Annotated in this window: 54 protein-coding genes and 2 pseudogenes (1 of these 56 only partly in view); 34 read left to right on the top strand and 22 right to left on the bottom strand. The window is 61.5% G+C overall.

Annotation, left to right across the window (positions count from 1 at the left end; translation table 11 throughout):
• The 6 genes from BKX96_RS11395 to sthA all read left to right on the top strand — a co-directional run.
• On the top strand, positions 1–806 hold the 3' portion of the coding sequence (locus BKX96_RS11395; protein WP_077183922.1) for an HlyD family secretion protein. Its footprint begins 400 nt before the window's first position; the window shows 806 of its 1,206 coding nt (coding positions 401–1,206); its start codon lies off the left edge, out of view; it ends in the stop codon at positions 804–806.
• Positions 803–2,047: a hypothetical protein gene (locus BKX96_RS11390; protein WP_077183920.1), complete on the top strand. Its 1,245-nt coding sequence runs from the start codon at positions 803–805 to the stop codon at positions 2,045–2,047. Before BKX96_RS11395 ends, BKX96_RS11390 begins: the two co-directional genes overlap by 4 nt.
• Before the next feature lies 1 nt (position 2,048).
• On the top strand, positions 2,049–4,199 hold the full coding sequence (locus BKX96_RS11385; RefSeq protein WP_077183919.1) for a glycosyltransferase family 2 protein: 2,151 nt from the start codon (positions 2,049–2,051) through the stop codon (positions 4,197–4,199).
• 9 nt (positions 4,200–4,208) lie between these two features.
• Complete coding sequence (locus BKX96_RS11380; RefSeq protein ID WP_077183918.1) at positions 4,209–5,648, top strand: efflux transporter outer membrane subunit; 1,440 nt, start codon at positions 4,209–4,211, stop codon at positions 5,646–5,648.
• Positions 5,649–5,809: 161 nt separating this feature from the next.
• On the top strand, positions 5,810–6,847 hold the full coding sequence (locus BKX96_RS11375) for an FAD:protein FMN transferase (protein ID WP_410454532.1): 1,038 nt from the start codon (positions 5,810–5,812) through the stop codon (positions 6,845–6,847).
• Positions 6,848–7,054: 207 nt separating this feature from the next.
• The gene (gene sthA / locus BKX96_RS11370; protein ID WP_008064424.1) at positions 7,055–8,449 is read left to right on the top strand and encodes a Si-specific NAD(P)(+) transhydrogenase; all 1,395 of its coding nucleotides are present in this window, start codon (positions 7,055–7,057) and stop codon (positions 8,447–8,449) included.
• Positions 8,450–8,491: 42 nt separating this feature from the next.
• Here sthA and BKX96_RS11365 read toward each other — a convergent pair whose 3' ends face one another.
• Together BKX96_RS11365 and BKX96_RS11360 are read right to left on the bottom strand one after the other, a co-directional pair.
• The gene (locus BKX96_RS11365) at positions 8,492–9,214 is read right to left on the bottom strand and encodes a glycerophosphodiester phosphodiesterase (protein WP_046819529.1); all 723 of its coding nucleotides are present in this window, start codon (positions 9,212–9,214) and stop codon (positions 8,492–8,494) included.
• A 14-nt stretch (positions 9,215–9,228) separates the two neighbouring features.
• Entirely contained in the window at positions 9,229–9,810 is a 582-nt protein-coding gene (locus tag BKX96_RS11360) for a PilZ domain-containing protein (protein WP_046819530.1), read from the bottom strand.
• Positions 9,811–9,904: 94 nt separating this feature from the next.
• On the opposite strand from BKX96_RS11360, the gene BKX96_RS11355 reads away from it, so the two are divergent.
• From BKX96_RS11355 to BKX96_RS11345, 3 genes are all read left to right on the top strand, one after another.
• On the top strand, positions 9,905–11,155 hold the full coding sequence (locus tag BKX96_RS11355; protein ID WP_046819531.1) for a lipoprotein-releasing ABC transporter permease subunit: 1,251 nt from the start codon (positions 9,905–9,907) through the stop codon (positions 11,153–11,155).
• Positions 11,156–11,162: 7 nt separating this feature from the next.
• Positions 11,163–11,846, top strand: a complete 684-nt coding sequence (gene lolD, locus BKX96_RS11350; protein ID WP_162837844.1) for a lipoprotein-releasing ABC transporter ATP-binding protein LolD — start codon at positions 11,163–11,165, stop codon at positions 11,844–11,846.
• Positions 11,847–11,912: 66 nt separating this feature from the next.
• Complete coding sequence (locus BKX96_RS11345; RefSeq protein ID WP_077183917.1) at positions 11,913–13,157, top strand: lipoprotein-releasing ABC transporter permease subunit; 1,245 nt, start codon at positions 11,913–11,915, stop codon at positions 13,155–13,157.
• A 101-nt stretch (positions 13,158–13,258) separates the two neighbouring features.
• Here BKX96_RS11345 and BKX96_RS11340 read toward each other — a convergent pair whose 3' ends face one another.
• Both BKX96_RS11340 and BKX96_RS11335 read right to left on the bottom strand, forming a co-directional pair.
• Positions 13,259–14,608, bottom strand: a complete 1,350-nt coding sequence (locus BKX96_RS11340; protein WP_077183916.1) for a heavy metal sensor histidine kinase — start codon at positions 14,606–14,608, stop codon at positions 13,259–13,261.
• Positions 14,608–15,288, bottom strand: coding sequence for a heavy metal response regulator transcription factor (locus BKX96_RS11335; protein WP_046819535.1), 681 nt, complete (start codon positions 15,286–15,288; stop codon positions 14,608–14,610). The genes BKX96_RS11340 and BKX96_RS11335 overlap by 1 nt, the downstream gene beginning before the upstream one ends.
• Before the next feature lie 156 nt (positions 15,289–15,444).
• Here BKX96_RS11335 and copI point away from each other — a divergent pair, with 156 nt between their 5' ends.
• Together copI and queF are read left to right on the top strand one after the other, a co-directional pair.
• Entirely contained in the window at positions 15,445–15,966 is a 522-nt protein-coding gene (gene copI, locus BKX96_RS11330) for a copper-resistant cuproprotein CopI (RefSeq protein ID WP_077183915.1), read from the top strand.
• 61 nt (positions 15,967–16,027) lie between these two features.
• The gene (gene queF / locus BKX96_RS11325) at positions 16,028–16,858 is read left to right on the top strand and encodes an NADPH-dependent 7-cyano-7-deazaguanine reductase QueF (RefSeq protein WP_046819537.1); all 831 of its coding nucleotides are present in this window, start codon (positions 16,028–16,030) and stop codon (positions 16,856–16,858) included.
• Positions 16,859–16,985: 127 nt separating this feature from the next.
• On the opposite strand, the gene BKX96_RS11320 is transcribed toward queF, so the two are convergent.
• Complete coding sequence (locus tag BKX96_RS11320; RefSeq protein ID WP_046819538.1) at positions 16,986–17,249, bottom strand: DUF4404 family protein; 264 nt, start codon at positions 17,247–17,249, stop codon at positions 16,986–16,988.
• Between the two features lie 109 nt (positions 17,250–17,358).
• Positions 17,359–17,997 carry an HAD superfamily inactivated hydrolase PcrP gene (gene pcrP / locus BKX96_RS11315; protein WP_077183914.1) on the bottom strand — a complete coding sequence of 213 codons (639 nt, stop codon included), beginning with the start codon at positions 17,995–17,997 and terminating at the stop codon, positions 17,359–17,361.
• A 185-nt stretch (positions 17,998–18,182) separates the two neighbouring features.
• Here pcrP and BKX96_RS11310 point away from each other — a divergent pair, with 185 nt between their 5' ends.
• From BKX96_RS11310 to rssC, 3 genes are all read left to right on the top strand, one after another.
• Positions 18,183–18,872 (top strand): MlaA family lipoprotein, encoded by a 690-nt coding sequence (locus BKX96_RS11310; RefSeq protein WP_046819540.1) that lies wholly within the window; start codon positions 18,183–18,185, stop codon positions 18,870–18,872.
• A gap of 329 nt (positions 18,873–19,201) precedes the next feature.
• Complete coding sequence (gene rssB / locus BKX96_RS11305) at positions 19,202–20,383, top strand: two-component system response regulator RssB (protein WP_077183913.1); 1,182 nt, start codon at positions 19,202–19,204, stop codon at positions 20,381–20,383.
• Positions 20,383–20,865 (top strand): anti-sigma factor antagonist RssC, encoded by a 483-nt coding sequence (rssC, locus tag BKX96_RS11300; protein ID WP_020798473.1) that lies wholly within the window; start codon positions 20,383–20,385, stop codon positions 20,863–20,865. The genes rssB and rssC overlap by 1 nt, the downstream gene beginning before the upstream one ends.
• Positions 20,866–21,007: 142 nt before the next feature.
• On the opposite strand, the gene tal is transcribed toward rssC, so the two are convergent.
• The 3 genes and pseudogenes from tal to BKX96_RS33520 all read right to left on the bottom strand — a co-directional run.
• The gene (gene tal, locus BKX96_RS11295; protein ID WP_046819542.1) at positions 21,008–21,934 is read right to left on the bottom strand and encodes a transaldolase; all 927 of its coding nucleotides are present in this window, start codon (positions 21,932–21,934) and stop codon (positions 21,008–21,010) included.
• Positions 21,935–22,250: 316 nt separating this feature from the next.
• Positions 22,251–22,763, bottom strand: a pseudogene (locus BKX96_RS33525) (methyl-accepting chemotaxis protein); the annotation flags it as partial.
• A gap of 345 nt (positions 22,764–23,108) precedes the next feature.
• A pseudogene (locus BKX96_RS33520) lies at positions 23,109–24,179 on the bottom strand (methyl-accepting chemotaxis protein); the annotation flags it as partial.
• A 443-nt stretch (positions 24,180–24,622) separates the two neighbouring features.
• Between BKX96_RS33520 and BKX96_RS11285 the strand changes: the two are divergent.
• A complete protein-coding gene (locus tag BKX96_RS11285; RefSeq protein ID WP_046819544.1) occupies positions 24,623–25,939 on the top strand; it encodes a Na+/H+ antiporter family protein in 1,317 nt (438 codons plus the stop codon).
• Between the two features lie 61 nt (positions 25,940–26,000).
• Here BKX96_RS11285 and BKX96_RS11280 read toward each other — a convergent pair whose 3' ends face one another.
• A complete protein-coding gene (locus tag BKX96_RS11280) occupies positions 26,001–26,933 on the bottom strand; it encodes a LysR family transcriptional regulator (RefSeq protein ID WP_046819545.1) in 933 nt (310 codons plus the stop codon).
• Positions 26,934–27,044: 111 nt separating this feature from the next.
• Here BKX96_RS11280 and BKX96_RS11275 point away from each other — a divergent pair, with 111 nt between their 5' ends.
• The 3 genes from BKX96_RS11275 to BKX96_RS11265 all read left to right on the top strand — a co-directional run bounded on the left by BKX96_RS11275 (position 27,045) and on the right by BKX96_RS11265 (position 28,250).
• Complete coding sequence (locus BKX96_RS11275; protein ID WP_077183910.1) at positions 27,045–27,539, top strand: DMT family transporter; 495 nt, start codon at positions 27,045–27,047, stop codon at positions 27,537–27,539.
• A complete protein-coding gene (locus BKX96_RS11270) occupies positions 27,539–27,997 on the top strand; it encodes a DMT family transporter (RefSeq protein ID WP_178134279.1) in 459 nt (152 codons plus the stop codon). The genes BKX96_RS11275 and BKX96_RS11270 overlap by 1 nt, the downstream gene beginning before the upstream one ends.
• Positions 27,998–28,088: 91 nt before the next feature.
• The gene (locus BKX96_RS11265) at positions 28,089–28,250 is read left to right on the top strand and encodes a metallothionein (protein ID WP_046819548.1); all 162 of its coding nucleotides are present in this window, start codon (positions 28,089–28,091) and stop codon (positions 28,248–28,250) included.
• A gap of 25 nt (positions 28,251–28,275) precedes the next feature.
• Here the strand turns inward: BKX96_RS11265 and BKX96_RS11260 are convergent, their stop codons facing one another.
• Together BKX96_RS11260 and BKX96_RS11255 are read right to left on the bottom strand one after the other, a co-directional pair.
• Positions 28,276–28,548, bottom strand: coding sequence for a hypothetical protein (locus tag BKX96_RS11260; protein ID WP_046819549.1), 273 nt, complete (start codon positions 28,546–28,548; stop codon positions 28,276–28,278).
• 32 nt (positions 28,549–28,580) lie between these two features.
• Positions 28,581–28,808, bottom strand: coding sequence for a DUF6555 family protein (locus BKX96_RS11255; protein WP_020799440.1), 228 nt, complete (start codon positions 28,806–28,808; stop codon positions 28,581–28,583).
• Positions 28,809–28,975: 167 nt separating this feature from the next.
• Between BKX96_RS11255 and selD the strand changes: the two genes are divergently transcribed.
• The gene (selD, locus tag BKX96_RS11250) at positions 28,976–30,010 is read left to right on the top strand and encodes a selenide, water dikinase SelD (RefSeq protein WP_046819550.1); all 1,035 of its coding nucleotides are present in this window, start codon (positions 28,976–28,978) and stop codon (positions 30,008–30,010) included.
• On the top strand, positions 30,010–31,113 hold the full coding sequence (mnmH, locus tag BKX96_RS11245) for a tRNA 2-selenouridine(34) synthase MnmH (protein ID WP_046819551.1): 1,104 nt from the start codon (positions 30,010–30,012) through the stop codon (positions 31,111–31,113). Before selD ends, mnmH begins: the two co-directional genes overlap by 1 nt.
• Positions 31,114–31,261: 148 nt before the next feature.
• Here the strand turns inward: mnmH and BKX96_RS11240 are convergent, their stop codons facing one another.
• Positions 31,262–31,936, bottom strand: coding sequence for a hypothetical protein (locus BKX96_RS11240; RefSeq protein WP_046819552.1), 675 nt, complete (start codon positions 31,934–31,936; stop codon positions 31,262–31,264).
• 367 nt (positions 31,937–32,303) lie between these two features.
• Here BKX96_RS11240 and BKX96_RS11235 point away from each other — a divergent pair, with 367 nt between their 5' ends.
• On the top strand, positions 32,304–33,014 hold the full coding sequence (locus tag BKX96_RS11235) for a glutathione S-transferase family protein (RefSeq protein WP_046819553.1): 711 nt from the start codon (positions 32,304–32,306) through the stop codon (positions 33,012–33,014).
• 22 nt (positions 33,015–33,036) lie between these two features.
• Positions 33,037–34,011: a porphobilinogen synthase gene (gene hemB, locus BKX96_RS11230; protein WP_077183909.1), complete on the top strand. Its 975-nt coding sequence runs from the start codon at positions 33,037–33,039 to the stop codon at positions 34,009–34,011.
• Positions 34,012–34,020: 9 nt separating this feature from the next.
• Here hemB and BKX96_RS11225 read toward each other — a convergent pair whose 3' ends face one another.
• Complete coding sequence (locus BKX96_RS11225) at positions 34,021–35,556, bottom strand: FAD-dependent oxidoreductase (protein ID WP_077183907.1); 1,536 nt, start codon at positions 35,554–35,556, stop codon at positions 34,021–34,023.
• 194 nt (positions 35,557–35,750) lie between these two features.
• Between BKX96_RS11225 and BKX96_RS11220 the strand changes: the two genes are divergently transcribed.
• Positions 35,751–36,836 (top strand): DUF1615 domain-containing protein, encoded by a 1,086-nt coding sequence (locus tag BKX96_RS11220; protein WP_077183906.1) that lies wholly within the window; start codon positions 35,751–35,753, stop codon positions 36,834–36,836.
• Between the two features lie 75 nt (positions 36,837–36,911).
• On the opposite strand, the gene BKX96_RS11215 is transcribed toward BKX96_RS11220, so the two are convergent.
• Positions 36,912–37,313, bottom strand: coding sequence for a hypothetical protein (locus tag BKX96_RS11215; RefSeq protein WP_077183905.1), 402 nt, complete (start codon positions 37,311–37,313; stop codon positions 36,912–36,914).
• 224 nt (positions 37,314–37,537) lie between these two features.
• On the opposite strand from BKX96_RS11215, the gene BKX96_RS11210 reads away from it, so the two are divergent.
• The gene (locus BKX96_RS11210; RefSeq protein ID WP_046819579.1) at positions 37,538–38,161 is read left to right on the top strand and encodes a glutathione S-transferase N-terminal domain-containing protein; all 624 of its coding nucleotides are present in this window, start codon (positions 37,538–37,540) and stop codon (positions 38,159–38,161) included.
• A 53-nt stretch (positions 38,162–38,214) separates the two neighbouring features.
• Here BKX96_RS11210 and BKX96_RS11205 read toward each other — a convergent pair whose 3' ends face one another.
• Positions 38,215–38,655, bottom strand: coding sequence for a CBS domain-containing protein (locus BKX96_RS11205; protein WP_008021710.1), 441 nt, complete (start codon positions 38,653–38,655; stop codon positions 38,215–38,217).
• A 205-nt stretch (positions 38,656–38,860) separates the two neighbouring features.
• On the opposite strand from BKX96_RS11205, the gene BKX96_RS11200 reads away from it, so the two are divergent.
• Positions 38,861–41,221, top strand: coding sequence for a DNA polymerase II (locus tag BKX96_RS11200; protein WP_179092148.1), 2,361 nt, complete (start codon positions 38,861–38,863; stop codon positions 41,219–41,221).
• Here the strand turns inward: BKX96_RS11200 and BKX96_RS11195 are convergent.
• A complete protein-coding gene (locus BKX96_RS11195; RefSeq protein WP_077183903.1) occupies positions 41,186–41,656 on the bottom strand; it encodes a DUF1810 domain-containing protein in 471 nt (156 codons plus the stop codon). The two genes, BKX96_RS11200 and BKX96_RS11195, sit on opposite strands and share 36 nt — an antisense overlap.
• Before the next feature lie 27 nt (positions 41,657–41,683).
• Positions 41,684–42,505: an aldo/keto reductase gene (locus tag BKX96_RS11190; RefSeq protein WP_077183902.1), complete on the bottom strand. Its 822-nt coding sequence runs from the start codon at positions 42,503–42,505 to the stop codon at positions 41,684–41,686.
• A 441-nt stretch (positions 42,506–42,946) separates the two neighbouring features.
• On the opposite strand from BKX96_RS11190, the gene BKX96_RS11185 reads away from it, so the two are divergent.
• Both BKX96_RS11185 and BKX96_RS11180 read left to right on the top strand, forming a co-directional pair.
• Positions 42,947–43,693, top strand: coding sequence for a hypothetical protein (locus tag BKX96_RS11185; RefSeq protein WP_046819576.1), 747 nt, complete (start codon positions 42,947–42,949; stop codon positions 43,691–43,693).
• Between the two features lie 122 nt (positions 43,694–43,815).
• The gene (locus BKX96_RS11180; RefSeq protein ID WP_046819577.1) at positions 43,816–44,601 is read left to right on the top strand and encodes a sulfite exporter TauE/SafE family protein; all 786 of its coding nucleotides are present in this window, start codon (positions 43,816–43,818) and stop codon (positions 44,599–44,601) included.
• Between the two features lie 6 nt (positions 44,602–44,607).
• On the opposite strand, the gene BKX96_RS11175 is transcribed toward BKX96_RS11180, so the two are convergent.
• From BKX96_RS11175 to speF, 3 genes are read right to left on the bottom strand one after another with little or no spacing between them, the layout of a single operon-like run.
• The gene (locus BKX96_RS11175) at positions 44,608–45,513 is read right to left on the bottom strand and encodes an amino acid ABC transporter substrate-binding protein (RefSeq protein ID WP_077183900.1); all 906 of its coding nucleotides are present in this window, start codon (positions 45,511–45,513) and stop codon (positions 44,608–44,610) included.
• Between the two features lie 46 nt (positions 45,514–45,559).
• Positions 45,560–46,900 carry a putrescine-ornithine antiporter gene (gene potE, locus BKX96_RS11170; RefSeq protein WP_077183899.1) on the bottom strand — a complete coding sequence of 447 codons (1,341 nt, stop codon included), beginning with the start codon at positions 46,898–46,900 and terminating at the stop codon, positions 45,560–45,562.
• A 55-nt stretch (positions 46,901–46,955) separates the two neighbouring features.
• The gene (gene speF, locus BKX96_RS11165) at positions 46,956–49,142 is read right to left on the bottom strand and encodes an ornithine decarboxylase SpeF (protein ID WP_077183898.1); all 2,187 of its coding nucleotides are present in this window, start codon (positions 49,140–49,142) and stop codon (positions 46,956–46,958) included.
• Positions 49,143–49,457: 315 nt separating this feature from the next.
• Here speF and BKX96_RS11160 point away from each other — a divergent pair, with 315 nt between their 5' ends.
• From BKX96_RS11160 to map, 3 genes are all read left to right on the top strand, one after another.
• Positions 49,458–50,183 carry a tetratricopeptide repeat protein gene (locus tag BKX96_RS11160; protein ID WP_077184499.1) on the top strand — a complete coding sequence of 242 codons (726 nt, stop codon included), beginning with the start codon at positions 49,458–49,460 and terminating at the stop codon, positions 50,181–50,183.
• A 102-nt stretch (positions 50,184–50,285) separates the two neighbouring features.
• Entirely contained in the window at positions 50,286–50,552 is a 267-nt protein-coding gene (locus BKX96_RS11155) for a ParD-like family protein (RefSeq protein WP_046817015.1), read from the top strand.
• On the top strand, positions 50,549–51,343 hold the full coding sequence (map, locus tag BKX96_RS11150) for a type I methionyl aminopeptidase (protein WP_046816977.1): 795 nt from the start codon (positions 50,549–50,551) through the stop codon (positions 51,341–51,343). Before BKX96_RS11155 ends, map begins: the two co-directional genes overlap by 4 nt.
• On the opposite strand, the gene BKX96_RS11145 is transcribed toward map, so the two are convergent.
• Positions 51,330–51,698: a VOC family protein gene (locus BKX96_RS11145; RefSeq protein ID WP_077183897.1), complete on the bottom strand. Its 369-nt coding sequence runs from the start codon at positions 51,696–51,698 to the stop codon at positions 51,330–51,332. The genes map and BKX96_RS11145 overlap by 14 nt on opposite strands.
• A 169-nt stretch (positions 51,699–51,867) precedes the next feature.
• On the opposite strand from BKX96_RS11145, the gene BKX96_RS11140 reads away from it, so the two are divergent.
• From BKX96_RS11140 to BKX96_RS11125, 4 genes are all read left to right on the top strand, one after another.
• Positions 51,868–52,431, top strand: a complete 564-nt coding sequence (locus BKX96_RS11140; RefSeq protein WP_046816975.1) for a DUF4174 domain-containing protein — start codon at positions 51,868–51,870, stop codon at positions 52,429–52,431.
• A gap of 391 nt (positions 52,432–52,822) precedes the next feature.
• Positions 52,823–53,149 (top strand): DUF6124 family protein, encoded by a 327-nt coding sequence (locus BKX96_RS11135; protein ID WP_077183896.1) that lies wholly within the window; start codon positions 52,823–52,825, stop codon positions 53,147–53,149.
• A 271-nt stretch (positions 53,150–53,420) separates the two neighbouring features.
• On the top strand, positions 53,421–53,699 hold the full coding sequence (locus tag BKX96_RS11130) for a hypothetical protein (protein WP_179092143.1): 279 nt from the start codon (positions 53,421–53,423) through the stop codon (positions 53,697–53,699).
• Positions 53,687–55,791 (top strand): T6SS phospholipase effector Tle1-like catalytic domain-containing protein (locus BKX96_RS11125; protein ID WP_077183895.1); only part of this gene is annotated, 2,105 nt, incomplete at its 3' end. The genes BKX96_RS11130 and BKX96_RS11125, both read left to right, overlap by 13 nt.

Raw genomic sequence — 55,791 nt, 5'->3', positions numbered from 1 at the left:
ATACCCGCCAGCTCTACACGCAAAAAGCCCTGAAAGCCGAGAACAGTGCCGCCAGTGCGCGGTTGATCGATGCTCAGGAAACGGTCGAGCGCAATCTCGAGTTGTTCGTCCAGGGTGCGGTCAGTGGGGCGGTGGTGGCGTCGTCGAAAGCCCAGTTGGCGTCGTTGCAGGGCGCGGCCGAGTCGGTGCGTTCGCAGTTGCGGATCACCGATGGTGACGTCAGTGCGGCCAACAAGCGGGTCTACCTCGATCCCGATCAACTGCGCATGTTCGATCTCAGTGCGCAGATGACCACGCTCAAGCTCAGCCTGGAGAATCAGGCGCGCAACCGGGCGACCTATCAGCAGGAACTCGCCAACCTCAACCAGCTGATCGATACCGAGCAGAACCGGATCAAGTTGATGGCCGGCTACGACGTCGTGGCGTATTCACCGGGGACCGTCCAGGAGCTGCTGGCGCCCCAGGGCACCCTGGTGCAGGCTGGCTCGACCCTGCTGCGGGCCACCGATTGTGCGCAGAGCTACGTGATTGCGGTGTTCCCCGAGCGCATGGCCAGCAAGATCGACCGCGACAGTGTGCTCACCGTGAAAATCCGCGGCCTCGACCAGCCGCTCAAGGCCAGTGTGGTGCAGTTGCTGTCCAGTGCGTCGGACATCCGCGCCAATACCTACAGCGTGCCGTTTCCCTATGCCGAGCAGAATTCGGTGTACGTGGTCGGCACCTTTGCCACTGACCTCACGGACAGCCAGCGTGCCATGACCTGCAACCCGGGGTTGTGGGCCAGTGCCGAGGTGTCGCGGCCATGAATATTCTATTGCGAGCGATGGTGGGGCTGACGTTGATGATCGGCGCGGCAAGCGGATGGGCCGCGCAAGCCCGGCCGCAACTGGCGGCAATGACCTGCGCCGCCCTGGATCAGGCCGTGACATCGCAGCCAGCGGGCCCGGTACTGCTGGCCAGTTATCCGCCGCTGGATGGCCAGCCCGCGCCGATCCTGGCGTTGCGCGGCGTGGCGTTCACCTACGACAACGCACTGGCCAGCATCGCCCTGTTTGCCTGCGGCAAGGCCGAATCGGCGCGGCGGATTGCCGATGCGTTGGCTTTCGCCACGCGGCACGATCCGGAGTACCAGGACGGACGCCTGCGCAACGCCTACGCCGCCGGCCCGGTGGCCGCGCCGTCGATGAAGTTGCCGGGCTATTGGAGTGTCGAGCGCAACGCCTGGAACCAGGACGCCTATCAAGTCAGCAGCGCCACCGGCAATCAGGCCTGGGCGGCACTGGCCCTGTTGGAGGCCTATCGACAGAGCGGCGAGGCGTCCTATCTTGAGGCCGCGCGCAAAGCCCTGCACTGGTCGCAGCAAAACACCTACGACGGGCAGTCGCCCGCCGGATTCAGTGGCGGCTATTACGGGTACTTTGACAAGCAGGTCCAGCAGAACTGGAAATCCACCGAGCACAACGTCGACCTCGCGGCGGCGTGGTCGGCACTCGACGCAGTCGCGCCGAATCAGGACGCAGCGAAACAGGCGCGGATCGCCCGGCAGTTTGTCTCGAGCCAATGGGATGCCGGGGAAGGGCGCTTCCTGATCGGTACCGGCGCGGATGGCCAGACCTCGGATCGCGTGCGCTCAGGGCTCGACGCACAGATCTGGCCCTTGATCGCCCTGCATGAGCCGCCCAAGGACTGGCGGCGGGTCTTCGCCTTCATCGATCTGGCGCACCGTGCCGGCGAAGGTTACGGTTTCAACCGCGACCCCGATGGCCTGTGGACTGAAGGCACCGCCCAGGCCGCTGCGGTGGCGCGCTTGAGCGGCCTGGGTGACAAAGCCCAGCCGCTGTGGCGCGTGCTGCTGGCCCAGCAGGCCGGCAACGGTTGGCTGTTCGCCACGCCGCAAGCACGTATCAGTACCGGGCTGGCCATAGGCCCGGACTCGGTCAGCAACGATTTTTTCTATTACCACCTGCCTCACTTGGGCGCCACAGCGTGGGCGGCGATTGCCGCCACCGGCGTCAATCCCTTTACCGGTTCGCAAGAGGCTGACTGACATGCAGGCACTGGACTCGCTGCAACTGCTGCAAATCAATGTCTGGACCCTGGCGGCGGTGATTCTGTTCACCTGCCTGACCCACCGTGATCAATGGGCCGCGCGGGTCGGTTTCGGTGCCATCACCGCCTTCCTGCTGATCAATTATGCGGCCTGGCGGATTCGCGACACTTTGCCCGACGGTCATTCCGGATTCGCCACGGTCTGGGCCTACACCTTCCTGTTCTTCGAGATGCTGGCGATTGGGTACACGCTGTTTTCCATCGTCGTGATGCTCTGTCGCACCGATCACCACAAAGCCGCCGATGCCGGCGAACGCCGCCTGCGCCAGCAAGGCAACGCGGTGCCGGCGGTGGATATCTTCATCGCCACCTACAACGAAGGCCTGGAAATCCTCGAAAAAACCATTATTGCCGCCCAGGCCATCGACTACCCGAACTTCACCATTTGGGTACTCGACGACACCCGGCGCGACTGGTTGCGTGACTACTGCGCCGAGATGGGGGTGCAGTACGCGCGGCGCCCCGACAACTCCCACGCCAAGGCGGGCAACCTGAACAACGGTCTGCGCCAGTCGGCGGCCCTCAGCAATGCGCCGTACATCCTGGTGCTCGACGCCGACTTTGCACCGCAGCAGCCAATCCTCTTGCGCACCCTGGGGCTGTTCGACGACCCCAGGGTCGGCCTGGTGCAGACGCCGCAGTTCTACTACAACCCCGATCCGATCCAGCACAACCTCGGCACTTCAGCCTGCTGGGTGGATGAGCAGCGGGTGTTCTTCGATGTGTTCCAGCCAGCCAAGGATGGTTGGGATGCGGCGTTTTGTGTCGGTACGTCCTTCGTGGTGCGACGCGATTTGATTACCGACATCGGTGGTTTTCCTACAGGTTCGGTCTGCGAAGACATCTACACAACCTACCGGTTGCTGCAGAAAGGCTACGTCACCCGCTGGTTGAACGAGCGCCTGTCCATTGGCTTGTCTGCCGAAGGCTTGACCGAGTACATCAATCAGCGCGGGCGCTGGTGCCTGGGCACGATCCAGGTGGCGCTGCTCAAGGAAGGCCCGTTGCGCGGCAGCGGCTACACGCTCAATGACCGGCTGCACTATATCCATGGGCTGATGCACTGGTTTTCCAAGCCGTTCATTTTGATGATGCTGGTGTCGCCGGTGCTGTATTGGTACTTCGGCATCGCCGGGTTCTACGCCAATCCGGTGGATTTCCTGGCGTTCGGCATGCCGGCGCTGATTGCCTTCTGGGGCTACGGGACCTGGGTGACGGACCGGCGAACCTTGCCAATCTTCACCGAGGTCACGCAGATCGTGGCCTCGCTGGCGGTCACGGCGACCATCGCCAGCGCCATGCTTCGTCCGTTCGGCAGGCCGTTCAAGGTCACCGCCAAGGGCCTGGACCGGACGAAAACCATGGTTCACTGGAAGCTGTTCGGCTTCTTCCTGGCCCTGACCCTGCTGTCCCAGTTCGGCGCCTACGTCGCCATCAGCACCGCCGCCGCGTTCGACGGCAACATGCTGTTCAACCTGTGCTGGACGGTGGTCGCGCTGGTGTACAACCTGGCGACCCTGGTGGCCTGTGTCGACCGGCCGCGCTTGCATGGCGAAGAGCGTTTTCCGTTCGACAAACCCACCGGTTTTCGTTTTGGTGGCAAGGTCCTGGCGGGCCGCCTGGTGGATATTTCCCTCAGCGGCGCGTCGCTGAACTGCGCCTTCGCGTCCTCGATCAAGCCAGGCCTGTGTGGCCAGATATGGGTCGACAAGCTGGGCTGGCTCGACGTTGAAGTCATGCGCAATCACGGCGCGGACCAATTGGGCCTGAGGTTTGCCGACCTCGACGAAGGGTTGCGGCGGCAACTGATCGCCCGGCTGTTCAGTGACGCCACGATCAACGTGGTCAGCAAGGCGCAACCGGCACAGGCCTTCGGCACCTTGCTGCAGCGCTCGTTGATCGGCGAAAAACGCCTGGCGCCGCGTGTCGCCAAGCCGGCCAGGGCACCGACCTATGTCCCTGCACCGCGGTGGCGGCCCATCAGTGTGCGTTCGCGTAAGCAGGCGCTGCCGCACATCAGTGTCGGCCGGACGGGCCTGTGGTCGTTGCTTCTTTCCCCCTTGCGAGCTTTGCTCGGCCAACGTTTCTAGGTGCGCGCCATGAACAGTTGCTTGCCCACTTCATGTTTCATGACCTTGTTTTTGCTCGGCGGTTGTTCGCTGGAACCGACCTACGAGAAACCCGAAGCACCCATCGACCAGCAATGGCCAGCCAATGCCGCCGGTGAATGTTGCAACGGCAAGCAGGCGTTCGATAAGGACTGGCGCGGTTTTGTGGTCGACGAGCGCCTGCGCCAGTTGATCGACATGGCCCTGGCCAACAATCGCAGCCTGCGCCAGTTCGCGGCCAGTGTCGAAGAGGCGCGGGCCGGGTATGACAGTGCGCGCTCGGGGCTTTTTCCTACCATTGGCATCGACACTTACGCCGGTCGCAGCAAGTTACCGCCATTGGTGCGCACGCCTGGGGGCGGCGACACCGCTGGCAGCATCGCCAATACGTATCAGGCAACGGCGGGTTTTACCTCCTACGAGCTGGACCTGTTCGGGCGTATCCGCAGCCAGCGCAATGCCGCCGGGGCGCGGTTCGAAGCGTCCGAGGCGGATTACCAGGCGGCGCGGCTGGCGCTGATCGGTGAAGTCGCCAGCACCTGGCTGAGCCTCAAGGCCAACCAGCATTTGCTCGACCTGGCGCAGACCACCTGGCAATCCCAGGACCGTTACGGGCAGCTGTTGCGCAAGAGTTATAACCTCGGTTCCAGTGCGCGGATCGATGTCCACCAGGCGGATGCGCAAACCAATACGGCGGCGGTGCAGGTCAATACCTATCGCATGCAAGTGGCGCAGAACACCAATGCGCTGCGGGTGTTGGTGGGGCAGCCGGTGCCGGTGGGGTTGCTGCCGACCGGCGCGCTGGGTGAGCAGATGGCGACGCTGGACGTGCCGGCGGGTTTGCCTTCGGCGCTGGTCGAGCGGCGGCCCGACATCATGTCTGCCGAGGCGCAGTTGCGTGCCGCCAACGCGGATATCGGCGCGGCACGCACGGCGTACTTCCCGACCTTTTCCCTGACCTCGGCCCTGGGCAGCCTGACCGGGGAATTCTCCCAATTGCTCACGGGCCCGGCGCAATTCTGGTCGCTGGCGCTGGCCGGTTCGCTGCCCTTGATCGACGGTGGCGCGCGGCGGGCGCAGGTGGATGCCAGTCGCGCCCGTTTCGACGGCCAGGCGGCGGCCTATGAAGCCACGGTGCAGAACGCTTTTCGCGAAGCGGCCGATGCCCTGAATGCGCGGCAGGAAATGCTCACCCAGGTCGAGTACCAGAAAAAACTGGTGGGGGACTATCAGGAAGCCTACCGGCAGTCGCGCCTGCGCTTCGAGTCGGGGCTCGACAGCTATTTTTCCACCATGGATGCGCAGCGCTCGTTGTTCGATGCGCAGCAGAAATGGGCACAGCTGGAGTTGGCGCGGGAGATCAATCAGGTGACGTTGTACAAGGCGTTGGGAGGAGGGTGGAGCCAGTCGTTGAAGATGGCGGATCGTTGAACCACACAAGTTCACTCACACCACAATCCACTGTGGGAGCGGGCTTGCTCGCGAAGGCGTAGTGTCAGGCAACATCATCGGTGACTGACACTACGCCTTCGCGAGCAAGCCCGCTCCCACAGTTCTATCGCATAATGACCACCTTGGCGTTGGGTCAGGAAATGCCGTGGGGAGTGGGGGACTTGTTGAACAGATGGCAGGCCGTTGTCTTTGGGTTGATGGGCACCTTGTCCGCCTGCGGCACTGGCGAATCCATGGAAAGCTTCGGTGGGCCAACCATGGGCAGCACCTATTCGATCCAGTACGTGCGCCGTGCCGGAGTTCCCGCCCCGGCCGAGGTCCGGATACAGGTCGAAAAAATCCTCGCTGAAGTCGACCGGCAACTGTCGACCTACCGCAGCGACTCGGACACCGAGCGCTTCAATGCTTTGCCCGCCAATAACTGTCTGGCCATGCCCGCTCCGATCCTCGAATTGGTCCGCATCGGCGAGCAGCTGTCCGTGCAAAGCGACGGCGCCTTCGATCTGACGGTCGAACCGCTGCTCAACCTCTGGGGTTTCGGCCCCCAAGCCCGCGAAGAAAAAATCCCTACGACCCAAGCGTTGGCCGAGGCGCGCCGAAGTGTCGGTCACGATCATCTGCGCATCGATGGCGACCGGCTGTGCAAGGACGCCGCCGTCGAGGTCGACTTCAACAGCCTCGCGGCCGGCTATGCGGTGGACACCATTGCCGCGAAGCTCGAGGCCCTGGGCATCCACGACTACCTCGCCGAAGCCACCGGCGAACTCAAGGCGGCAGGCAGGAAACTCGACGGCTCGCCGTGGCGCATCGCCCTGGAAGAACCCCGCGACGATCAACAAGTGAGCGAGCGCATCATTGCCGTCGACGGCTATGGCTTGTCGACGTCCGGCGACTATAGAAATTATTTCGTACAGGGCGGCCGGCGTTTTTCCCACACCCTTGATGCCCGCACCGGTACACCGGTCTCACACAACCTGGCGTCAGTCACAGTGATTCATCCTTCAGCGCTGATGGCCGATGGCTTATCGACGCTGTTGCTGATTCTCGGCCCGGAGCGGGGTTGGGACTACGCAGAAAAACACGACATCGGCGCATTTTTTGTGATGCGGGTCGATTCAGGTTTCGTCACACGAAGCAGTCACGCTTTTGCCCGCTTGAGTGGCGAAAAAACCGAATGATTGCGGTGATCCGGGCATTGAAACCTGGCGTTGTAGTGCAGGCAAAACTAGCCTACGACGCGACCAAGGGTTAATGTGCGCGGCGTTGACGCTTCTATAGACTGTGTCCGGGTTCTGCATGGGCCCCAAATTGTTCCTTCATGCCACAGATTGGCGTGATTTAGCCGCAGGTGCCGTTGGCGCCACGGCCTGTTCTGAGGAGTACGCATGGCTGTCTACAACTACGACGTGGTGGTGTTGGGTTCCGGCCCGGCGGGGGAAGGCGCGGCAATGAACGCCGCCAAGGCAGGGCGCAAGGTGGCGATGGTCGATAGCCGTCGCCAGGTCGGCGGCAACTGCACTCACTTGGGCACCATCCCGTCCAAGGCACTGCGTCACTCGGTCCGGCAGATCATGCAGTTCAACACCAACCCGATGTTCCGGGCCATTGGTGAGCCGCGCTGGTTTTCCTTCCCGGACGTGTTGAAAAGCGCGGAAAAAGTGATCTCCAAGCAAGTGGCCTCGCGCACCGGCTACTACGCCCGTAACCGCGTCGACGTGTTCTTCGGCACCGGCAGTTTCGCCGACGAGCAAACCATCGAAGTGGTCTGCGCCAATGGCGTGGTGGAAAAGCTGGTGGCCAAGCACATCATCATCGCCACCGGTTCGCGCCCTTATCGCCCGGCGGACATCGATTTCCACCACCCGCGTATCTACGATAGCGACACCATCCTCAGCCTCGGCCACACCCCGCGTAAACTCATCGTTTATGGCGCTGGCGTGATCGGTTGCGAATACGCCTCGATCTTCAGCGGCCTGGGTGTTCTGGTCGAGCTGGTGGACAACCGCGGTCAGTTGCTGAGCTTCCTCGACTCGGAAATTTCCCAGGCCCTGAGCTACCACTTCAGCAACAACAACATCACGGTTCGCCACAACGAAGAGTACGACCGCGTCGAAGGCGTGGACAACGGCGTGATCCTGCACCTCAAGTCCGGCAAGAAGATCAAGGCCGACGCCTTGCTCTGGTGTAACGGCCGTACCGGCAACACCGATCAGCTGGGCCTGGAAAACATCGGCGTTAAGGTCAATAGCCGTGGCCAGATCGAAGTCGACGAGGCGTACCGCACTGCCATCCAGAACATCTACGGCGCCGGCGACGTGATCGGCTGGCCGAGCCTGGCCAGTGCCGCCCACGACCAGGGCCGTTCGGCCGCTGGCAGCATTGTCGACAACGGCAGCTGGCGTTTCGTCAACGACGTACCGACCGGGATCTACACCATCCCCGAGATCAGTTCGATCGGCAAGAACGAGCAGGAGCTGACCCAGGCCAAGGTGCCGTATGAAGTGGGCAAGGCGTTCTTCAAGAGCATGGCCCGGGCGCAGATCGCCGGCGAGCCACAAGGCATGCTGAAGATCCTGTTCCACCGTGAAACCCTGGAAGTGCTGGGCGTTCACTGCTTCGGCTACCAGGCATCGGAGATCGTGCACATCGGCCAGGCGATCATGAACCAGCCGGGTGAGCTGAACACCTTGAAGTACTTCGTCAACACCACGTTCAACTACCCGACCATGGCCGAAGCCTATCGGGTCGCCGCGTACGACGGCCTCAACCGGCTTTTTTGAGCGGCTCCGGCCGGTGGCCTGAGCCGGCCGGGGAGACCGATTTCAGCAATTCTCGAGCGTGGCGGTGGCCAAACCGGGAAAGTCTGTAATCAGGCTGTCAACGCCGAAATCAGCGAGCCTGCGCATCAGCGCGGGTTCGTTGACTGTCCACACCGACACATGCAGCCCCTGGCGCTGCGCCTTCTGCAGGCGTTCCGGCGTACACAGGGTCCAGTTCAGCGCCAGGATCTCGCAGCCGTAGCCTTGCGCGACCTTCAATGGGTCGAGCCAGGCGTATTCGGCCACCAGGCCGCGGGACACGTCCGGCACCAGGTCCAGGGCCGCTTTCAGTACTTCCCGCGAACTCGAGGTGATCGTGATCCTGTCCAGCAGGCCATGACGCTGGGCCATTTCACGAATCGCCAGCACCGTCGTGGCGGCGCGGGTGCGTGAAGCGCTCTTGACCTCCAGCTGCCAGTGCTCGAAGTCGCATTTCTCGAACAGCTCTTCCAGGGTCGGAATCGGGCACGGCTTGATCCAGCCCGGGCCACCCTTGCGTGCGTCGTAGGTCACCAGCTCCGCGGCGGTGTGCTCGACCACCTTGCCGCGCCGGTCGGTGGTGCGCTTGAGCGTCGGATCGTGGATGACCATCAGCTCGCCGTCCATGGACAGGTGCAGGTCCAGTTCACAACGGCGCACGCCGTGCTTGAGACATTCCTGAAAGCTGGTCAGGGTATTTTCCGGTGCTTCGCCCTTGGCGCCGCGGTGGCCGTAGATGAGGGTCACGATTATTCCTTGATTTAAATGCCTGATTCGTTCAGTTCGCGGGCCAGGCGTCGTTCCTGGGCCTGCCTTTGCAAGATATGGCGCGCCAACAGTTGTCGCTGGGCGTCGGTCAGGTGTTCGAACTCGGTGCCGACGTCATAGCCCTCGCCCTTGCGGTCGCAATGGGTGACACGCGCGCGCAGCAACAGGCCCAGGGCCTGGGGCATCAGCACCAGCTTGACCGACAGGCGCGAACCGGCGGCGATGGGGGAAGGGTGCTGGAAGTCGATGCCGCCTTCGGAGATGATCACCGGCTGCGGTTCACCGATCTGCCCGAGCACGGTGATGGCGATCACCTGGCTGAGCAGGTCGATGCGCTTGTTCTGGGATTTGAGGAACGCCGCGAGGTTGCGGTCGCGCTCGCTGATCTGGCGCAGCAGGTGCTGCGACTCGAATTCGCTCAGGTGCAGTTCGCTGAGCAGATTGAAGAGTGGGGAAGCATCCTGCAACACTTCCTGCCCGGCGGCTTCGAGGGCAGACAGGGGCCGAATTTCCAGTGCGATCATGTCCTCGATACGGTAGTATTCGCGGCGATCTTCTTCATCTAATGTCGACATGGCGAACCCATGGTAGCGGCGGTGGTCTGAGTGTAAAGCTGGTTATCGACCCCCGCCACAAGGACGTTCCTTTTCCCTCCGAACAAGCCCCGACATGTTCAGACCTCTCTTCGTATTTATAGGCACGCGTTATACCCGTGCAAAGCGTCGCAATCATTTTGTGTCATTCATTTCCCTGACCTCGATGATCGGACTCGCCCTCGGCGTGGTCGTGATGATCGTGGTGCTGTCGGTCATGAACGGCTTCGATCATGAGATGCGCACCCGTGTGCTGGGCATGGTGCCCCACGCGACCATCGAGTCCGGCGAGCCGATCAGCGATTGGCAAGGCCTGGCCGCCAAGGTCAAGCAGAACCCGCAGGTGACGGCTGTAGCACCGTTCACGCAGATGCAGGGTTTGCTGACCAACAACGGCAAGGTCAACAAGATCCTGCTCAATGCCATCGACCCGGCGCAGGAACGCCAGGTGTCGATCATCGACAACTTCATGACCCAGGGCAAACTTGACGACCTGGTGCCGGGCGAGTTCGGTATCGTCATCGGCGACAAGGCGGCGGCCAAGCTCGGTGCGGCCGTGGGCGACAAGCTGACGTTCGTGGCGCCGGAAGTCACCGTGACCCCCGCCGGGATGTTCCCGCGCATGAAGCGCTTTACCGTGGTCGGCATTTTCCATGTCGGCGCCGGCGAGCTCGATGGTTACCTGGGCGTCACCAACCTGCAGGATCTGGCGCGGTTGCATCGCTGGAAGCCGGATCAGGTGCAGGGCCTGCGGCTGAAGTTCGACGACCTGTTCCAGGCTCCGCGCACGGCGTGGAGCATCGCCCGCGAGCTGGGCGAAGACCATTTCTACGCCCGCGACTGGACCCGCACCCACGGCAACCTGTATCAGGCGATCCGCATGGAAAAAGCCATGATCGGCCTGTTGTTGCTGCTGATCGTCGCGGTCGCTGCGTTCAACATCATTTCCACGCTGGTGATGGTGGTGAACGACAAGAAGAGCGACATCGCGATCCTGCGTACCCTCGGCGCCACGCCGGGCACGATCATGCGCACCTTCATGGTCCAGGGTACGGTGATCGGCGTGGTCGGCACGGCCATCGGCGCGGTGGTCGGGATTTTCGCCGCGCTCAATGTCAGCGCGGCCATCTCGGCGCTTGAAGGCCTGATCGGCCACAAGTTTCTCAACGCCGACGTGTATTTCATCGATTACCTGCCGTCGCAGGTGCAGAGCCAGGATGTCCTGATGGTCTGCTGCGCGGCGTTGGTCCTGAGTTTCCTCGCCACCCTGTATCCCGCCTGGCGTGCCGCGCGCACCCAGCCGGCGGAGGCGTTACGTTATGAGTGAGTCGGGCATGAGTGATAAAGCAATCTTGAGCTGCCGCAGCCTGGGCAAGTCCTACGAGGAAGGCCCGGAGTCGGTTGAAGTGTTGGCGGGCCTGCAACTGGAGTTGCACCCGGGCGAGCGTGTGGCGATTGTCGGCAAGTCGGGCTCGGGCAAGAGTACCTTGCTCAACCTGCTGGGCGGCCTCGATACGCCGACCAAGGGCAGCGTCTGGCTCGACGGCGAAGAGCTGTCGGCATTGAGCGAAAAGAAGCGCGGGTTGCTGCGTAACCGCGCCCTGGGCTTCGTGTACCAGTTTCACCACCTGCTGCCGGAATTCACCGCCCTGGAAAACGTCTGCATGCCGTTGCTGATCGGCAAGACCGCGATCCCCGAGGCGCGTAAACGTGCCACGGCGTTGCTGACGCGGGTAGGGCTGGGCCATCGCCTGGAGCACAAGCCGGCGGAATTGTCCGGTGGCGAGCGCCAGCGTGTGGCCATCGCCCGCGCCCTGGTGAACAATCCAGGCCTTGTGATGCTCGACGAGCCGACCGGCAACCTCGACTCCCACACCGCCCAGGGCATCCAGGACTTGATGCTGGAACTCAGCACCTCGATGCGCACCGCGTTCCTGGTGGTGACCCACGACATGAACCTGGCTCGCCAGATGGACCGCGTCCTGCACTTGCAGGAAGGTTGCCTGACGCCTATCTGACCGCTTGCCACCCGACGGCGCTGAAAAGCCCGTCGGGTCTTTTATTTTCATACGGTGCCCCAGCGAATGTTCAGACCGTTATCGATCTTTATCGGCACGCGCTATACCCGCGCCAAGCGCCGCAATCGCTTCGTTTCCTTCATCTCGATGACCTCGATGATCGGCCTCGCCCTGGGCGTGCTGGCGATGATCGTGGTGCTGTCGGTGATGAACGGCTTCCAGCGCGAAATGAGCTCACGCATCCTCGGCATGGTCCCGCACGCGACCATCGTCGGGGTCAATCCCATCGATGACTGGCAGCCCGTGGCGGCCGCCGCGATGAAAAACCCGCAAGTGACGGCCGCCGTGCCGTTCACCGAGATGGAAGGCATGCTGTCCTACAAGGGCACGATGCAGCCGATCCAGGTCAGCGGCGTCGATCCGGCGCTGGAAGGGAAGGTGTCGATCGTTGCCCAGCATATCGTCCAGGGGCGCCTGGATGCCTTGAAACCGGGTGAGTTTGGCGTGGTGATCGGCGAGATCACGGCGCGGCGGTTTCGCCTGAATGTCGGTGACAAGATCACCCTGATCGTGCCGGAAGTCAGCAATGCGCCGGGGGGCATCACCCCGCGCATGCAGCGGCTGAACGTGGTCGGGGTGTTCAAGGTCGGTGCCGAGCTGGACGGTTCGATGGCGCTGATCCACATGGCCGATGCCGCGGCGATGCAGCATTGGGCGCCGAACCAGGTGCAAAGCGTGCGCCTGGCGGTGAAGGACCTGTACGCCGCGCCGCAAGTGTCGAGCAACATCGCCAGTGGCTTGGGCGGTGCCTACAAGGCTGACGACTGGACCCACACCCAGGGCAGCCTGTTCAGTGCGATGAAGATGGAAAAAACCATGATCGGCCTGTTGTTGCTGATGATTGTCGCGGTGGCGGCGTTCAATATCATCGCGACCCTGATCATGGTCGTGAACGACAAGGGCGCGGACATCGCGATTTTGCGCACCATCGGCGCCACGCCTCGGCAGATCATGGCGATCTTCATCGTGCAGGGCACCGTGATCGGGATCGTCGGCACCTTGATCGGTGGCGTGCTGGGGGTGATTGCGGCGTTGAACGTCAGCGCGATGGTGGGTTGGGTAGAGCGGGTCAGCGGGCAGCACATCTTCAGTTCCGATGTGTATTTCGTCAGCAACCTGCCGTCTGAATTGCAGGGCGCAGACGTCGCGCTGATCTGCACGGCAGGGTTTGTCATGAGCTTCCTGGCCACGGTTTATCCGGCATGGCGCGCGGCGAAGATCGAGCCGGCTCACGCGTTGCGGTATTCGTAACACCGCTTTCGCGAGCAAGCCCGCTCCCACATTGGATCTGCTGTGCTCACAAATCCAATGTGGGAGCGAGCCTGCTCGCGAAGGGGCCGGACCTGCCGGCCTCAATCTCCCTTGGGCAGCTCAATCACAAACCGCGTCCACCCATCAGCCGACTCACACCGAATCTGCCCGCCATGGGCACGGACAATCGACTGGGTAATCGCCAATCCCAACCCCGCATGCTCACTGCTGCCCTCATGGCGCGCCGGATCGGCCCGGTAAAAACGGTCAAACAGCCGCGGCAGCAAATCCGCTGAAATCCCGTCACCGCTATTTTCCACTGTCAGCCTCAAGCCATCGACCCGATCGATAATCCGCACCCGCACCTCCCCCCCGGCCGGGGTAAACCGCAACGCATTGTCCAGCAAATTAGACAGCGCCCGACGCAGCATGCTGCGGTCGCCTTGCAGGCGAGCGTGCCCGTCGCGCTTGAGCGTCACCCGCGCGTCCTCGGCCAGCGGCGCAAAAAACTCCAGCAACACATCCACTTCCTCCGCCAGTGCCAGCGGTTCGCGCTTGGGCATCAGCAGGCCGTGGTCGGCTTTGGCCAGGTACAGCATGTCGTTGACCAGTTGCGCCATCCATTGCAGCTCTTCGAGGTTGCTGTGCAGCGCCTCGCGGTAATCCTCAAGGGGCCGTTCTCGAGTGAGGGTGACCTGGGTGTGGGTCAGCAGGTTCGACAGCGGCGTGCGTAGCTCATGGGCGATGTCGGCGGAGAAGGCCGAGAGCCGCTGGAAAGAGTCGTCGAGGCGCCCGAGCATGGCGTTGAAGTGGTGGGCCATTTCGGCAAGTTCCGGCGGCATGTTTTCTTCCGGCAGGCGTGCGTTCAGCGATTGCGCCGAGACCCCGCGCGCGACCGCGCTCATGCGGCGCAATGGTCGCAGGCCGCTGCGGGCCGCCCAAGCACCGAGCAGGGCAGTCGCCAGGGCGGACAGGCTGACCGTCAGCCAGATCAGGTGTTGCATGCGCTGCAGAAAATGCTGGTGATGGGTGATGTCCAGCAGCAGGGTCAGTTGCGGCGAATCGGGCTTGTCGAGGAACAGCGGCGCGTTCAGCACGCGGTAATCGGTGCCGTCGTGACTCACCGTGGACAAGCCGGGCTGGCGCGGCAATGTCTGCGGCAGGCGCGGGGAGCTGTCATACCAGCGGCGACCGTCGCTGCCACTGATGCGCAGAGACAGATCGGACTGTTGGCTCAATTCGTCGGCCAGCCGGGTTTCACGGTCGCTTGACTGAATGTCCGGCAACGCCCGTCGCAGCCCGATCAGCCTGGCGTCCAGCAACTGTTGATCGAGCTCGATGAAGTGCGCCTCGCTGGCGCGGCTGAACAGCACGCCGGCGAACATCGAGACCACGGCGGTGCAAGCGGCGAACAGCAGGGCCAGGCGAGCGCTCAAGGACAGCCGGCGCATCAGGGCTGGCGCTCTTCAAGTACGTAGCCCATGCCGCGCACGGTGTGGATCAGTTTGTTCGGGAACTCGTCGTCGATCTTCAGGCGCAAGCGGCGGATCGCGACTTCGATGACGTTGGTTTCGCTGTCGAAATTCATGTCCCAGACCTGGGACGCGATCAGTGATTTGGGCAGGACTTCGCCGTGGCGGCGCAGGAGCATTTCCAGCAGGGCGAACTCCTTGGCCGTCAGGTCGATGCGCTGGCCGCTGCGCTCGACCCGGCGGCGGATCAGGTCCAGGCGCAGGTCGGCCAGTTGCAGGCTGGTTTCCTGGGGCGGGGTACTGCCACGGCGCAACAGGCTGCGGACCCGGGCGAGTAGCTCGGAGAAGGCGAACGGCTTGACCAGGTAATCGTCGGCGCCGAGTTCCAGGCCGTGTACCCGGTCTTCCACGGCGTCCCGGGCAGTCAGGAACAGTACCGGCGTGTCGAGGCCGGCATTGCGCACCGCTTGCAGGATCTGCCAGCCATCGCGCCCGGGCAGCATCACGTCGAGAATCAACAGGGCATAGCCGCCACTCAGCGCCAGTTGCTGGCCGGTGCTGCCGTCGGCCACCAGTTCCGTGGTGAATCCCGCCTCGGTCAGGCCCTGGCGCAGGTATTGGCCGGTTTTCGGTTGGTCTTCGACGATCAGCAGTTTCATGGGCGACTCGGGCTAAAGGGAACGACAGCGTTATACCGTGGGCGACAAGGCTACGGGCCTTGCTGACAAAGTTGTAATCTGGTTGTCAGGTAACGGGCAGCGGTAGCAGTTTAGAGTTTTCCACAGGCTGAACCTTAATCTTGTTGGAGTACGTCGATGTTTTTGCGCAAATCCCTGTTGTTGGCCAGCTGTCTGTTGGCGCTGAGTTCGCCGGTGTCGGCGTCCCCTGCGCAAACCTGGGATTTCGGTCAGCCGGCACCGGCTGCCAAGGCGACCCGCAGCATCGAGGTGGACATGGCTGACATGACGTTCACTCCCAAGTCGATCGAGATCAAGGCCGGGGAAACGGTGCGCTTCGTGCTGGTCAATAAAGGCCAGTTGCTGCACGAATTCAACCTCGGCGATGCGGCGATGCATGCCCGGCACCAGCAGGAAATGCTGCAGATGCAGGAACACGGCATGCTCACGCCTACCGGCATGCAGGCAATGGACCACAGCGCCATGGCCGGAATGGGGCATGCCATGCAACACGACGACCCCAACAGCGTGCTGGTGGCGCCGGGCAAGACCGCCGAGCTGACCTGGACTTTCAGCGAGGCCACCCGCCTTGAATTTGCCTGCAACATTCCTGGTCATTACCAGGCTGGCATGGTGGGCAAGTTGACTGTCAGTCAGTAAGCACTCAAAGGCTGCGGCAAAGGCTGGTAGAATCCGCTGATTCTTCAGTCAGGTTTCCGCCATGCATCCCGCAGCCGAACACTCGCCGCTGGGCAAATCCAGCGAATACATCGCCACTTACACACCGTCCCTGCTATTCCCGATCCCGCGCACCGCGAAATGGGCCGAGCTGGGCCTGACGGCGCAAACCCTGCCGTATAAAGGCGTGGATTTCTGGAACTGCTTCGAACTGTCGTGGTTGTTGCCGTCGGGCAAGCCGGTGGTGGCGATCGGCGAGTTCAGCATTCCGGCGGATTCGCCGAACATCATCGAATCCAAGTCGTTCAAGCTCTACCTCAACTCCTTGAACCAGACGCCGTTTGCCGACACCGCCAGCCTTGAAGCCACCCTGGCCAAAGACCTGTCGGCCGCCGCCGGCAAGACCGTGGGCGTGCGCATCCGCAGCCTGAAAGAGGTCGAGGCCGAAGGTGTAGTGGCGTTGCCGGGTGTGTGCATTGACGACCTGGACATCAGCGTCAGCAACTACGAGCACCCGCGTCCGGAACTGCTGCGTTGCGATGACTCGCGCATTGTCGAGGAGAGCGTGCACAGCCATTTGCTCAAGTCCAATTGCCCGGTCACCAGCCAGCCGGACTGGGGCAGTGTGGCGGTGGAGTACCGTGGCGCGGCGCTGGATCACGCGAGCCTGCTCGAATACATCGTCAGCTTCCGCCAGCACTCGGACTTCCATGAGCAGTGCGTGGAGCGGATTTTCCTTGATTTGCAGCGGTTGCTGAAGCCGGAAAAACTGACGGTGTATGCACGGTATGTGCGGCGGGGCGGGTTGGATATCAACCCGTATCGCAGTACTGAAGAAGTGCAGTTGCCGAACCACCGCCTGGTTCGTCAATAAAAATCCAGAATGTGCGATATCCAATGTGGGAGCGAGCAGGCTCGCTCCCACAGTGGACGGTGTTTCAACGTGTAGAAATGAAAAAGCCCTGCCAGTGCTGGCAGGGCTTTTTTGTATGGCGGGGCAATCAGATCCCCATGCTGTACAGGGCCGTGCCAATCCGGCGCAGGGCGTCGGAGAGGGTCGGATGTTCGAGTTCGAAGCGTTCGACGGCCAGGTTGACGTTATCGACGAGGTTGACGTCCTGGGTCTTGGTTTCCAGTTCCAGCTCAAATTCGATCTGTTGCATCAGGTTGTGCAGGTCCTCACGCTCGACGTCGGTCAGCGGAGGATTCTTGTCCAATTGCTCGCGCAGGGCATTGAGCTGGTCTTGCAGTTCGCGGGCAGACATGGCGTTCTTCCTTTTATCGATAGGCACTGGCATAGACCGCGACGGCGCGCCAAAGGTCTATGGCTTACCTTAAGATTAATCCACTCGCGCGAACACTGCATGATCTCTGTCAGGGCTTTTCGCCCTTCAGCCGACGCAAGCTGATGTCTGCCAGGCAGGTGTCGAGCTCACCGAGGTGATCGATCACCGAATGCACGCCCAGGCTGAACAGCTGCACCGTGGCCTTGCTACGCTTGATGTCGCGCTCCTGCGCGGACAATGCCTGCCATTGCGCTGGGGACAGCCCGCAGAGGGAGCCGCAGGAGGCCAGGCCGATGGTCCACAACCCGGCATTGAGGCCCGATTGCAGCAGTCGCGGCTCGCCGCTGACCAGTACGCAGCCATCCAGGCGTTCGATGTCCAGGGCCATCAAGGCTTGCCAGCAGGCATCCGGTGCCGGCCAGGGTTTGATTGTTGCAAGCTGTTGCAGCGGCTGCAGGGGCGGCGAAGGCTTGATCCATTGCGGCAGGCCGATCGCCAAGGCATGGCTGGTCGAGGGAGGCAGCTCATCGAGCCAGGCGCAGGGGATCTGCTGGCGCTGCAAGCTGTGCAGGCTGTCCAGGGCGCCGGGGGTGGCCTCGGCGTGGGCGGCGCCAGGGTCGCCCTGCAGGCGCGTACAGGCGCCGAAATCCACCAGGCAACCACTCAGGCCGAACAGCACGGCAGTCAGGTTGGGCGCGGTTTGCGGGGTGATTTCGGCGTGCGGCATGTCAACGTCCCTGAAATAGCCTCAAGGCTAAGGGGCGACGGTGACAGTTGAGTGACACTGGGGTGAATCGCTCGCGCAGCACGGGGAGCGGGCCCTATGCTGCCTAAAGTGGCCGATCCGTCTTATACTGCGGTCTTTGCGCCGGGCCAAGCGCCCGGTGACGGTACAGTCCAAGGAGTTTTTCTATGCGCTGGAGCAATCCTCTCGCTCGGCTTTGTGTGTGCGCCAGTGCGCTGCTGGTTCCGTTTGCCGCCCAGGCCGCCTCGGAAGATGATCCTTGGGAAGGCATCAATCGTCCGATCTTCCAGTTCAACGATTTCGTCGATACCTATGCCTTGAAACCCCTGGCCCAGGGCTATCAGTTCGTGACGCCACAGTTTTTTGAAGATGGCATCCACAACATGTTTCGCAATGTCGGCGATGTGACCAACCTCGCCAACAACATCCTGCAGGTCAAACCCCATGCGGCGGGTGTCGACACCGCGCGCCTGCTCTTCAACACCACCTTCGGCCTGCTGGGCTTCTTCGACGTGGGTACAAAGATGGGCCTGCAGCGCAACGATGAAGACTTCGGCCAGACCCTGGGTTACTGGGGCGTAGGTAGCGGTCCCTATGTGATGCTGCCGCTGCTTGGCCCAAGCACGCTGCGGGATGCGCCTTCGAAGTACGTTGACGGCTACACCGGCCCGTACCGCTACATCAACGATGTGCCGGTGCGTAACTCGATCTTCGGCCTGAACATTGTCGATACCCGGGCGAGCCTGCTGTCCTCCGAGAAGCTGATCACCGGCGACAAGTACACCTTCATCCGTAATGCCTACCTGCAGAACCGCGAATTCAAGGTGAAAGACGGCCAGGTCGAAGACGATTTCTGATTTCGAGCGGTAAAGACAAGGCGGCCATCGAGCCGCCTTGTTCGTTTTTATCGCTGTGCGCGACCTAACATTGGGTTTCGGTTTTGCAGGTTCTTATAACTCCCGGTGATTTGAAAACTGTCGGCGTCAAGCGACCATCGGTGTGAGCTTGAAACGCCTCGCGGATGGGAGTACCGTCTGCGCCTTAGAAGGGCACCTCTGGTGTACGTGTGGATCGGGCAATTGCTCGAAAACAGTGCAGCAGAGAGGCTAGAAAGCGAATCCAGTAGTCAGAGCCGGGCCAAAATCCGAGCCGCTACGCCAACCTAATTCTGGCGCCGTTTGCCCACATGCCAAAAACCAGTGCCACGCTGCTGATAATCGATGATGACGAAGTAGTGCGCGCGAGCCTCGCGGCCTATTTGGAAGACAGTGGTTTCAGCGTCTTGCAGGCCAGCAATGGCCAGCAGGGTCTTCAGGTATTCGAGCAAGACAAGCCCGACTTGGTCATCTGCGATCTGCGCATGCCACAGATGGGCGGGCTCGAACTCATCCGCCAGGTCACCGAACTGTCGCCGCAAACGCCGGTGATCGTGGTGTCGGGTGCCGGCGTCATGAACGACGCGGTCGAGGCCTTGCGCCTGGGTGCGGCGGACTACCTGATCAAGCCTCTCGAAGATCTGGCCGTGCTCGAGCACTCGGTGCGTCGGGCCCTGGATCGCGCGCGCCTGCTGATGGAAAACCAGCGCTACCGCGAGAAGCTGGAGAAGGCCAACCGCGAGCTCGCCACCAGCCTGAACCTGCTCCAGGAAGACCAGAACGCCGGTCGCCAGGTGCAGATGAACATGCTGCCGGTCAGTCCCTGGGCTATCGACGACTTCAAGTTTGCCCACCAGATCATTCCGTCGCTGTACCTGTCGGGTGATTTTGTCGACTATTTCCGGGTCGACGAGCGTCGGGTGGCGTTCTACCTGGCGGATGTTTCCGGTCATGGCGCCTCTTCAGCCTTCGTCACCGTGCTGTTGAAGTTCATGACCACGCGCCTGTTGTTCGAGTCCAAGCGCAACGGCACCTTGCCGGAATTCAAGCCGTCAGAAGTCCTTGGGCATATCAACCGGGGCCTGATCAGTTGTAAGCTGGGTAAACACGTCACAATGGTCGGTGGAGTCATCGACGAGGAGACAGGTTTGTTGACCTATAGCATCGGTGGTCATCTGCCGTTGCCAGTGTTGTACACACCCGACAGTGTTCGTTACCTGGAAGGGCGTGGTCTGCCGGTAGGCCTCTTCAATGAAGCCACCTATGAAGATCACGTGCTGGAATTGCCGCCGACGTTCAGCCTGACGCTGATGTCTGATGGCATTCTGGATCTTTTGCCAGAACCCACACTCAAAGAAAAAGAAGCTGCGTTGCCCGAACGGGTCAAGGCGGCGGGCGGCAGCCTGGATGGCCTGCGGCAGGTTTTTGGATTGGCCACGCTAGGGGAGATGCCGGATGATATCGCCCTGTTGGTGTTGAGCAGGAATCTTTGATGAGTACCGGTAGAATCCAGTTCGCCGAGCAGGACGGCACCTTTGTCCTGAAATTCGTCGGTGAAGTTCGCCTGACCCTGTGTTCGGCGTTGGATGCGACTATTGATCGGATCTTCACCGCGTTGAATTTCAACGCGATCGTGATCGACCTGACCGAAACCCGCAGCATCGACAGCACGACCCTGGGCCTGCTGGCCAAACTGTCGATCCTGTCGCGGCAGAAGGTCGGGCTGCTGCCCACCGTTGTCACCACCCACGAAGACATCACCCGTCTGTTGCAGTCGATGGGGTTCGAGCAGGTGTTCAACATCGTCGACCAGCCGGTGCCATGCCCGGAATGCCTGGACGACCTGCCTGATCAGGATCAGTCGGAAGAGGTGGTGCGGATCAAGGTGCTGGAAGCGCACAAGATCCTCATGGGCTTGAACGACTCCAATCGTGAAGCCTTTCATGACCTGGTGAATGCGCTGGAGCGGCATTGATTTCTCAGGCGCAGCGGCGACCCTGCTGACGCCTTCGCTGGCAAGCCAGCTCCTACAATGGGTTATGCGAGACTGAGCACAGACTGCATAAAAAAGGGCGAACCCAACAAGGTTCGCCCTTTTTGCATTTCACCGATCCGGATTACAGCTTGGCCTGCAACAGCGCCTCCAGCTTCTCCTGGTCCCGGGCGAACTGGCGGATGCCCTCGGCCAGTTTCTCGGTGGCCATGGCGTCCTCGTTGGACAGCCAGCGGAACTGCGCTTCATTGAGGTTCAGGCGCGCTTCACCGGCGCTGCCCGGGGCCAGTTTGCGTTCCAGCTTGCCGGTGTCCGCCGCCAGCTTGTCGATCAGGTCCGGGCTGATGGTCAGGCGGTCGCAACCCGCCAATTGCTCGATCTGGCCGAGGTTGCGGAAGCTTGCGCCCATGACCACGGTCTTGTAGTCATTGGCCTTGTAGTAGTTGTAGATGCGGGTCACCGACTGCACGCCCGGATCGTCCGCGCCGACGTAGTCGTTACCGTTGGCTTTCTTGTACCAGTCGTAGATGCGGCCCACGAACGGCGAAATCAGGAACACCCCGGCGTCGGCGCAGGCAGCTGCCTGGGCGAACGAGAACAGCAGGGTCAGGTTGGTCTGGATGCCTTCCTTTTCCAGGATCTCGGCAGCGCGAATGCCTTCCCAGGTGGAGGCGATCTTGATCAGCACCCGGTCGCGGCCGATGCCGGCCTTTTCGTACAGCTCGATCAGACGGTGCGCGCGCTTCAATACGGCGTCAGTGTCGAACGACAGGCGTGCATCCACTTCGGTGGAAATGCGGCCTGGAATCACCTTGAGGATTTCCTGTCCGACCGCGACGCCAAAGCGGTCGCTGGCCAGGCCCACATCGCCCTTGCAGTCGGCGACGCAAGCGTTGAGCAGTTCGGCATAAGCAGGAATGGCCGCTGCCTTGAGCAGCAGGGAAGGGTTGGTGGTGGCGTCCACGGGCTTGACGCGAGCGATTGCTTCGAAGTCGCCGGTGTCGGCAACCACGGTGGTCATCTGTTTGAGTTGTTCCAGCTTGGAAGTCATGGGCGTGCTCTGTCCTATGGGTCTGATGACATTACCCGAGCGCTGACAGCCACTCAAGGGCATGTAGGTGTATCGATGGCCCCAGTGGCAACAACCGCAAAACGGCTGTTTGAATGGAGGGGCGCGGTATCGCTAGATAGGATGCCGAAACGCCGCGCAGGTTCCGGGGAACTGACCATCGCTGTAATCTCATGGACGACAAATACACCTGTGGGAGCGGGCTTGCTCGCGAAGGCGTCGTGTCAGTCAACATAGCTATCGACTGACACGACGCCTTCGCGAGCAAGCCCGCTCCCACAGTTGATCGGTGTGTTGATCAGACGCGGAACTGGTCCATCAGGCTCTGCTGTTGATTGGCCAAGCGGTTTAGTGACTGGCTCACCCGCGCCGACTCATTGGCCTGCCCCGACAGCGACTCGGTGACGTCGCGGATGGTCGCCACGTTGTGGTTGATTTCCTCGGCCACGGCGCTTTGCTCTTCGGCGGCGCTGGCGATCTGCAGGTTCATGTCGCTGATCACGGTGACCGCGTCGCCGATCTGCTGCAGCGCCGTCACGGCCTGGCCCACCTGTTCGACGCTGTCCTGGGCCTGGCGGTGGCTGTTGCCCATCGAGCCGACCACGTCCTGGGTACCGCTTTGCAGTTGCTCGATGACCACGCGGGTTTCTTCCACCGACTCCTGGGTGCGGCGCGCCAGGTTGCGCACTTCATCGGCGACCACGGCGAAGCCGCGCCCGGCTTCACCGGCACGGGCAGCTTCGATGGCGGCATTGAGGGCCAGCAGGTTGGTCTGTTCGGCAATGGCGCGGATCACTTCCAGTACCGAGCCGATTTTCTCGCTGTTGGCCGCCAGGCCTTCAACCTGGACCATCGCTGCGCTCATGTCGGCGGCGAGGTTGTCGATGCTCGTGGTGGTGCGGTCGATCACGGTCAGGCCCTGGCGGGTGGCCTGGTCGGCATCGCGCGCCGCTTGTGCCGCCTGGGCGGCGCTGCGTGCGACGTCCTGGGCGGTGGCACTCATTTCGTGGGAGGCGGTCGCGACCTGGTCCACCTGGCGGTATTGTTGCTCCATGCCAGCGCTGGTCTGGGTGGCGATGGCGGACGACTGGTCCGCCGTGCCGCGGGCGTCCTGCACCGAGCGTTTGACCTCGGCGATGATCGGTTGCAGCTTGTCGAGGAAACGGTTGAACCAGCCCGCCAGTTGGCCCAGCTCATCCTGTTTGTCATAGGCCAGGCGGCGGGTCAGGTCACCTTCGCCGCTGGCGATGTCCTGGAGCATGTGCGCCACGCCGAGGATCGGTCGGGTCACGCTGCGCGCCATCAACCACAACAGCAGCAAGCCAAGCAGCGCGGCAAGGATGCCCAGGCCGAGTTCGGTCAGGGTGCCGGTGGTGTTGCTGTCATCCAGTTGTTTCTTCAGGGCCTCGGCCGGGCCGACCAGGACTTGTTCCGGCACGTCGAGTAACACGCCCCAGGCTTTGCCGCCGGGGATCGGCTGGAACGGCGCCAGCACTTTCAATTGCTGATGGCTGTGCAGGCTGGAAGTCTTGCTGCTGGCGGCGAGCATGCGCATCAGCTCGGCGCCGGTATCGGTGTCCACGGCTTCCAGGCGCTGGCTGAGTTTGCTGGCGTCCAGGCTGTAACCGGCGAGCAGGCCGGCCGGGCTGACGATACTGACGTTGGTCTGGCCGTCATACAGTTTTTTGCTCGCGCTCTGGCTGATCGCCTGCAGGCTGTTGAGATTGATGTCCACCGACAGCGAAGCGATGACCTTGCCGTTGACCATCAACGGGAAAACGATGCTGGTCATCAGCACGTTCTGGCCGTCGATCACATAGAAGTAGGGTTCGATCACGCAGGGCGTGAGGCGTGCGCGCGGGCAGGTGAACCAGGCGTTGGCCGGTTCGCCGCTGGGGCCGGTGCTGGTGTCGGCCATGTCACTTTCGGGCAGCGCCATGGAGGTCACCTTGCCCGGGGTCGGCTGCGACCAATAGAGGGCGAAACGGCCCTTGTCGTTGCTCCCAAGTTCGGCCTGGCCGCTGAACAGTTCGTCCTTGCCGTCCAGTGCATTGGGTTCGAACACCAGGGACAGGCCGAGCAGGTCGGGGTTGGCTTGCAGGGCCGATTTCACCTGGCGGGTCAGGTCTTCGCGCAGGTCGAAGGCATCGAGGAAGCGTTTTTCCGCCTGCTCGCGCAGAAACAACACCTGGCGCGAAAAACCGTGGCCATATTGATAGGCGTCCATGAACTGCTGGCGAATCATCAGCGCCTGGTTTTCAGCCTGCGACTCGATTCGCGCCTGGGCCGCTTCGGTCAGCATCTCCATGCTCGAGGTTTTCACCAGCGCGGAGCTGTGCTCCATGCGATACAGCGAAAGACCCACCAGCAGGGTCACGATGGCCGCCAGGCACAACCCGGCCAACAGGGTGATTTTCCATTGAATGGAAAGTTGTCTGAGCGACATGGAGGCGTCCTTATTCGATAAATATCTGCGACTTTGCTCTGTAACGGCCGTGATCGGGCTTTCTTTATGCCGCCCAAAAAATATCGAACCGGGGGTGTTGGCTTTGACAAGGCGGCAGCCGTCCGGCAAAGTGCGCGCCCTCTAATAAAACCCATTTCTTTATCCGTTGGCGGCTCCCGCAGACTGCCGGCCGGACTCTTTTCGCTTGCCCAGAGGTAACGACAATGAATGCAGTAATTGCCGCGGTCGGCATCATGCTGATACTCAGCCTGTCCCGCGTGCATGTGGTGATCGCGCTGATCGTAGGGGCGCTGGTGGGTGGCCTGACCGGTGGCCTGGGCATCGACGCGACCCTCAAGGCGTTCAACAGCGGCCTGGGCGGTGGGGCAACAGTGGCGTTGTCCTATGCGTTGCTTGGCGCGTTTGCGGTGGCGATTGCCAAGTCCGGCCTGGCCCATGCCTTGGCCGACAAGGCCCTGGCGATGGTCGATCGCCAGCATGCCAATGGCGGTGGCCAGGTCAAATGGTTGCTGATCGGCCTGTTGTGGGTCGTGGCCATCGCGTCCCAGAACATCCTGCCGATCCATATCGCGTTCATTCCGTTGCTGGTGCCGCCGCTTCTGTATGTGTTGACCAAGCTGCAGCTCGATCGCCGGCTGATCGCCTGCGTCATGACCTTCGGCCTGATCACCCCGTACATGTTCCTGCCGGTGGGCTTCGGCAACATCTTCCTGAATGAAATCCTGCTGGCCAACGTCGCCCGCAGCGGCGTCGATATCAGCGGCATCAACGTGACTCACGCCATGGGTATCCCGGCACTGGGCATGGCAGTCGGCCTGTTGATCGCCTTTGTCAGTTACCGCAAGAAGCGCGTCTACGACCTGGCGAAGATTGAACAGGTCGAGCAGGTCGCGGTGCAGTACAACCCGCTGAGCCTGCTGGTTGCCGGCGTGGCCATTGCCGCGGCGTTCATCATTCAGCTGTTGCTGGATTCGATGATCATCGGCGCGTTGGTGGGTTTCCTGATTTTTTCGGTGTCGGGCATCGTCAAGTGGCGGGACACCGATGACCTGTTCACCGAAGGCATGAAGATGATGGCAATGATCGGTTTCATCATGATCGCCGCGTCCGGCTTTGGCGAAGTGATCAAGGCCACCGGCCAAGTGCAGACGCTGGTCGAAGCCTCGGCCGCGTGGATCGGCCACAGCAAAGCCGTCGGCGCCTTGCTGATGTTGCTGGTCGGGCTGTTGGTGACCATGGGCATCGGTTCGTCGTTTTCCACCGTGCCGATCCTGGCGGTGATTTTCGTACCCCTGTGCGTGCAGCTGGGTTTCAGTCCGATCGCCATCGTCAGCATCGTCGGTACCGCGGGTGCATTGGGCGACGCCGGTTCGCCGGCTTCGGATTCAACCCTGGGGCCGACCTCTGGCCTGAACATCGACGGTCAGCATCACCACATCTGGGACACCGTGGTCCCGACCTTCCTGCACTACAACCTGCCGTTGCTGGTGTTTGGCTGGATAGCGGCGATGGTGCTCTGACGTCACAGACCTTAGCGATGGCGGCGTAACGGCCACCGTCGCATCGCCAGCAAGCCGGCTCCTACAGGTCCCAATAGGGGACTTCGCCAAAACATTCGACAAAAAAGTCGATCACCGTCCTGACTTTCACCGACAGGCGCCGACTGCCCGGCCAGAGCACGGCGATCTGTTGCGGCTCGAGGCTGTTGGACACCTGATAGTCACCCAGCACCGGGACCAGCGTGCCGTTGCGCACCGCTTCGCCGATCAACCACGACGGAAACATCACCAGTCCCAGGCCTTGTTCGGCGGCCTGGGTCAGGCTGTCGGCGTGGTTGCCGGTGATCGGCCCTTTCACCGACCAGGGTGTCCATGGCAGCTGGCCTTTGCGGAAAAACCAGCGCTGCAGGCCCGCCACCCCTTTGTAGGCCAGGCACTGATGCGCGGCGAGATCGTCGGGATGTTGTGGTGTGCCGTGGCGTTGCAGGTACGCCGGGCTCGCCGCGACCTGAAAGCGCTGGGGCGCGAGGATCCGCCCCTGCATGCTGGAGTCATGCATTGGGCCAATGCGAAACAGCAGGTCGGCGCCTTCCTGCAAGGGAGAGACGTAGCTGTCGGTCTGTTGGATGTCCAGCTGCAGTTTTGGATAGCGCGCGCACAACTGTCCCAGCCATGGGGACAGGTGCCGCTGGCCGAACACCACTGGCGCGTTGATCCGCACCAGTCCGCTGGGCTCGCTTTGCTGTTCCTGCAGCGCCTGTTCGGCTTCCTCCAGTTGCACCAGCACCAATCGCGCGTGTTCACCCAGCAGTCGTCCGGCCTCGGTGGGCGTGACGGCGCGCGTGTGGCGGTATAGCAACTGTTGGCCCAGGGCCTGCTCCATCAACTGGATCTGGCGGGAAATCGAAGAGGGCGCCAGGCCCTCGCGGCGGGCGACTTCGGAAAAGCTGCCGTGATCGAGCACCGCGACAAACAGCCGGAGTGCCTTGAATCCCAGTTCGTTGAGGCCTTGCATGTTGAATCCTGCTGTGCGATTTACGCAAAAGTGTTGTCTGGATGCTCCCATTTATCGCACAGACATGCCAATCGATAATGCGCGCCATGTTTTCTCGAATGGAGTTTTATCGTGCGCGTTTCCTCACTCGACAATGACGTTGCTGCAGCGGCACCGGGCAGCCGGCCGGGGCTGCGGTTGTTACTGCTGCCCCTGGTAGTCCTGGCAGGCATGGGACTGTCCGTGGAGGCCGGTTTGTTGGGGCCGTTGGGCGTTCAGGTCGGTCACCTGTGGGCGACCTTGAGCATTTTTGGCGTCGGCTCGGCGATTCTGTTTTTCCTGTTGCTGCTCAGCGGCCCGCAACAGGGCCCGGCCCTGGGCGAATTACCGCGCTGGCAGTTGATCGGTGGTTTTCTTGGGCCTGTCTACGTGGTGGTGCTGACGCTGGCAACTCCGCACATCGGTATTGCGATGACCATGATTGCCATTCTGTCCGGGCAGGTCGGAAAAAGTGTGCTGATCGACCATTTCGGCTGGTTTGGCACCACCCGCAAGAAGGTCAACGCTGAGCGCTGGCTGGCTTTGCTGCTGATTGTCGCGGCACTTGTCCTGATAGCACGGGGTTGATGATGAGTCTGATTATTTTGTTGGCGGTGGTCGTGGCGGCCGGGGCGATCCTGAGTGTGCAGGCGGCGATCAACGGGCGCCTGGGAGAAACGGTCGGTGTGTTGCGCAGCAGTTTGCTGACCTTCGTGGTGGGCACGGTGCTGACGGGGTTGCTGATCGTGTTTTTTGAACCGGCCCATGCGGTGAGCTTGGTGGACGTGCCGAAGTGGCAACTCAGCGGGGCGCTGTTTGGCGTGGTCTACATGATGGTCATGGTCGGTGCGGTACCACGAGTGGGCACGGCGGTGGCGACCGTGGCGGTCATCGTCGGGCAACTGGGGATGGGCATGCTGATCGATAACTTTGGCTGGCTGGGCAATCCGCCAATCGAGTTGTCGGGCAGCCGGGTGTTGGCGATGGTGCTGCTGGGATTGGCCCTGGTGTTCATGTATCGCAGCAGCAGTCGGGTCACGGGTTGAACGGTCAAATGGACGCGTCCTCAACTCCTACACTGGTACAACGGGCTGCTCATCCAGCCCGCCGACGACCACTGCCAAAGGAGTCAGCGCCATGACCGATGACAAAAGCACCTGTGACTGTCCGAAATGCAACTGCAAGCTCGGTGAACATCCGATCGTGCGTCACGGCAAGCATTACTGCTGTGAAGCCTGTGCCAAGCACCACGAGCACGGCGAAGAGTGCGCCCATCAAGGCTGCAAGTGCGCCCACTGACACTTGCAGCACCGGAGCGTGGAGCCTAGTCAGGCTCCACTTCCAGTTTAAGGCTGTCGTCGTCCAGCCGTTCGCAATGGCGCACGGTGCCGGCCAGGCGTCGCCCTTCGACCCTCACCACCACTGTCTTGGCCTGCTCCAGGTCTTCCGGCAATGGCGCTGGAATGCGTATCGCGAAGCGCATCGGATCGTCTTCGACCTGTTCCAGGCCGACCCGGCATTCGGTGCTTTTGGTGATGCGCCCGAACAACGTATCCAGACCGTAGTCCAGATGTGCAGGGCTGCTGACGAGTGTCATTTGCTGCTCCCCCAATCCTGATCGATGCCGGGCTAACCGGCCGGCCGCCACTTGACGTTTTCCACGCCGAATTTTTCCGCCATCGGTTTGCTGGTCTTCTGCACTTTTTCGCGGCCGAAGCGAGGGATACGTCCGACCCCCGCGTCGCAGCTTGCCCAATGCCATGCCTCCGCGTTGTCCATTTTGTCCAGACGGATGATGAACGACTTGGGGACGCCATGAAGAGTGTATTCAATGACGAACAGTTTTGCGTTGTTCATAGAGCCTTTGTTCCTCCCTGTTGTAATAGAGGGATCGTTGGGCGTTGGGAAAATTCATTCGGATTGGCGGACGGTGAATGCCATGACGCGGTCGCGAGCAGGCTCACTCCCACAGGGTAGGTGGCGGCTCTGCTAGAATCGGCCCCATTGACCCAATGAGGTGCCCCATGAGCGAGCCGATCCGCCTGACCCAATACAGCCATGGCGCTGGTTGCGGTTGCAAGATTTCCCCCCAGGTGCTGGAAGTGATTCTGGCCGGCAGCGGTGCGCAGAATCTTGATCCGAGATTGTGGGTGGGCAATGCCTCGCGCGACGATGCGGCGGTGTATGCCATCGATGCCGAGCGTGGCGTGGTGTCGACCACCGACTTTTTCATGCCGATCGTCGACGACCCTTTCGATTTCGGCCGTATTGCCGCCACCAATGCAATCAGCGACATCTACGCCATGGGCGGCGATCCCTTGATGGCGATCGCCATCCTCGGCTGGCCGGTCAACGTGCTGGCGCCTGAGATCGCCCGTGAAGTGATTCGTGGTGGGCGCGCGGTGTGTGACGAGGCGGGGATACCCCTGGCCGGCGGGCACTCGATCGACGCGCCGGAGCCAATCTTCGGCCTGGCCGTCACCGGGCTTGTAGAAAAGCGCCACATGAAGCGCAACGATACGGCCACGGCCGGCTGCCTGTTGTACCTGACCAAGCCTTTGGGTATCGGCGTCCTCACCACGGCCGAGAAGAAAGGCAAATTGCGCAACGCCGATGTAGGACTGGCCCGGGACTGGATGTGCACCCTGAACAAACCCGGCAGCCGATTCGGCAAGCTTGCGGGCGTGACGGCGATGACCGATGTCACCGGTTTCGGCCTGCTCGGGCACCTGGTGGAAATGGCCGATGGCAGCGGCCTCACCGCGCGCATCGAGTATGACCGGGTACCGCGCCTGCCGGGCGTCGAGTATTACCTGGACCAGGGCTGCGTGCCGGGCGGCACTCTGCGCAATTACGACAGCTACGCCAGCAAGATCGGGCGTCTGCAGGAGCTGCACAAACGTGTGTTGTGCGACCCGCAAACCAGCGGTGGCCTGCTGATCGCCGTTACGCCCGAGGGTAACGCCGGGTTTCTCGCGGTCGCTGCAGAACTTGGGTTGGAGCTGGCGCCGATCGGCGAACTGGTGGAGCGACAGAGCTACGCGGTCGAGGTGTCCTGATGTCTGTCGACTGCACCGATTACCGCGACATTTTTCTCAACGATCGGCCTATGATGGATGCGCGTGCGCCGGTCGAGTTTCTCAAGGGCTCGTTCCCCGGCGTGGTCAACCTGCCGCTGATGAACGATCTGGAACGGCAACGCATTGGCACCTGTTACAAGCAACACGGCCAGCAGGCGGCGATCGAACTGGGCCATCAATTGGTGTCCGGCGCCATCAAGGCCGAGCGCATTCAGGCCTGGGCGGATTTTGCCCGGGCTCATCCTGAGGGTCTTTTGTATTGCTTTCGTGGCGGCCTGCGCTCGCAAATCGTCCAGCAATGGCTCAAGGACGAGGCAGGCATCGACTATCCGCGGGTGGGCGGCGGCTACAAGGCCATGCGTACCTTCCTGCTGGAAACGATGGACCAGGCCGTCGCCCAGTGCGATTTCGTTTTATTGGGTGGCATGACCGGCACCGGTAAAACCGACGTGCTCACACAGCTGGACAACGGGCTGGACCTTGAGGGGCATGCCAACCATCGGGGTTCCAGTTTCGGCAAGCGCGTCACCGGCCAGCCATCCAACATCGACTTTGAAAACGGCCTGGCCGTGGACGTGTTGAAAAAACGCGCCGGCGGTATCGAACAGTTCGTGCTGGAAGACGAGAGCCGCGCGGTCGGTAGTTGCGCGCTGCCACTGCCCCTGTACCAGGGCATGCAGCAGTTTCCGATGGTCTGGCTCGAAGACAGCCTGCACGGGCGGGTCGAGCGGATTCTGCGCGACTACGTGGTGGATTTGTGTGCCGAGTTCATCGGTGCCCATGGCGATGAAGGCTTTGCGCTGTTTTCCGAGCGTTTGCTGGCGAGCCTGAACAATGTGCGCAAGCGCCTGGGCGGTGAGAGGCACCAGCGGATGCTGATCCTGATGGAAGACGCGCTGGCCGAGCAGGCGCGCAGTGGCGCGGTGGATCTGCACCGGGCCTGGATCGAAGGGCTGCTGGTTGAGTATTACGACCCGATGTACGCCTTTCAGCGGGAGAAGAAGGGCGCGCGGATCGAGTTTGCGGGGGAGTGTGGGGCGGTGTTGGAGTACCTGCGCGAGCGGGGCGGTCGGCGCCGGTGAGGGTGGTTTAGCCGGCCCCTTCGCGAGCAAGCCCGCTCCCACAGTAGAGCTTCAGTGCACACAAATTTTGTGTACGACGAGATTCACTGGGGGAGCGGGCTTGCTCGCGAAGGGGACCGGTGAGGCACAACAAGACTCAAGGCTCCACTCAAGTCGGGCAAGTCTGCTGCCCGTTGTCCAGCCCCTGTTTGTAGCTGTGGCTCTGCAGGCTGGCCTTGCCGTTGTGCCAGGTCAGGGTCAGCACATACAGCGAGTCGTAGTCACTGGATTCCCAATCTTCGCTGATCTTCTGTTTCGAGCCAACGGCTTCACCGGCGACCTTGTTGATCAGTTCCGGTAGATAGCCGTGGGACCAGGCGGTGTAGATGACCGAGTTGTGGTACTTGTCGTGGAGCAGTTCTTCGGCCAGGTCGCTGGTGTCGTTGGCCGAGAAGTTGATGTTCACCGGCAAACCGAGCTTGATCGCGCTGGGGCTGATGGTCATCAAGGGGCGGATGTAGCTGTAGGAGTTGTCCAGTTCGCCTTCCTCGACATTGCGCGTCGGGTTGGCGGCAAACACGTAGTCGGCCTTGCCGAATTTTTCCGGCAGCAGGGTGGCCAGGTCGATGGCGCGGTTCAAGCCCTGGCAATTGAGCTGGCCCAGGCCGCCCTCAGGTTTTTCCGCATGGCGCAGGAACACCAGGGTCTGGGTGCCATCCACCGGCTGGGCGCGGCTTTCGCGGGCCTCCAGCGACAAAAACACCGCGCTGGCCGCCAGCAGGGCGGGCAGGAACAGATACGCACGATGTTTGAAGTGTTGGGCGAATTTCAGCGGATTGATCATGGAATAAAGAGTTCTTCAGCGCATTGGGTTAAGGCTGACAAACCTTTGCACCGCGACTTTCCTGCGTCGGGTGTTTTCCATGTCGTTGGAGCCGGTCCGTTTCAAAGGGATGTCACTCAGAGTCCTCTGAAGCCCATTTGGTTCGATTCCGGCCGGGAGCGCAGCACTTTACCGGTAACCTTGCACGGGTTGGAGCAGAGGTTATCGACAGGATGTTGCGGATTTATGGACACCCTACACTAGCCGGCGCTTAAACGCGCTGTGATCCCGCTTGATCTCGACCATCAGCGATATTCATGGCACCAGGCGCCGCAGCCCGGGTTTTCTCCATTATGATCGGCATTCTCACTTTTCCGTGGATGCCTACATGACCGATTTGTCTGCGTTCCCCATCACCCGAAAATGGCCGGCCCAGTACCCGGAGTGGATTCAGCTGTACTCCTTGCCCACCCCCAATGGCGTCAAGGTGTCGATCATGCTGGAGGAGATCGGCCTGCCCTATGAGCCCCATCGCGTCGGCTTTGACACCAACGATCAGATGTCCCCCGAGTTCCTGTCGCTGAACCCCAACAACAAGATCCCGGCCATCCTCGATCCCCATGGACCGCACGGCCAACCGTTGCCGCTGTTCGAGTCCGGGGCGATCCTGATCTACCTCGCCGACAAGAGCGGGCAGTTGCTGGCCCAGGACTCGGCAGCGCGCTACGAGACCATTCAGTGGCTGATGTTTCAGATGGGCGGCATCGGCCCGATGTTCGGCCAACTCGGTTTCTTCAACAGGTTTGCCGGCAAGGACTATGAAGACAAGCGTCCGCGTGACCGCTACGTGGAAGAAAGCCGACGCCTGCTCAGTGTCCTCGACCAGCGTCTCGAAGGACGCGACTGGATCATGGGCGAGCGCTATACCATCGCCGATATCGCGACCTTCCCGTGGGTGCGCAACCTGATCGGCTTCTATGAAGCGGGCGATCTGGTGGGTATACAGAACTTCCCCAACGTCACGCGGGTGCTGGAGAAATTCCTCGCGCGGCCTGCGGTGAAACGTGGGCTGGAAATTCCGAAACCAATTGCGAATTAAACCCTTACCTGCAGGAATACCCATGTCCAATCAGTTCCCCGAAACACGCCCCCGCCGTCTGCGCCGCAATGCGAGCCTGCGCAGTCTGTTCCAGGAAACCGAATTCAGCCTGAATGACCTGGTGCTGCCGATTTTCGTCGAGGAAGGCATCGACGACTTCGTACCGATCAAGAGCATGCCCGGGGTGATGCGCATTCCGGAATCGAAGCTGGCGGGGGAGATCGAGCGTTATGCCCGGGCCGGGATCAAGTCGGTGATGACCTTCGGCGTGTCCCACCACCTGGACAGCGATGGCAGCGACACCTGGAACGACAACGGCCTGGTGTCGCGCATGTCACGCATCGCCAAGGACGCGGTGCCGGACATGATCGTCATGTCCGACACCTGTTTCTGCGAGTACACCGACCACGGCCATTGCGGCGTAATGCATAACCACGAGGTGGACAACGACCAGACCCTGCTCAACCTCGGCAAACAGGCGGTGGCCGCCGCCCGTGCCGGCGCTGACGTGATTGCCCCATCGGCCGCCATGGACGGGCAGGTCCAGGCCATTCGCCGGGCGCTCGATGCCGCCGGGTTCACCCAGACGCCGATCATGGCCTATTCGACCAAGTTCGCGTCGGCACTTTATGGTCCGTTCCGCGAAGCCGGTGGCAGTGCGCTCAAGGGCGACCGCAAAAGCTATCAGATGAACCCGATGAATCGTCGTGAGGCGGTGCGTGAGTCGCTGATGGACGAACAGGAAGGCGCCGACGCGCTGATGGTCAAGCCGGCCGGTGCGTACCTGGACATCATCCGCGACATTCGCGAAGCCTCGCGCCTGCCCTTGTCGGCGTATCAGGTGAGCGGCGAGTACGCGATGATCAAGTTTGCCGCCCAGGCCGGGGCCATCGATGAGGATCGCGTGGTGCGCGAAAGCCTCGGTGCAATCAAGCGCGCAGGGGCCGACCTGATTTTCACCTACTTTGCGATGGACCTGGCATTGGCCGGGATCTGACGAACCCTGTCAGGGCGCGCCAAAATACGGGCGGATGCCGTGATCGCGAAAATACCGTTCGATGACCTTCGGGTCCGAACAGGTTTCGGCGATCGCCACATAGGTATCCGGCCGTAGCAGGTAAAACCCGTTACGACCAAGGCCGGCCGCTTCAAAGGCCGGGCGCCAGTAGAAAACCTGCAGCGGCAGATGGTGCTCGTGGCACCAGGCGATCATCTCGTCGCTGGTGTCGCCATACACATGCACCTGCCAGGTCGGGCATTTGAGCGATTCAAAATTGTCCCCTTCACCGTCATGCGCCCAGGGCAGGCGGTCACCGCCATGCACGTGCCCGGCAATGCCGGTGCTCAAGGGCATGCCGCGATAGTTCAGGGTGATCTGCGACACCGTGCGGAACAGGAACTCGCGGGTCGTTCCAAACGAAGCCATTTTCGGAATCAGCAAGGGCGCCAGTCGCGTGCGCAGCACATCGGCCATGGGCCCTTCGGCGGTGACGAAGGAAAATACCCGATCGGTGGTAGCCACCAGTTTGCGGGCGAAGGCGATGCGTTCGGTTTCGTAGGTGTCGAGCAATTTTGCCTCGGCGCCACCGCTCAGAACCGCAGCGAGTTTCCACGCCAGGTTGATGGCATCGCCAATCCCTGTGTTCATGCCCTGGCCCCCCGCGGGGCTGTGCACGTGGGCGGCGTCGCCCAACAGGAAGGCGCGGGCACTGCGAAAGTGATCGGCAACCCGATGATGCACACGGTAGGTCGAGAACCAGTTCAGTTGTTCGACCTTGACCTGCATATGTTCGATGGCACGACTGCTCACGTCTTCGAATTGCAGGGTGTGCGCCTGCTCGGCACGTTCGTCGCGCACGGTACCGATCAAGCGCGCTCGACCGCTGCCGGCCAGCGGGAATACCGCCAGAAAATCCGCCTCATCCAGATCCACATGCAGTTCGCCATTGAACGCCGGGCCGCTGGCCTGGACGTCGGCGACATAGAACACCTGCTGGTACGTACCGCCGGGAAAGCCGGTGTCCAGAGTCTTGCGCACCATCGAGCGGGCCCCGTCGCATCCGGCCAGGTAGCAGGCCTGGCAGGTTTCCTGTTGACCGTCGGGCAGGCGCAGCGTGGCACTGATGCCGTCAGCGGTTTGCTCAAAACCTTGCAGTTCGGTGTTGCGTTCCACCGTAATGCCGAAGGTTTGCAGGCGTTCGATCAGCAGCCGTTCGTGTTCGTCCTGCGGGAAGATTTCGAGGAAGGCGTAGGGTGTCAGGCCCTCGCCGACGCGGTCCAACGGCAAGCGGGCCACGGGCTGGCCTTTTACCCAGAAATTGGCGGCCGCGACCCGATGACCTTTGTGCACGATGGCGTCGGCCAGGCCCAGCTGGCGATACAGTTCCAGCGTGCGCGCCTGCACCGCCAGTGCCCGCGAGGTCGTCCCCGGTGCAGACGTCTTGTCGACGATCCGTACGCGGATCCCCAGTTTGCTCAGCCATAGCGCCAGGACCAGCCCGGTCGGGCCGGCGCCGATGATCAACACATCGCTACGGTGCATGAGCCAGTCCTCTTGCCATGTGCAGCAAGTATGGTCCAGCAAGGGGCAGTGGCCAGGCTGGCCGCTGAATGGAAAGCAGCGTGCGCCGATTTTCGTGGGTACCCGAGGAACAGCCGGGTTGGCGCCATGGTCATAGTCTGCGCCATGCCATTGGTCGTATGGTTAACCCGGTTCAACGAATGCCCTGGAGCACCATGCAAGTCCATCGATTGATCATGAGCATCACTGTGTTGCTGGTGCTGGCGGGTTGCAGCAGTCAGCGGACCCAGGAGCCGGTGACGCGCAAACCCGCTGAGGTCAAGGCGCAGATCGTGCGTCTGCTGCCGGCCAAAACCGTCGACCGCGAGGGGTGGGCCAGGGACATCTATGCCGCGTTTGCCGCGCAGGACATTGCACCGACCACGCAAAATATCTGTGCGGTGCTGGCGGTCACCGAGCAGGAATCGACCTTTCAGGTTGATCCCGGCGTGCCAGGCCTGGGCAAGATCGCCCGGGACGAGATCGATCGCCGAGCGGCCAAGGTACACATCCCGGAGCTGTTGGTCAGCGGTGCGCTGCGGGTGAGTTCACCCAACGGCAAAACCTACAGCGACCGGCTGAATACCGCGCGCAGCGAAAAGGAGCTGAGTGCGATTTTCGATGACTTCATTGGCATGGTGCCCATGGGCAAGACCCTGTTCGCAGGCTTCAACCCGGTGCACACCGGCGGGCCGATGCAAGTCAGCATCGACTTTGCCGAAAAGCAGGCCAAAGGCTATCCGTATCCGGTGGAAGGCTCGATACGACGCGAAGTCTTTAACCGGCGTGGCGGCATGTACTTTGGCATTGCGCATTTGCTCGGCTATCCAGTGAGCTACAAGCAGCCGTTGTATCGCTTCGCCGATTTCAACGCCGGTTGGTACGCCAGTCGCAACGCCGCCTTCCAGAACGCCGTGAGTCGGGCCTCCGGCATCCCGCTGGCGTTGGATGGCGACCTGGTGCGCTACGATTCGATCATGCCCGGCAGCACCGAACTGGCGGTGCGTACCCTTGGCAAGCAACTGGGCCTGCGCAATCCGACGATCAGGGATCAACTGGAGGAGGGCAACACCCTGGAATTCGAGAGCAGCGAGCTCTATCAACGGGTCTTCGCCCTGGCCGAACAGGCCGAAGGTCGTGCGCTGCCACGTGCGGTACTGCCGGGGATCGTGCTGCAAAGCCCGAAAATCACCCGCAAGCTCACCACCGCCTGGTTTGCCAAACGGGTCGACGAGCGTTACCAGCGCTGCATGGCGCGTTGAACGGACCGAGAAAACGGCATGAAAAAACCCGGCTGATCAGGCCGGGTTTTTTCTTGGTGCGGTGAAGCGTTGGATTCAGGCGACGGTGTTGCCTTGCAGGCGGTCGGAGCCATCGGCGGCGACGGTGTTGCCTTGCAGGCGGTCGGAGCCATCGGCAGCGACGGTGTTGCCTTGCAGGCGGTCGGAGCCATCGGCGGCGACGGTGTTGCCTTGCAGGCGGTCGGAGCCATCGGCGGCGACGGTGTTGCCTTGCAGGCGGTCGGAGCCATCGGCAGCGACGGTGTTGCCTTGCAGGCGGTCCGAACCGTCGGCGGCGACGCGATTTTCGATCAGGCGTTCCGAACCACCCTCAGCCACTCGGCTTTCAATCAGACGATCCGAGCCACCTTCAGCCACGACAGGCGCAGAAGAGGTAGCGGCAAAAGCGTTAACTGCAAAAACCGAGAAAGCGATGCTGAGGAGAGTTTGGCGTTTCATGATCGTGTACTCCGGGGTGTTGTGGGTTGGTATGAGCCAATGTTACGCCGCGGATTTTTTAAGAGAACTTCATTGACGTGATGGTGAACATCGACGGTATTGATAGAGGCGGCGAGAAACCCTTTGTGGGCTTGATGTTACAGTCGTCGGACGGCCCAGGCGTGGTCGTTGGCGCCTTCTACACTGGATAGCGGGTGCTGATCGCGGCCAACCAGGAGGCGTGCATGTATCAACTCTACGGACATCAGAACTCAGGCGCGGCGGCGATCGAGGCCGCGCTGGAGCTGTGCGAGATTGCCTATCGCTTCATCGATGTCGAGACCTCCCCGGAGGCTGCCCAGGCATTGGAGAAGCTCAATCCGCTCAAGCAGATTCCGACGCTGCAGCTGCCCGACGGCGGCGTCCTCACCGAGAGCGCGGCGATCCTGATTCATCTCGGGCTGACGTTTCCCCGGTCGAACCTGTTGCCGGCCGACCCTGCCGACCGTGACCAGGCCATTCGTGGCCTGGCGTTCATCGTCAGCAATTGTTATGCGGCCATCGGCATCATCGATTATCCCGAACGCTGGCTGGCCGAGGCGGATGAATCGTCGCGGCAAAACCTCATGGCCGGCGCCCGGCAGCGACTGCACTGGAGTTGGGAAGTGTTTGCCGACCAGTTTTCCGCCGAGTTGTACCTGGGGGACGAGACGCCGGGGGCGCTGGATGTGCTGGCGGCGGTGGTCTCGCGGTGGTCGGGCAGTCGCGAGCACTTGCGCCGGACCCGCCCGGGTTTTTCCACCTGGCTGGAACGGATTGACCGGCATCCGACATTGGCGCCGGTGTTTGCCAGGCATTGGCCTGCGTAACCCTATCAACTCCCCCTGCAGGAGCGAGCAGGCTCGCTCCTGCAGAGAGCTCATTATTCGCCGCGAATATACTGTTCCAGCTGGCGAATCAGCTCGGCCTGTTCGGCGATGGCTTCCTTGACCAGGTCGCCGATCGACAGCAGGCCTATCAATTTGCCGTTTTCCACCACTGGCAGGTGGCGCAGGCGTTTGTCGGACATGATGCCCAGACAGGTGTCGACGGTTTGATGGGTGTCGACGGTAATGACCGGCGATACCATGATGTCGCGTACCGGTGTACCCACGGAGGAGCGGCCATGCAGCACCAGTTTGCGCGCGTAGTCGCGTTCGCTGATGATGCCCAGCACCTCGTCATTGTCCACCACCAGCAAGGCACCGACGTTTTTTTCAGCCATCTTCATCAGCGCTTCGAGCACCATGTGATCAGGTTTGATCTGGTGCACTTCCTGGTTCTTCTGATCTTTCAACTTGAGCAGTTGCGCGACGGTTTTCATGGCGGTTTCCCGGGGTGTTGTCGTTGTCCTTGAAGGATCGTAGACACGAGCGTTCAGGGCAAGGGCGAATGCGGCAGATAGCATGCAAAAAACGTCATTTGCCGGTTTTTCTTCCGAACCCGAAGAGATCGCAGCCTTCGACAGCTCCTACAGCCGTGGATGGCGCGTAGAATCACCTTCTGAATCAACGTTGAGGTTTGCAGTGGTGGATTTACCCCAGGGCTTCGTCCTGACCCGGCATTGGCGTGACACACCGGCGGGCACCGAAGTCGAGTTCTGGCTGGCGACCGACAACGGTCCCCGGCGCATCCGCCTGCCTCATCAGTCGTCGGTGGCGTTCATCCCGGCCGACCAGCGCGAGCAGGCCGAAGCGTTGTTGCGCGATGAACACCACGTCGAACTCAAGGCCCTGGCCCTGCTGGACTTCGAACATCGCCCGGTGCTTGGCCTGTATTGCCGCCAGCACGGGCAACTGATGCGCCTGGAAACCGCGCTGCGCCGGGCGGGCGTCGAGGTGTACGAGGCCGATGTGCGCCCGCCGGAGCGCTACATGATGGAGCGGTTCATCACCGCGCCGGTACGCTTTGGCGGCACACCGGGGGCCGATGGCCTGCTGGTCGATGCGCAGATGAAACCCGACCCCGACTACCGACCCAGCCTGAAACTGGTGTCCCTGGACATCGAAACCACCGCCCAGGCCGAGTTGTATTCCATCGCCCTGGAAGGCTGCGGTGAGCGTCAGGTGTATATGCTCGGCCCGCCCAATGGCGACGACAGCTCGGTGGATTTCCAGCTCGAATACTGCGAGTCGCGCACCCAGCTGCTGAAAAAGCTCAATGAATGGTTCGCCCGCCACGACCCCGACGCGATCATCGGCTGGAACGTCGTGCAATTCGACCTGCGGGTGCTGCATGAACACGCCCGGCGCCTGGCCGTGCCGCTGAAGCTGGGACGCGGCGGCGAGGAGATGCAGTGGCGCGAACACGGCAGCGGCAACCACTATTTTGCATCCGCCGCCGGCCGGCTGATCATCGACGGCATCGAATCCCTGCGTTCGGCGACCTGGAGCTTCCCCTCGTTCAGCCTGGAAAACGTCGCGCAAACCCTGCTGGGCGAAGGCAAGTCTATCGATAACCCCTACCAGCGCATGGATGAAATCAACCGCATGTTCGCCGAGGACAAACCGGCGCTGGCCAAGTACAACCTCAAGGACTGCGAGCTGGTCACGCGGATCTTCGCCAAGACCGAATTGCTCAAGTTCCTGCTCGAGCGGGCCAGTGTCACCGGGCTGCCGGCCGATCGCATGGGCGGCTCGGTAGCGGCGTTCACCCACCTCTACATGCCGCTGATGCACCGCCAGGGCTTCGTCGCGCCCAACCTTGGCAGCAAGCCGGCGCAAGCCAGCCCCGGCGGTTTTGTCATGGACTCGCAGCCGGGGCTGTACGAGTCGGTGCTGGTGTTCGATTACAAAAGCCTCTACCCGTCGATCATCCGCACCTTCCTCATTGACCCGGTGGGCCTGATCGAAGGACTCAAGCACCCGGATGACCAGGACTCGGTACCGGGTTTTCGCGGGGCGCGGTTCTCCCGCACCCGGCATTGCCTGCCCGCCATCGTCGCCCGCGTCGCCGAAGGCCGGGAAACCGCCAAGCGCGAGCACAACGCCCCGCTGTCCCAGGCGCTGAAGATCATCATGAACGCGTTCTACGGCGTGTTGGGTTCCAGTGGCTGCCGCTTCTTCGACACGCGCCTGGCGTCATCCATTACCTTGCGCGGCCACGAGATCATGCTGCGCACCCGTGAGCTGATCGAAGCCCAGGGCCACACGGTGATCTACGGCGACACCGACTCGACCTTCGTCTGGCTGCGGCGCGCCCACGGCCAGCAGGAAGCTGCACAGATCGGTCGCGCGCTGGTCGATCACGTCAACCAGTGGTGGCGTGAGCACGTGCGTGAAGCGTATGGCCTGCAAAGCGTGCTGGAACTGCAATACGAAACCCACTACAAACGTTTCCTCATGCCGACCATCCGCGGCGCGGAGGAGGGCAGCAAGAAGCGATATGCGGGGTTGGTCACGCGCGCCGATGGCAGCGACGAGATGATCTACAAGGGCCTGGAAACCGTGCGCACCGACTGGTCGCTGCTGGCCCGGCAATTCCAGCAGGAGCTGTATTCGCTGATCTTCCAGCGCAAGCCCTACCAGGACTATGTGCGCGAGTACGTACGCAAGACCCTGGCCGGGGAGTTCGACGAGCGCCTGATCTATCGCAAGCGCCTGCGCCGCACGCTGGACGACTACCAGCGCAACGTCCCGCCCCATGTGCGGGCGGCGCGGATTGCCGACGATTACAACGATCGCCAGGGCCGCCCGCGGCAGTATCAGAATGGCGGCTGGATCAGCTATGTGATCACGGTCGCCGGCCCGGAGCCACTGGAAATCCGCAGTGCGCCGATCGATTACGACCACTACATCAGCCGGCAACTGCAACCGGTGGCGGACGCGATCCTGCCGTTCGTCGACGACGATTTCTCAACCCTGGTGGGGGGGCAACTGGGCTTGTTTTGAGTCCATCAGCGACAAGGTCCAGTCATCCACGATGCCGTGAAAGTACTGGTTCAAGGCTTGATGAAAGAGGCTGTCGTCGTCGGCGACCTGGGCGAACAACGTCATCGAGGAGCGAAACTTCAGGTCGTCGGGATGGCCGAAAATCGCCGCCACCGAGCGTTGCTCGATGTCCAGCACTTGCTGGGTACAAGTCTTCAGCCGTGCACCCAGCAGCGGATGGTCGAGGTAGGCCTGTGCTTCCTGTCGGGAGCGGATCGCGAAGCGGCGTGACATGTCGCTGTCACCCAGTCCGGCAAATTGCGGAAAAATGAACCACATCCAGTGACTGCGCTTGTGGCCAGCGTCCAGTTCGGCTTGAACCCGGCCGAACACCGGGTTTTGCGCTTGGATAAAGCGTTGCAGGTTAAAGACGTCCGGATGATCGGTGCTTCTCATATCGAAGCCCTCTGTCACCGCGATGGCTTAGACCATGGCCAACCGCTGCTTGCGTTTGGGCGCCTGAAACGCTTGGTCCAGCGCCTCCAGATCCCCAGCCTCCAGCTTCAACTGCGCCGCCTGTGCATTGAGTCGTACGTGTTCGGGGCGGACAGCCTTGGGGATGGCGATCACGCCGTCCTGGCGCAGCAGCCATGCCAGCGAGACCTGGGCAGGCGTGGCGTCGTGGCGGGCAGCTACTTGTTTGAGCGTAGCATTGCCCAGCATTTTTCCTGCCTGGCCGATTGGACAATAGGCCATGACCGGCATCCCGTGTTCCTTGCACCAGGGCAAGAGATCGAATTCTATGCCGCGTTGCTCCAGGTTGTAGAGCACCTGATTGGTGGCGCAGTCCTTGTTTGAGAGCGCTTGCAGGTCGTCGAGATCAAGGTTGGACACCCCCCAACGGCCTATCTTGCCGGCTTCACGCAGGCGTTCGAACGCCTCTACCGTTTCTTCCAGGGGAAACTGGCCACGCCAGTGCAGCAAGTACAGATCGATGCTCTCGGTCTTCATCCGGCGCAGGCTGCGCTCGCACGCCTGGGGAATGCCCTGGCGGCTGGCATTGTGCGGGTAGACCTTGCTGACGAGAAACACCCGATCGCGCTGGCCGGCGATGGCCTCACCCACCACGAGCTCGGCGCCGCCTTCGGCATACATTTCAGCGGTATCGATCAGGGTCATGCCCAGGTCGATACCCAGGCGCAGGGCGGCGACTTCCTCGTGATGGCGGGCGCGGTCTTCGCCCATTTGCCAGGTGCCCTGGCCGATGACGGGCACTTGGCTACCGGCCAATTGCTGGGTGCGCATGCTTGACTCCTTCTGGTCATTATTGCAGTTGGCATCAGGATAGGCCCTCAGGTTCCATCGCGATCCCCTGTAGGAGCTGGCTCGCCAGCGAAGGCGTCCTCAAGTTCGACCAATCATTCGCGGCTGTACCCGATCTACCGTGGGAGCGAGCCTGCTCGCGATGGAGGTCAACGATGACGCGGTGGGCCTGACACCCCGTGGTGTTCTCAGGTTTTTCGCGAGCAAGCTTGCTCCTACAGGGCCCGCCGCGCTGGGCAGAACCTCCACCCGGCCTTAGCCAGAGCGAGGCGGCCGGCTTGATGGGATGCGTACGTGTGCCCCTGTTGGGAACCGGTGATCGATTATCAACCCTCGCCACCGCACTTTTCCCCATCTACCGGCTCTATCCATTGCCAGCCGACGGCGATCCCCACCGCCGGCCCATGCCCAAGTTCAACGCCCATGGCTCGAGTTTCACCCCACATTGTCCGCTCCATCCGTCGCCATCGCCTGCTGCTGGCCGGTCTGTCGCTGGTGCTCAGCGGTTGCAGCCACCAGCCAGGCAACGACCTGTTCAGCCAGATACGCGAAGGCAAACCCCAGGAGTTCCTGCAGACCAGCGTCGACCGCATGGCCACGCTGGCCATGCGCGACAACCTCGACAGCCTTTACCTGCTGATGGGCAAGCTGTACCTGCGCAACCCCGACGAGTTGAAAAAATCCGGCTTCCTCGACGCCCGAACCGCAGGCAAGCAGGTGCGCATGGCCATTGAACAGCAGCAGCCGTTGCCCACGCTGGGGGGCAAGAAGGATCTGGCGGCATTGCGGTTTGCCATGAGCCCGGAGTTTCTCGGCGATCGGGTCGGGGCGTTCATCTATGCCATCGGCAGCATGCTGGTGACCGCCCACGGCAGTCGACTGGAGTTCTACATGACGGACGCGATCAACCCGACGTTCGTCAACAATGCCGCGCGCAACATCGAAATCGCCACCTGGATTCTCAGTCAGCGACAGAACAAGGACGGCCAGCCCATGTTGTTCTCCAACGAGATCTCGGAGGAGGGCAGCAACCTGAGTTTCGCCGTGGAGTTCGGCAAGATCGTCGCGCGCCTGGATCTGCTGACCCAGATGCTCGACGAACGCTACCGGCGGATCGGCTTGAATTATGCACAGAGCCTGCTGTTGATGAATTTCCTTCCGGTGCAATGATCTGCCGAAGCGACCCGCTCGCGATTCAGGGCATAAAGATAGATCGCATCGATATAACTGGTTATAAGAAATGTCGCTATGCTGCGGGCCAGATTTCCCCCTGCGGTCTTGTGGATGTATCAATGGATCTGTTGAATATCGGGTTGGTCGTGGCCGGGCTTGTGGTCGGCTTTATCGTCGGCATGACGGGCGTCGGTGGCGGGTCGTTGATGACGCCTATCCTGCTATGGTTCGGCATCAACCCGGCAACTGCGGTCGGCACCGATCTGCTGTACGCGGCCATCACCAAATCCAGTGGCGTCCTGGTCCACAGGAAGAACAACAATATCGACTGGCCGATCACCGGTTGGCTGACCCTCGGCAGCGTGCCGGCGGTGGCATTGACCTTGTGGTTCCTCAGCAGTCTGCATTCGGCCCCCGACGCGATGAACGCGATCATCAAGCAGGCGTTGGGCTTTGTCCTGTTCGCCACGGCGTTGGCGATCCTGTTCAAGAAACGCCTGCTCGATTTCGCCCACAAGCGCGCCGGCGGCAACTACAACCCCAGCGGTGTGCGTCTCAACGTCCTGACCGTGATCACCGGCCTGGTCCTGGGCACGATGGTCGCCTTGACCTCCATCGGCGCGGGTGCCCTGGGCACCGTGGCATTGTTCATCCTCTATCCGCTGCTGCCGACCCGCCGCCTGGTCGGCACCGAAATCGCCCACGCCGTGCCGCTGACCCTGGTCGCCGGACTTGGCCATGCGAGCATGGGCAACATGGACTGGCACGTGCTCGGCTACCTGCTGGTCGGTTCGCTGCCGGGGATTTACCTGGGCAGCCACCTGACCGGACGCATCTCCGATGAACTGCTGCGCCCTTGCCTGGCAACGATGCTGGTAGTGATCGGCTACAAACTGGCGTTCTGACCCTCCTCAAGGCAGCGCATACACCCGGAACAGCTTTTTCATCGTCTCGTTGATCCCGCCCAGGTACTGGTCGTATGCCTTCTCGATGGCGCCGGAACGGTAAGCCTCGCTCAAGGCCATATCGACCAGGAGGCGGAAGTCTTCGTCACCGCGCTCGACGATCATCGCCACCGGGGCGAACTCGAAGATGCGGTCCAGGACCATCAGGTCATTGTTGGCGTTCCCTTTGGCCACCAGGTTTTTCAAGAGTATGCGTTCGGCGAAGAAGGCATCGGCCTTGCGCGCGGCCACCAGTTTGGCACCTTCTTCGGTGTTGGCCACGGTCACCAGCGAAGCGATCACGCCAAGCATGCGCATCCGTTCACGAATCCAGTCTTCGGTTACACCGCCCTCGATGGTGGCGTAGGTCTGGTTGGCCAGGCCGCGGTTGATGGTCGCCCGCCAGGTCGGGCCGGGGTTGGCCTCCTTGCCGTTGAGTGCGTTGAGCAGCGGTTCGGCGGCATCCTTGCGCACCAGTACCGAGAGGCCGGCGGTATACACCGGTATCGAGTAGCTGATCGTCTTGCGCCCTTCGAGGGTAGGCGGAGTCGGCGTGCAGAGGATGTCGACCTTGCCCAGCTTCACCGCGCTGGTCTCTTCGGCGACCGAGACGGGCTGGTAGCGGACCTGCAGGTTGGGCAGGTTGAGCTCGGTCTTGAGCTTGTCGGCGATCTTCAGGCACAGGTCGATGGCATAGCCGCTGGCTTTGTCACCTTCCTGAACGCTGAAGGGCGACAGGTCCGGCACGTAACCCAGGGTGAAGGCATTACTGGTGCGTATGCGCTCCAGGGTGTTGGCACTCACCACGATCGGCAGCGCGGTGAACACCAGGGCAAGCAGCAGGCGAGTGGTTTTTGCAAATGATACGTTCATGTCCGGATTCCCCGTGTACAAGTCTGAGCAGTCCTGATTGCCATGCCTAAACATTGCCGGTCCTGACCTGGGCAACGCTTGGCGCGTCGACGAAACGCTTGGCGAGGAAGCCATAGAGCAGGTAACCAAAGGCGAGTACCAGCGTGCCGCCCAGTACCGCATCCTTGCCGCAGGCGTAGAGCGCATACAACGAGTAGGCCACCGCGATCAGCAGCACCACCACGTTGCGCGAGTACACCGCGGGCCCCACCTGGGCCTTGTGCATGATCACCAGCAAGCCTGTCAGCGCCGTGATGTAGGGGATCAGGTTGGTCACTGCCGCCAGGCTCACCAGTTTGCTGAACTGTGCAGCGGCATCGGGAGAGATGGTCGACACGGCCATGAGCGTTTGCAGCACGCCGCAGACGATCATGCCGATCACGGGCGCATCGCTGGCGTTGACTTTGCTGAACAGCTTGAGGAACAGGTTCTGGTCGGCGGTCATCTTCGCGGTCTGGGCCAGGGTGAATTGCCAGCCCAGCAGCGAGCCGATGCAAGCCATGACCGCCAATGCCATCACGATGTTACCCACCAGAGGGCTGAACATCTTCGCGTAGACCAGCGCGAAAGGCGCCGAGGAGTTGGCCAGTTCGGCGTTGGGAATGATGCCCTGGATCACCGTGGTCGACAGCACATAGACCGTGGCGGCACCGAGGGTGCCGAACAGGCAGGCCAGCGGCACGTTGCGCTTGGGGTTCTCCACTGCATCGGTGGCCTGGGCGGCCGATTCCATGCCGAGGAAGGCCCACAGGGTCAGGGGGATGGCTTTGCCGATGGCTTCGGAGATCGCCAGGTTGTTGGGGTTCCAGGCAGCTTCCAGCACCTTGGCGTCGAACCAGAACCAGCCGATGATGCACAGGCCCGCCACCGGAATGATCACGCCCCATACGGTGATCGCGCCGATCTTGCCGGTGATGCTCGGGCCACCGAAGTTGGCGATGATGGTGATCCAGATCAGCCCGACCGTGCCGACGAACAGCGGGATGGCCCCCGTGCTCAGCCAGGGCAGGAAGGCGCTCATGTAGCCGACCGCCGAGATGGCGACGGCGACGTTGGCGATGGCCAGGGACAGGAAGTACAGGTACGAGCAGAGGAAGAACCCCGACTTCGCATGAGCTTCTTCAGTGTAGGCGGACAAGCCGCCGGAGCGTGAGCAGAACACCCCGCACTGGGCGAAGCAGTAGGCGATGGCCATCGAGCCGATCGCCGTGAAAATCCACGACAACAACGAGACGGCACCGAGTTGGGCCATGTTGGTGGGGAGCATGATGATGCCTGACCCCATCATGTTGACCGTGACCAGGGTGGTGAGCCCCATCAGGCCCATTTTCTTGCTTGAATCTGCCATCGCACACTCCTTGCTGTAAGTCGCAGGAAACGCTGATCTTTGAATGGGGCGCGGATCAGGCCTTGAGCACGTATCCATAAGCGCGAATACGCCCGCCTTCTTCTTTCAGGTACACGCCTTGCAATTCCGGCGTGAAGCCGGGCAAGGCGTTGATGCCATCCTCGAGCGCGAGGAAATATTTGAGCACCGCGCCACCCCAGATTTCCCCCGGTACCACGCACAACACACCGGGTGGATAGGGCAGCGCGCCTTCGGCAGCGATACGGCCATCGGCATCGGCCAGCGCGACCAGCTCGACATTGCCGCGGATGTATTCGATCTGCGCCTGTTGCGGGTTCATGGCTTTTTTCGGGAAGTGCGCCTTGCGGAACATGTCTTTCTGCAACTGCTGCACGTTGTGGCTGCGATAGAGGTCGTGCATTTCCTGGCAGAGCTGGCGGATCGTGTAGTGGCGGTAGCGCTCTTCATAGCGCGCGTAGATGGCCGGCAGCACCCGGCTCATGGGCGCATCATCGCTGAGGAACTGCTCGAAGCGCGCCAGTTGCGCGGCCAGATGGCTCATCTTCGCCCAGTCTTCGGCGGGCGTGAGCAGGAACAAAATCGAGTTGAGGTCGCACTTCTCCGGCACGATGCCGTTCTGGCGCAGGAAGTTGGCCAGGATGCCGGCGTGAATGCCGAAGTCGGTGTAACTGCCGTCAATCGGGTCGATGCCGGGGGTGGTAAACAACAGCTTGCAGGGGTCGATGAAATATTGCTTGTCGGCATAGCCGGGGAAGGCGTGCCAACGATCCTTGGGATGGAACTCGAAGAAGCGCAGGTCGCTGGCGATGGCGTCGGTGGGGTGGTCCTGCCAGGGGCGGCCGTCGATGGTTTCCGGCACGAAGGGGCGCACCAGGGTGCAGGCTTCCAGGATCAGCTTGCGCGCGTTGATGCCGAACTTCACGCAGTCTTCCCACAGGCGCAAGCCACTGCGACCGGCATGGATGCGCGCATTCACATCCAGCGAGGCGAACAGCGGGTAGAACGGGCTGGTGGAGGCCTGGGCCATGAACGCGTTGTTTAACCGCGCGTGATTGCAGTAACGCGCCTGGCCCTTGATGTGGCGGTCTTTCTTGTGGATCTGCGAGGCCTGGGAGAAACCGGCCTGTTGTTTGTGCACCGATTGAGTGACGAAAATCCCCGGATCCTCTTCGCCCAGGTCCAACAGCATGGGCGAGCAATCCTTCATCATCGGGATGAACTGTTCGTAGCCCACCCACGCCGAGTCGAACAGGATGTAGTCGCACAGCTTGCCGATGCGGTCGACCACCTGGCGGGCGTTGTAGATGGTGCCGTCATAGGTGCCCAGCTGGATGATTGCCAGGCGAAATGGGCGTGGTAACTCAGCCTTGTCCGGGGCAACTTCCTTGATCAACTCACGCAGGTAGTCTTCTTCAAAGCAATGGGCATCGATGCCGCCGATGAAGCCGTAGGGGTTGCGCGCGGTTTCCAGGTACACCGGCGTGGCACCAGCCTGGAGCAAAGCCCCCTGATGGTTGGATTTATGGTTGTTGCGGTCGAACAGCACCAGGTCGCCGGGCGTCAGCAGCGCGTTGGTGACCACCTTGTTCGAGGCTGATGTGCCGTTGAGCACAAAGTAGGTCTTGTCGGCGTTGAACACGCTGGCGGCATGCTTTTGCGCCAGCAGGGCCGGGCCTTCGTGGATCAGCAGGTCGCCGAGCTTGACGTCGGCGTTGCACAGGTCGGCGCGGAACAGGGTTTCGCCGAAGAAATCGAAGAACTGGCGGCCGGCGGGGTGCTTGCGAAAAAATTGGCCGCCCTGGTGGCCGGGGCAGGCGAAGGTCGCATTGCCGGCCTCGGTGTAGTGCTTGAGGGCGTCGAAGAAGGGCGGCAACAGGTTTTCTTCATAGGCCTTGGCGGCTGTTTCAAGTTGGTTGCCGTAGTACTCGGCATTGTAGCTGGAGAGGTCAAACACCCCGTTGACCAGCAGGATCACCTCGTGCAGGCGCTTGTAGATATCCAGCGCCCGATTGCCGGCGCCTGCGCGCGGAATCACGAGGAACAGTGGGATGTCGAAACCCGTTCGGTGAATGGCATCCAGCGCGCCGCCCATGACATCGTCGACGGTCAGTACCGCGGCGGCAACATCGGTAAAGTCGGTGTGATCAAGGGCAACGATCGGGCGGGAGGTATGGAAGCAATCTAGAACGGCATCGCTTGCTGCGATTTTCAAACCATTCATAACCAGAGTCTCGTGGTCTTACTTGACGTTGAGTTACCGGGGCCATGCCTGCACAGGTGCCTGGGGCCGGGGTCAGTACTGATTGCCCAGTTGGGTATAGTTCATTTTCTTGAAGTTGAACATTTAATGACGTGTTTGGAAGCAGGTCCCGGCTGCTCGATTGGCAGAGGTCGAACCTGGCCTGAAGTGGCCGTGGCACGGGAACTTCAGGGGGTCAGGAGAGGTCAGTAAGGGTCCTGTATCGGAGATTCCGAGCAGTGCTGGTGGCCTGCTTTCATGGCGGTGCCGTCCGAGATCAGCCGAGTCTGCCCCCTGATGCCAATCAAGCCTTTCCTGCCGAGCTTCATCCTGGCGTTCTGCGCCGTCGCGTCGTTTTGCCCGGTGGCTGCCGAGCGAAAAACGCCCGCGCAAAGCAACAGCGCATCAACCACCCTGATCGAAACCGCCTCGCGCCAGTATGAAAGTGGCCAGCTGGACCAGGCCGCCGCCACGTTGGAGCGTGCCCTGCATATCCAGCCGAACAACCCCGCGACCCTGCATTACCTCGGCGTGCTGCGCCTGCAGCAGGGGCAATACCAACAGGCGCAGACCCTGGCGTTGCGCTCGAACATGCGGATTGTTGGCAACGAGGCGTTACGCAACCGCAATCTCCAGTTGATCCAGGCGGCGCAGCAGGCCCAGGCTTCGGGTATCCCGCCCAAGGTGCAGGAGAACCCGGTTGCCGTACAGAAGGCCCGCGAAGCGCAAGTGGCTGCTGCAGAACCATCCGCTGCGGACACCGCCACGCTCGCGGGCAACTTCGCTCACGTAGCGGATTCCGCGGCGACTGCCGGGCCACAGAGCGCAGGACAATTCAAGGTGGCTGCGCTAGAACCAGAGCCCGCGTCCGATGAGATAACGATTCCCCGCGGCCATTGGCCGCCCCCAGGCCAATGCCGCATCTGGTTCGCCGATCGCCCGCCGGGGCAACAGCCCCCACCCGGCAGCTGCAAGAAGCTGCGCAAACGGGTTCCGCCAGGTGCTTTGCTGATGCACGGTTGAACATCTGATTGTTCTTCTGGCTGGACCCTGTGACCGAAATTGCGCTGCCGCGCCCGAAACGTTTAGTATATGTTTCATATATATTTCGTATTGGGCAAACAGATGGGTATCGTCAAGATTTCAGAAGACATGCATGAGAACCTGCGCGTCGCCAGCGATGCGCTGAGTCGCTCGATCAATGCGCAAGCCGAACACTGGATGCGCATCGGGATGCTGGCCGAGCTCCATCCAGAATTGAATCACAGCGACATCTGCCGCCTGCTGATTCGTGCCGAACTGGCCGGTGGCCTTGATGTAAAACAGCTGTGCGCAGTCGGCGATGTTGGCCAAGGCGCGGTGGTTCATGCAACGTCCGGGGGCAAGCAATGAAGACTAATGTCAAACTCAATACCCCGGCAGAAATAGCCCAGTCGCGCGTGGCGGCCACGCTGGCGGCCGAGGTACTGGCCATGATCACGCCCCATGTGCAGGCAGGGGTGACCACCGACGAACTCGATCGGCTTTGTCACGACTATATCGTCAACGTGCAGAAAGCCATTCCAGGCAATGTCGGCTACCACGGCTTTCCCAAGACCGTGTGCGCCTCCGTCAACGAAGTGGTCTGCCATGGCATCCCTTCGAACAAGGTGTTGAAGGATGGCGACATCCTGAACATCGACATTGCCGTGATCAAGGACGGTTGGTACGGCGACACCAGCCGCATGTACTTCGTGGGCGAACCTGCGCCTGAGGCGCGACGCCTGGTCAAGACGACCTATGACGCCATGTGCGCCGGCATCCGCATGGTCCGCCCCGGCGCTACGCTGGGCGACATTGGCCATGCCATCCAGAAGGTGGCCGAAGATGACGGGTTCAGCGTCGTACGTGAATACTGCGGGCATGGCATCGGCAAGATCTATCACGATGAGCCGCAGATCCTTCACTACGGCTACCCAGGCCAGGGAATGAAGTTGAAAGCCGGCATGATTTTCACCATCGAGCCGATGTTGAACCTGGGCAAGCGCCACGTGAAAACCTTGGCCGACGGCTGGACCGTGGTCACCAAGGATCACTCCCTTTCAGCCCAGTGGGAGCATATGGTGGCGGTCACTGAAGATGGCTTCCAAGTCTTGACGGCCTGGCCTGACAGCAGCGATGAATATCCCGCTATTCGCGGGTGAAGATCTCCAGCAGATGCCCGTCCGGGTCATCGAAATACACCCGCCGTCCGCCGCCATGGTCATTGATCTCACCCGGCCGCTGCTTGCCCGGATCGGCCCACCATGGTTGCCCGGTTGCTTGCAGGCGGGCGAAGGCCTGGTCGAATTCGTCGTCGCCGAGCAGGAACGCGTAATGCTGTGAGGCGATCGGCGGGTCGTTGTCATAGAAGTCCAGCGACACCTGGTTGTCGAGCCTGACGACCAGCATCGGCCCGAAGGGCTCCGGTGCCACCAGGCCGAGCAGTTCAACGAGGAAATGGGCCGACCGTTGTTTGTCGCGGCACCAGACGATGGTGTGGTTCAGTCGAACGCTCATGCACGGCTCCTCATGAGGTTTATATCATGCTTTCAGATTAGCCCAGCCTGTTGCGCAATGACCGCCCTGACCTAAGCTTGGAGCAAGGTGAAACACATTTGCCAAGCGTCACCGGAACGAACGCCGCGATGCGCAATCATTAGAGCGTGGATTACAAAAGGAGATGCGCATGCTCATCAGGTCACTGACCCTGGCTACCTTGCTGGCGATTGCCGGCCCCTTGTTCGCCGCCGATGGCGATTCACCTCTGGATATCGACAAGGGCAGGGCCCGGCCGCTGATCGTGATTGCCCCGAGCACCGTCGACCCCGTGTGGGTCAACCTGAAAAAGTCGCTGGAAGATCCCGCCAACAAGAAGGGGGTCGCCGACCGTAATATCAGGGTCTACAGCGTGCTGAACATGTCTGGCCAACTGGACGGCAAGGATCTCGGCCAACAAGACACCATGGCCTTGATCCGTGCGCTGAAACTGGGTGCCGGCGCACTGCCCAAAGTGATCCTGGTGGGCAAGGACGGCGAGAAGAAACTCGAAAGCTCGGGGGACGAATCCCGATCGGTCGACCTGAAGAAAATCTTCGACACCGTCGATGCCTTGCCGGCGGCAGAGAAGGAAGCTGCAGCTCCAACGCCACCTCCGGTTGCCGAAACACCTCCACCCAAAGGGACTGCCAAGGCTGCAAAAAACGGCAAACCGGCAAAACCGGCCAAGCCGCCGGAAATGCCGGATGATTGAGGCTTTACCGATTTACCACTGGTAGCGATATCCCGCCGTAAATGCCCTGGGCTGCGTAGGCAAGGGCCCTCATCTGCTTCGGAAATTTCCTGCGAAACGTAGCGGCATTGGTGAACTGGTGCGCAGGGGAGTGCGCCGATAACCTTCTCCGGCCGCTGCGAAATCAGTGGTCGGACGTGGAAGTCTGTTCCTTTGCTACTGGCGCGCAATCGCTCGTAAACACCTGTTGGCGTTTTTTATGTCAACATTGTCGTGTTATGGCGGCTGTGCGCGGGGCACTCGCGAGTGCGCCGGGTTCCAGTAGCCCCGGTCTTCCACACCGCGCATAGCTGCCACCCTCATGTGGAAATGAGTGTGGATAGCTCCCATAACTTGCTACTGGAGCTTCACCATGAAAAAGGTCACCCCCAGTCCTCCCGACCCCTTCGATCCCGCTCCACTCTCCGACATCACCGAACCCGCCGTCAGCGCCCGTCTGCGTAACCCCAGACAATCCGATCCGGTCAGCCATATCTTCACCATCGTCCCTGGCGTTGACACCGCCACCTTGCTCTGCCACGCCTGCGAAACCCTGGCCTCCCTGAACGTCCTCATCACCGATCTGGCCTGCGATCTGGAAAGCTCCAAGCGCAATGTGGCACTGTCGGTTCAGCAATTGGCAGTGGTGGGGGAGTTACTGGTCAATCGGGCGCTGGACAATATCGACCCACAGCAATAGCGCTAACCCTCTGTAGGAGCTGTCGAGTGCAACGAGGCTGCGATCTTTTGATCTTGAAAAATCAACGTCAAAAGATCGCAGCCTGCGGTAGCTCCTACAGGGTTATCCGACACCGATAACCCGGTTTTCCAATACAGAAACGCCCTACACCATTCTCAGAAGCGTCCTATTTTCAGCCTACTTCAACTTCACCAAAGCTTTCACCCCTCAGGACCCGGGTGAAAGCATAACCCTTCCTGTGCGTTTCCCCACAGACCAGGAAGGACTGACCATGAGCACCCAAACGCGCATCTTCTTCAACCACAGCCGCCACAAATTCGCCATCCGCTGGTTCGACGCCGTATTCGACGTCCTGGCCTTCGAAGGCGAAGAACACCCCAGCCAGCCCTTCAGCTACCGCATCGACTTCACCTGCACCGAGCAGGACCTCAGCGCCGAGCAGATGCTCAACAAGGACGCCCGTTTCAGCCTGTATCTCCCGCCATCCAAGCTCTCTTATCCGATTAAGACCCCACTGCAATTGCCGGAGCCCCAGTCATGTCCGAAGTGAAACACGCCCCCCTTTGGTTTCCGCCGGCGTTTCCCGTTGAGGGACGTTTGCCTCGCAACGTCGCGCAGGTCTATCAAAATAACCGGCGCCAGTGTCAGATGGAGGCGGATTACCACGATGCCTTGTGCGTGGCGGCCGGGCGCCGGCTGATGCCGCCGTGCTGCAAGACCTTGCACATCAGCCTGTTCTTCGACGGCACCGGCAATAACCTCAATAACGACCTCTACCTGTCGGATCCCCGGCACCCGACCAACATCGCCCGGATGTTCCGCGCCAGCATTGGCGACGGCCATGCCGGCGGCACCGCCCATAGTCCCGGGGCCAAGGGCTTGACCGATGCGGCAGGCACCGGCAACGGCCAGTACTTCAAGTACTACATGCCCGGTGTGGGCACGCCGTTTACCGAAGTCGGCGACCTCGACTACAGCCTTCTGGGACTGGGGGGAGCCTGGTATGGCGAGGAACGGATCAACTGGGGCCTGTTGATGATCCTCGATGCCCTGCGCCGCACTTTGGGGCTGCCGCGGCTGGACAACACGGCCCTGCTCAAAGCAGTCAAGGCCATGGGGACCTGGGCAGGTGTGGAGTCGATGGACGGTTATGCCACCCGCAGCCGCGAACTCAACAGGCAGCTTTGGGCCCTGGAGAAACCGCTGCGCATCGCCTTGACCCAACCGCAACCCGGGCAGGTCAAGCTGCTGGGTATCAAGTTGTACGTGTATGGTTTTTCCCGTGGTGCTTCGGCAGCGCGGGCCTTTGTCAGTTGGCTGAACCAGCTGTTGACCCGGTCCGAGCCGGTGCTGGCGTTGCGACTGTCCGATTTGCGCCTGCCAATCAGCGTCGAGTACCTGGGGCTGCTGGACACCGTGGCCTCGGTTGGTCTGGCCGATATCGTACCAGGGGCCAACGGCCATATGAGTTGGGCCGATGGCAATCAGGAATTACCCGCCAGCAGTCTGGTCAAGCGTTGTCTGCACATTGTTGCCAGTCACGAGCAACGTTTGAGTTTTCCGTTGGAGTCCATTCGCCGGGAGAAGGGTGGTTACCCTGCGAATAGTGTGGAGGTGATTTATCCGGGCGTGCATTCGGATCAGGGTGGAGGGTATCCGCCGGGGGATCAGGGTAAGGCTATTGGCGAGAATGACGGTTTACTGCTGTCGCAGATCGCGTTGAACGATTTGTATGCAGATGCCTTCGCCCACGGCGCTCCTTTGAAGGTGCCGAAAGAAACATTGCCAGTCGAATTGCGCCATGAAGTCTGGCGAACTATGGAATTTGCGATATTGGAGGAGTTTCGTGTTGCACCAACTCTGATTAACCGTTTCAACGCCTGGCGTCAGCTAACCCTGGATCAGCCTCTCGTACAACAACCGCTGCGCGCCGAACAGATTGAGCACTACCAGCCACTACCCACCACCACTAGCCTGGAAAAAGTCCTACGCGAGCAGATGAGCTGGATCACCGCCTGGCGCATCGACCGCTATGCCTTCGCCAGCCTCAAGCACACCCCATTCTATCTTCAGGCGAGCGACCTCGAAGCCGACAAAGGGGATCGCGCGCGCGCCGAAGACAAGCGCGATCAGAAGCAGGCAGAAGTCGTAAAACGCCGCAAGCAGCAGCGGGCTCGCGAGTTTCTCAGCCGCGAACCGAACATGCCGCTGGAGCCTGGGGTCAAGGATTTCGATGCCGACATGGCACAAACCCAGTTGCGCGAAGCGGCAGAAGAGTTCGGCAAGGCCTACCGTGGCGACGATCGCTTTCCACAGGCCTTGAAATTCGCCGGGCCGATGGGCATGGCATCGTCGATTCTTTATCAGAAACTGACCGCCGAGGTGCGGTTCGAGCGACAGCGAATGAAAGCTTCGGGGCAGGCGCGGGTCAGTCGGTTATTCCCGCCACCGTTGCGCGAAATCAATCATCAAAATGAAACCCGGCGCGGCAATGTCGACGAAAGCCGCAACGCCGCGCATCCGGAAGGGCTGTTACGCGCACTGTTCGACGATCAGGTCCACGACTCCCGCGCCTGGTTTATGTACACACTTGGACGTGAGAGGACCGGCAGTTATTTCGGCGAACGCATGGTGTTTTTCGG

Origin of the sequence: Pseudomonas putida (genome assembly GCF_001976065.1) — a bacterium.
Classification (GTDB): domain Bacteria; phylum Pseudomonadota; class Gammaproteobacteria; order Pseudomonadales; family Pseudomonadaceae; genus Aquipseudomonas; species Aquipseudomonas serbica.
Note: the sequence above shows the minus strand (reverse complement) of the source record. Positions and strands in the feature narration are given on the sequence as shown.

Bases quoted from the DNA above. Each gene is read 5' to 3' on its own strand.
- potE (WP_077183899.1), bottom strand. From the start codon at position 46,900: ATGGCAGATTCAAGCAAGAAAATGGGCCTGATGGGGCTCACCACCCTG.
- rssC (WP_020798473.1), top strand. From the start codon at position 20,383: ATGAGTACCGGTAGAATCCAGTTCGCCGAGCAGGACGGCACCTTTGTC.
- queF (WP_046819537.1), top strand. From the start codon at position 16,028: ATGCATCCCGCAGCCGAACACTCGCCGCTGGGCAAATCCAGCGAATAC.
- BKX96_RS11195 (WP_077183903.1), bottom strand. From the start codon at position 41,656: ATGAGAAGCACCGATCATCCGGACGTCTTTAACCTGCAACGCTTTATC.
- BKX96_RS11175 (WP_077183900.1), bottom strand. From the start codon at position 45,513: ATGAACGTATCATTTGCAAAAACCACTCGCCTGCTGCTTGCCCTGGTG.
- copI (WP_077183915.1), top strand. From the start codon at position 15,445: ATGTTTTTGCGCAAATCCCTGTTGTTGGCCAGCTGTCTGTTGGCGCTG.
- sthA (WP_008064424.1), top strand. From the start codon at position 7,055: ATGGCTGTCTACAACTACGACGTGGTGGTGTTGGGTTCCGGCCCGGCG.
- BKX96_RS11285 (WP_046819544.1), top strand. From the start codon at position 24,623: ATGAATGCAGTAATTGCCGCGGTCGGCATCATGCTGATACTCAGCCTG.
- BKX96_RS11140 (WP_046816975.1), top strand. From the start codon at position 51,868: ATGCTCATCAGGTCACTGACCCTGGCTACCTTGCTGGCGATTGCCGGC.
- BKX96_RS11390 (WP_077183920.1), top strand. From the start codon at position 803: ATGAATATTCTATTGCGAGCGATGGTGGGGCTGACGTTGATGATCGGC.
- BKX96_RS11255 (WP_020799440.1), bottom strand. From the start codon at position 28,808: ATGAACAACGCAAAACTGTTCGTCATTGAATACACTCTTCATGGCGTC.
- BKX96_RS11265 (WP_046819548.1), top strand. From the start codon at position 28,089: ATGACCGATGACAAAAGCACCTGTGACTGTCCGAAATGCAACTGCAAG.
- BKX96_RS11310 (WP_046819540.1), top strand. From the start codon at position 18,183: ATGCGCTGGAGCAATCCTCTCGCTCGGCTTTGTGTGTGCGCCAGTGCG.
- BKX96_RS11190 (WP_077183902.1), bottom strand. From the start codon at position 42,505: ATGCGCACCCAGCAATTGGCCGGTAGCCAAGTGCCCGTCATCGGCCAG.
- selD (WP_046819550.1), top strand. From the start codon at position 28,976: ATGAGCGAGCCGATCCGCCTGACCCAATACAGCCATGGCGCTGGTTGC.
- BKX96_RS11280 (WP_046819545.1), bottom strand. From the start codon at position 26,933: ATGCAAGGCCTCAACGAACTGGGATTCAAGGCACTCCGGCTGTTTGTC.
- BKX96_RS11375 (WP_410454532.1), top strand. From the start codon at position 5,810: ATGCCGTGGGGAGTGGGGGACTTGTTGAACAGATGGCAGGCCGTTGTC.
- BKX96_RS11380 (WP_077183918.1), top strand. From the start codon at position 4,209: ATGAACAGTTGCTTGCCCACTTCATGTTTCATGACCTTGTTTTTGCTC.
- BKX96_RS11210 (WP_046819579.1), top strand. From the start codon at position 37,538: ATGTATCAACTCTACGGACATCAGAACTCAGGCGCGGCGGCGATCGAG.
- BKX96_RS11130 (WP_179092143.1), top strand. From the start codon at position 53,421: ATGAGCACCCAAACGCGCATCTTCTTCAACCACAGCCGCCACAAATTC.
- BKX96_RS11155 (WP_046817015.1), top strand. From the start codon at position 50,286: ATGGGTATCGTCAAGATTTCAGAAGACATGCATGAGAACCTGCGCGTC.
- tal (WP_046819542.1), bottom strand. From the start codon at position 21,934: ATGACTTCCAAGCTGGAACAACTCAAACAGATGACCACCGTGGTTGCC.
- pcrP (WP_077183914.1), bottom strand. From the start codon at position 17,997: ATGCCGCACGCCGAAATCACCCCGCAAACCGCGCCCAACCTGACTGCC.
- BKX96_RS11135 (WP_077183896.1), top strand. From the start codon at position 52,823: ATGAAAAAGGTCACCCCCAGTCCTCCCGACCCCTTCGATCCCGCTCCA.
- BKX96_RS11235 (WP_046819553.1), top strand. From the start codon at position 32,304: ATGACCGATTTGTCTGCGTTCCCCATCACCCGAAAATGGCCGGCCCAG.
- hemB (WP_077183909.1), top strand. From the start codon at position 33,037: ATGTCCAATCAGTTCCCCGAAACACGCCCCCGCCGTCTGCGCCGCAAT.
- rssB (WP_077183913.1), top strand. From the start codon at position 19,202: ATGCCAAAAACCAGTGCCACGCTGCTGATAATCGATGATGACGAAGTA.
- BKX96_RS11215 (WP_077183905.1), bottom strand. From the start codon at position 37,313: ATGAAACGCCAAACTCTCCTCAGCATCGCTTTCTCGGTTTTTGCAGTT.
- BKX96_RS11335 (WP_046819535.1), bottom strand. From the start codon at position 15,288: ATGAAACTGCTGATCGTCGAAGACCAACCGAAAACCGGCCAATACCTG.
- BKX96_RS11270 (WP_178134279.1), top strand. From the start codon at position 27,539: ATGATGAGTCTGATTATTTTGTTGGCGGTGGTCGTGGCGGCCGGGGCG.
- mnmH (WP_046819551.1), top strand. From the start codon at position 30,010: ATGTCTGTCGACTGCACCGATTACCGCGACATTTTTCTCAACGATCGG.
- BKX96_RS11225 (WP_077183907.1), bottom strand. From the start codon at position 35,556: ATGCACCGTAGCGATGTGTTGATCATCGGCGCCGGCCCGACCGGGCTG.
- lolD (WP_162837844.1), top strand. From the start codon at position 11,163: ATGAGTGATAAAGCAATCTTGAGCTGCCGCAGCCTGGGCAAGTCCTAC.
- map (WP_046816977.1), top strand. From the start codon at position 50,549: ATGAAGACTAATGTCAAACTCAATACCCCGGCAGAAATAGCCCAGTCG.
- BKX96_RS11355 (WP_046819531.1), top strand. From the start codon at position 9,905: ATGTTCAGACCTCTCTTCGTATTTATAGGCACGCGTTATACCCGTGCA.
- BKX96_RS11360 (WP_046819530.1), bottom strand. From the start codon at position 9,810: ATGTCGACATTAGATGAAGAAGATCGCCGCGAATACTACCGTATCGAG.
- BKX96_RS11160 (WP_077184499.1), top strand. From the start codon at position 49,458: ATGCCAATCAAGCCTTTCCTGCCGAGCTTCATCCTGGCGTTCTGCGCC.
- BKX96_RS11185 (WP_046819576.1), top strand. From the start codon at position 42,947: ATGGCTCGAGTTTCACCCCACATTGTCCGCTCCATCCGTCGCCATCGC.
- BKX96_RS11240 (WP_046819552.1), bottom strand. From the start codon at position 31,936: ATGATCAATCCGCTGAAATTCGCCCAACACTTCAAACATCGTGCGTAT.
- BKX96_RS11345 (WP_077183917.1), top strand. From the start codon at position 11,913: ATGTTCAGACCGTTATCGATCTTTATCGGCACGCGCTATACCCGCGCC.
- BKX96_RS11260 (WP_046819549.1), bottom strand. From the start codon at position 28,548: ATGACACTCGTCAGCAGCCCTGCACATCTGGACTACGGTCTGGATACG.
- BKX96_RS11220 (WP_077183906.1), top strand. From the start codon at position 35,751: ATGCAAGTCCATCGATTGATCATGAGCATCACTGTGTTGCTGGTGCTG.
- BKX96_RS11385 (WP_077183919.1), top strand. From the start codon at position 2,049: ATGCAGGCACTGGACTCGCTGCAACTGCTGCAAATCAATGTCTGGACC.
- speF (WP_077183898.1), bottom strand. From the start codon at position 49,142: ATGAATGGTTTGAAAATCGCAGCAAGCGATGCCGTTCTAGATTGCTTC.
- BKX96_RS11180 (WP_046819577.1), top strand. From the start codon at position 43,816: ATGGATCTGTTGAATATCGGGTTGGTCGTGGCCGGGCTTGTGGTCGGC.
- BKX96_RS11340 (WP_077183916.1), bottom strand. From the start codon at position 14,608: ATGCGCCGGCTGTCCTTGAGCGCTCGCCTGGCCCTGCTGTTCGCCGCT.
- BKX96_RS11145 (WP_077183897.1), bottom strand. From the start codon at position 51,698: ATGAGCGTTCGACTGAACCACACCATCGTCTGGTGCCGCGACAAACAA.
- BKX96_RS11320 (WP_046819538.1), bottom strand. From the start codon at position 17,249: ATGTCTGCCCGCGAACTGCAAGACCAGCTCAATGCCCTGCGCGAGCAA.
- BKX96_RS11205 (WP_008021710.1), bottom strand. From the start codon at position 38,655: ATGAAAACCGTCGCGCAACTGCTCAAGTTGAAAGATCAGAAGAACCAG.